Annotated in this window: 48 protein-coding genes, 4 tRNA genes and 1 pseudogene (1 of these 53 only partly in view); 27 read left to right on the plus strand and 26 right to left on the minus strand. The window is 58.8% G+C overall.

The annotated features are described in order from the left end of the window. The 3 genes from ngg to mnmC form a co-directional block, all read right to left on the minus strand. Positions 1-693, minus strand: the beginning of a protein-coding gene (gene ngg, locus ACA079_RS07735) for an N-acetylglutaminylglutamine synthetase (RefSeq protein WP_497703092.1). It extends 1,056 nt beyond the left edge of the window; 693 of the gene's 1,749 nt are visible here — the first part of the coding sequence; it begins with the start codon at positions 691-693; the stop codon falls past the left edge of the window. Positions 694-696: 3 nt separating this feature from the next. Beyond that, entirely contained in the window at positions 697-2,469 is a 1,773-nt protein-coding gene (locus ACA079_RS07740) for an N-acetylglutaminylglutamine amidotransferase (protein ID WP_497703093.1), read from the minus strand. 124 nt (positions 2,470-2,593) lie between these two features. After that, positions 2,594-4,576 (minus strand): bifunctional tRNA (5-methylaminomethyl-2-thiouridine)(34)-methyltransferase MnmC2/FAD-dependent 5-carboxymethylaminomethyl-2-thiouridine(34) oxidoreductase MnmC1, encoded by a 1,983-nt coding sequence (gene mnmC, locus ACA079_RS07745; RefSeq protein WP_497703094.1) that lies wholly within the window; start codon positions 4,574-4,576, stop codon positions 2,594-2,596. Positions 4,577-4,829: 253 nt separating this feature from the next. Here mnmC and pap point away from each other — a divergent pair, with 253 nt between their 5' ends. After that, complete coding sequence (pap, locus tag ACA079_RS07750) at positions 4,830-6,353, plus strand: polyphosphate:AMP phosphotransferase (RefSeq protein WP_497703095.1); 1,524 nt, start codon at positions 4,830-4,832, stop codon at positions 6,351-6,353. A gap of 101 nt (positions 6,354-6,454) precedes the next feature. Further along, positions 6,455-7,639 (plus strand): thiolase family protein, encoded by a 1,185-nt coding sequence (locus ACA079_RS07755; RefSeq protein ID WP_497703096.1) that lies wholly within the window; start codon positions 6,455-6,457, stop codon positions 7,637-7,639. Between the two features lie 112 nt (positions 7,640-7,751). Here ACA079_RS07755 and ACA079_RS07760 read toward each other — a convergent pair whose 3' ends face one another. Next, a complete protein-coding gene (locus ACA079_RS07760; RefSeq protein ID WP_497704292.1) occupies positions 7,752-7,946 on the minus strand; it encodes a DUF6316 family protein in 195 nt (64 codons plus the stop codon). A 211-nt stretch (positions 7,947-8,157) separates the two neighbouring features. Between ACA079_RS07760 and ACA079_RS07765 the strand changes: the two genes are divergently transcribed. Continuing rightward, positions 8,158-9,117 carry a DMT family transporter gene (locus ACA079_RS07765; protein WP_497703097.1) on the plus strand — a complete coding sequence of 320 codons (960 nt, stop codon included), beginning with the start codon at positions 8,158-8,160 and terminating at the stop codon, positions 9,115-9,117. Positions 9,118-9,248: 131 nt separating this feature from the next. Here the strand turns inward: ACA079_RS07765 and ACA079_RS07770 are convergent, their stop codons facing one another. After that, a complete protein-coding gene (locus tag ACA079_RS07770) occupies positions 9,249-10,643 on the minus strand; it encodes a class II fumarate hydratase (protein WP_497703098.1) in 1,395 nt (464 codons plus the stop codon). Between the two features lie 192 nt (positions 10,644-10,835). On the opposite strand from ACA079_RS07770, the gene ACA079_RS07775 reads away from it, so the two are divergent. From ACA079_RS07775 to ACA079_RS07805, 7 genes are all read left to right on the plus strand, one after another. Then, positions 10,836-11,360, plus strand: a complete 525-nt coding sequence (locus ACA079_RS07775; RefSeq protein ID WP_149629281.1) for a DUF2059 domain-containing protein — start codon at positions 10,836-10,838, stop codon at positions 11,358-11,360. 12 nt (positions 11,361-11,372) lie between these two features. Then, positions 11,373-11,672: a BolA family protein gene (locus ACA079_RS07780; protein WP_008151216.1), complete on the plus strand. Its 300-nt coding sequence runs from the start codon at positions 11,373-11,375 to the stop codon at positions 11,670-11,672. A gap of 182 nt (positions 11,673-11,854) precedes the next feature. Further along, positions 11,855-12,796: an oxygen-dependent tRNA uridine(34) hydroxylase TrhO gene (gene trhO, locus ACA079_RS07785; RefSeq protein ID WP_497703099.1), complete on the plus strand. Its 942-nt coding sequence runs from the start codon at positions 11,855-11,857 to the stop codon at positions 12,794-12,796. A gap of 39 nt (positions 12,797-12,835) precedes the next feature. Then, entirely contained in the window at positions 12,836-13,438 is a 603-nt protein-coding gene (locus ACA079_RS07790; RefSeq protein ID WP_177338865.1) for a DsbA family protein, read from the plus strand. Further along, positions 13,431-15,248, plus strand: a complete 1,818-nt coding sequence (locus tag ACA079_RS07795; protein WP_497703100.1) for an ABC transporter ATP-binding protein — start codon at positions 13,431-13,433, stop codon at positions 15,246-15,248. The genes ACA079_RS07790 and ACA079_RS07795 overlap by 8 nt, the downstream gene beginning before the upstream one ends. Before the next feature lie 179 nt (positions 15,249-15,427). Continuing rightward, positions 15,428-17,887 carry an EAL domain-containing protein gene (locus ACA079_RS07800; protein ID WP_497703101.1) on the plus strand — a complete coding sequence of 820 codons (2,460 nt, stop codon included), beginning with the start codon at positions 15,428-15,430 and terminating at the stop codon, positions 17,885-17,887. A gap of 78 nt (positions 17,888-17,965) precedes the next feature. Next, complete coding sequence (locus ACA079_RS07805) at positions 17,966-18,727, plus strand: iron-containing redox enzyme family protein (RefSeq protein WP_497703102.1); 762 nt, start codon at positions 17,966-17,968, stop codon at positions 18,725-18,727. An 85-nt stretch (positions 18,728-18,812) separates the two neighbouring features. Here ACA079_RS07805 and sugE read toward each other — a convergent pair whose 3' ends face one another. The 3 genes from sugE to rdgC all read right to left on the minus strand — a co-directional run bounded on the left by sugE (position 18,813) and on the right by rdgC (position 21,278). Further along, positions 18,813-19,127 (minus strand): quaternary ammonium compound efflux SMR transporter SugE, encoded by a 315-nt coding sequence (gene sugE / locus ACA079_RS07810; protein ID WP_008151200.1) that lies wholly within the window; start codon positions 19,125-19,127, stop codon positions 18,813-18,815. 119 nt (positions 19,128-19,246) lie between these two features. Beyond that, complete coding sequence (locus ACA079_RS07815) at positions 19,247-20,212, minus strand: bile acid:sodium symporter family protein (RefSeq protein ID WP_129437363.1); 966 nt, start codon at positions 20,210-20,212, stop codon at positions 19,247-19,249. A 145-nt stretch (positions 20,213-20,357) separates the two neighbouring features. Further along, positions 20,358-21,278 carry a recombination-associated protein RdgC gene (gene rdgC / locus ACA079_RS07820; RefSeq protein WP_046049133.1) on the minus strand — a complete coding sequence of 307 codons (921 nt, stop codon included), beginning with the start codon at positions 21,276-21,278 and terminating at the stop codon, positions 20,358-20,360. Between the two features lie 160 nt (positions 21,279-21,438). On the opposite strand from rdgC, the gene ACA079_RS07825 reads away from it, so the two are divergent. The 4 genes from ACA079_RS07825 to ACA079_RS07840 all read left to right on the plus strand — a co-directional run bounded on the left by ACA079_RS07825 (position 21,439) and on the right by ACA079_RS07840 (position 21,982). Then, positions 21,439-21,514: transfer RNA gene (locus ACA079_RS07825), tRNA-Val, on the plus strand. 19 nt (positions 21,515-21,533) lie between these two features. Beyond that, positions 21,534-21,610, plus strand: a tRNA-Asp gene (locus ACA079_RS07830). Between the two features lie 200 nt (positions 21,611-21,810). Further along, positions 21,811-21,886: transfer RNA gene (locus ACA079_RS07835), tRNA-Val, on the plus strand. 19 nt (positions 21,887-21,905) lie between these two features. Continuing rightward, positions 21,906-21,982, plus strand: a tRNA-Asp gene (locus tag ACA079_RS07840). A gap of 323 nt (positions 21,983-22,305) precedes the next feature. Here ACA079_RS07840 and ACA079_RS07845 read toward each other — a convergent pair. After that, positions 22,306-23,439, minus strand: a complete 1,134-nt coding sequence (locus ACA079_RS07845; RefSeq protein ID WP_497703103.1) for a catalase family protein — start codon at positions 23,437-23,439, stop codon at positions 22,306-22,308. After that, a complete protein-coding gene (locus ACA079_RS07850) occupies positions 23,436-25,244 on the minus strand; it encodes a di-heme-cytochrome C peroxidase (RefSeq protein WP_497703104.1) in 1,809 nt (602 codons plus the stop codon). Before ACA079_RS07850 ends, ACA079_RS07845 begins: the two co-directional genes overlap by 4 nt. A 269-nt stretch (positions 25,245-25,513) precedes the next feature. Here ACA079_RS07850 and bamJ point away from each other — a divergent pair, with 269 nt between their 5' ends. The 5 genes from bamJ to ACA079_RS07875 all read left to right on the plus strand — a co-directional run bounded on the left by bamJ (position 25,514) and on the right by ACA079_RS07875 (position 28,223). Then, positions 25,514-26,230: a BamJ family beta-barrel-assembly machinery protein gene (gene bamJ / locus ACA079_RS07855; protein ID WP_046056545.1), complete on the plus strand. Its 717-nt coding sequence runs from the start codon at positions 25,514-25,516 to the stop codon at positions 26,228-26,230. Positions 26,231-26,524: 294 nt separating this feature from the next. Further along, positions 26,525-26,980, plus strand: a complete 456-nt coding sequence (locus ACA079_RS07860; protein WP_497703105.1) for a YkvA family protein — start codon at positions 26,525-26,527, stop codon at positions 26,978-26,980. A 113-nt stretch (positions 26,981-27,093) separates the two neighbouring features. After that, positions 27,094-27,435, plus strand: coding sequence for a helix-turn-helix domain-containing protein (locus ACA079_RS07865; protein WP_123369006.1), 342 nt, complete (start codon positions 27,094-27,096; stop codon positions 27,433-27,435). Beyond that, on the plus strand, positions 27,432-27,803 hold the full coding sequence (locus ACA079_RS07870) for a hypothetical protein (protein ID WP_003223109.1): 372 nt from the start codon (positions 27,432-27,434) through the stop codon (positions 27,801-27,803). The genes ACA079_RS07865 and ACA079_RS07870 overlap by 4 nt, the downstream gene beginning before the upstream one ends. Continuing rightward, a complete protein-coding gene (locus tag ACA079_RS07875; protein WP_497703106.1) occupies positions 27,804-28,223 on the plus strand; it encodes an SEL1-like repeat protein in 420 nt (139 codons plus the stop codon). A gap of 31 nt (positions 28,224-28,254) precedes the next feature. On the opposite strand, the gene ACA079_RS07880 is transcribed toward ACA079_RS07875, so the two are convergent. Together ACA079_RS07880 and ACA079_RS07885 are read right to left on the minus strand one after the other, a co-directional pair. After that, the gene (locus ACA079_RS07880; protein WP_497703107.1) at positions 28,255-30,045 is read right to left on the minus strand and encodes a bifunctional diguanylate cyclase/phosphodiesterase; all 1,791 of its coding nucleotides are present in this window, start codon (positions 30,043-30,045) and stop codon (positions 28,255-28,257) included. Between the two features lie 161 nt (positions 30,046-30,206). After that, entirely contained in the window at positions 30,207-32,288 is a 2,082-nt protein-coding gene (locus ACA079_RS07885) for a carboxy terminal-processing peptidase (protein WP_497704293.1), read from the minus strand. Between the two features lie 182 nt (positions 32,289-32,470). On the opposite strand from ACA079_RS07885, the gene ACA079_RS07890 reads away from it, so the two are divergent. Then, entirely contained in the window at positions 32,471-33,433 is a 963-nt protein-coding gene (locus tag ACA079_RS07890; RefSeq protein WP_046056550.1) for a zinc-binding dehydrogenase, read from the plus strand. Between the two features lie 55 nt (positions 33,434-33,488). On the opposite strand, the gene ACA079_RS07895 is transcribed toward ACA079_RS07890, so the two are convergent. The 6 genes from ACA079_RS07895 to ACA079_RS07920 form a co-directional block, all read right to left on the minus strand. Then, positions 33,489-34,142, minus strand: coding sequence for an HAD family hydrolase (locus ACA079_RS07895; RefSeq protein ID WP_497703108.1), 654 nt, complete (start codon positions 34,140-34,142; stop codon positions 33,489-33,491). Between the two features lie 34 nt (positions 34,143-34,176). Next, positions 34,177-35,166: an ABC transporter ATP-binding protein gene (locus ACA079_RS07900; protein ID WP_497703109.1), complete on the minus strand. Its 990-nt coding sequence runs from the start codon at positions 35,164-35,166 to the stop codon at positions 34,177-34,179. Then, entirely contained in the window at positions 35,163-35,963 is an 801-nt protein-coding gene (locus ACA079_RS07905; RefSeq protein ID WP_497703110.1) for an ABC transporter permease, read from the minus strand. The genes ACA079_RS07900 and ACA079_RS07905 overlap by 4 nt, the downstream gene beginning before the upstream one ends. Next, complete coding sequence (locus ACA079_RS07910) at positions 35,950-36,786, minus strand: ABC transporter permease (protein WP_497704294.1); 837 nt, start codon at positions 36,784-36,786, stop codon at positions 35,950-35,952. Before ACA079_RS07910 ends, ACA079_RS07905 begins: the two co-directional genes overlap by 14 nt. A gap of 5 nt (positions 36,787-36,791) precedes the next feature. Next, entirely contained in the window at positions 36,792-37,598 is an 807-nt protein-coding gene (locus ACA079_RS07915; protein WP_497703111.1) for an alkaline phosphatase family protein, read from the minus strand. 121 nt (positions 37,599-37,719) lie between these two features. After that, on the minus strand, positions 37,720-38,787 hold the full coding sequence (locus ACA079_RS07920) for an ABC transporter substrate-binding protein (protein WP_497703112.1): 1,068 nt from the start codon (positions 38,785-38,787) through the stop codon (positions 37,720-37,722). Positions 38,788-39,135: 348 nt separating this feature from the next. Here ACA079_RS07920 and ACA079_RS07925 point away from each other — a divergent pair, with 348 nt between their 5' ends. Continuing rightward, positions 39,136-39,849, plus strand: coding sequence for a UTRA domain-containing protein (locus ACA079_RS07925; protein WP_008145862.1), 714 nt, complete (start codon positions 39,136-39,138; stop codon positions 39,847-39,849). Between the two features lie 31 nt (positions 39,850-39,880). On the opposite strand, the gene ACA079_RS07930 is transcribed toward ACA079_RS07925, so the two are convergent. Beyond that, complete coding sequence (locus ACA079_RS07930) at positions 39,881-40,648, minus strand: DODA-type extradiol aromatic ring-opening family dioxygenase (protein ID WP_497703113.1); 768 nt, start codon at positions 40,646-40,648, stop codon at positions 39,881-39,883. A 103-nt stretch (positions 40,649-40,751) separates the two neighbouring features. Here ACA079_RS07930 and ACA079_RS07935 point away from each other — a divergent pair, with 103 nt between their 5' ends. Further along, positions 40,752-41,405: a thiopurine S-methyltransferase gene (locus ACA079_RS07935; protein ID WP_497703114.1), complete on the plus strand. Its 654-nt coding sequence runs from the start codon at positions 40,752-40,754 to the stop codon at positions 41,403-41,405. A gap of 187 nt (positions 41,406-41,592) precedes the next feature. Here the strand turns inward: ACA079_RS07935 and htpX are convergent, their stop codons facing one another. Together htpX and ACA079_RS07945 are read right to left on the minus strand one after the other, a co-directional pair. Beyond that, a complete protein-coding gene (gene htpX, locus ACA079_RS07940; protein ID WP_008145865.1) occupies positions 41,593-42,480 on the minus strand; it encodes a protease HtpX in 888 nt (295 codons plus the stop codon). 316 nt (positions 42,481-42,796) lie between these two features. Then, complete coding sequence (locus ACA079_RS07945; RefSeq protein ID WP_008145866.1) at positions 42,797-44,008, minus strand: pyridoxal phosphate-dependent aminotransferase; 1,212 nt, start codon at positions 44,006-44,008, stop codon at positions 42,797-42,799. Positions 44,009-44,234: 226 nt separating this feature from the next. On the opposite strand from ACA079_RS07945, the gene msrB reads away from it, so the two are divergent. The 3 genes from msrB to ACA079_RS07960 all read left to right on the plus strand — a co-directional run bounded on the left by msrB (position 44,235) and on the right by ACA079_RS07960 (position 45,678). After that, a complete protein-coding gene (gene msrB, locus ACA079_RS07950) occupies positions 44,235-44,630 on the plus strand; it encodes a peptide-methionine (R)-S-oxide reductase MsrB (RefSeq protein WP_497703115.1) in 396 nt (131 codons plus the stop codon). Positions 44,631-44,734: 104 nt separating this feature from the next. Next, a complete protein-coding gene (locus ACA079_RS07955) occupies positions 44,735-45,220 on the plus strand; it encodes a glutathione peroxidase (RefSeq protein ID WP_008002671.1) in 486 nt (161 codons plus the stop codon). Then, positions 45,217-45,678: a MarR family winged helix-turn-helix transcriptional regulator gene (locus tag ACA079_RS07960; protein WP_008145868.1), complete on the plus strand. Its 462-nt coding sequence runs from the start codon at positions 45,217-45,219 to the stop codon at positions 45,676-45,678. The genes ACA079_RS07955 and ACA079_RS07960 overlap by 4 nt, the downstream gene beginning before the upstream one ends. Here the strand turns inward: ACA079_RS07960 and ACA079_RS07965 are convergent. Beyond that, positions 45,662-47,983 (minus strand): hybrid sensor histidine kinase/response regulator, encoded by a 2,322-nt coding sequence (locus ACA079_RS07965; RefSeq protein WP_497703116.1) that lies wholly within the window; start codon positions 47,981-47,983, stop codon positions 45,662-45,664. The genes ACA079_RS07960 and ACA079_RS07965 overlap by 17 nt on opposite strands. 166 nt (positions 47,984-48,149) lie before the next feature. On the opposite strand from ACA079_RS07965, the gene ACA079_RS07970 reads away from it, so the two are divergent. Further along, complete coding sequence (locus tag ACA079_RS07970; RefSeq protein ID WP_046054402.1) at positions 48,150-49,040, plus strand: ATP-binding protein; 891 nt, start codon at positions 48,150-48,152, stop codon at positions 49,038-49,040. Next, complete coding sequence (locus ACA079_RS07975) at positions 49,037-49,519, plus strand: GAF domain-containing protein (protein WP_046054403.1); 483 nt, start codon at positions 49,037-49,039, stop codon at positions 49,517-49,519. The genes ACA079_RS07970 and ACA079_RS07975 overlap by 4 nt, the downstream gene beginning before the upstream one ends. Here ACA079_RS07975 and ACA079_RS07980 read toward each other — a convergent pair whose 3' ends face one another. From ACA079_RS07980 to ACA079_RS07995, 4 genes and pseudogenes are all read right to left on the minus strand, one after another. Continuing rightward, the gene (locus ACA079_RS07980; protein WP_497703117.1) at positions 49,520-52,468 is read right to left on the minus strand and encodes an HD domain-containing phosphohydrolase; all 2,949 of its coding nucleotides are present in this window, start codon (positions 52,466-52,468) and stop codon (positions 49,520-49,522) included. Positions 52,469-52,517: 49 nt separating this feature from the next. Continuing rightward, positions 52,518-56,162: a transporter substrate-binding domain-containing protein gene (locus ACA079_RS07985; protein WP_497703118.1), complete on the minus strand. Its 3,645-nt coding sequence runs from the start codon at positions 56,160-56,162 to the stop codon at positions 52,518-52,520. A gap of 8 nt (positions 56,163-56,170) precedes the next feature. Next, entirely contained in the window at positions 56,171-56,797 is a 627-nt protein-coding gene (locus ACA079_RS07990; RefSeq protein WP_033059130.1) for a response regulator transcription factor, read from the minus strand. 255 nt (positions 56,798-57,052) lie between these two features. After that, a pseudogene (locus ACA079_RS07995) lies at positions 57,053-57,175 on the minus strand (response regulator); the annotation flags it as partial. Between the last annotated feature and the right edge of the window lie 180 nt (positions 57,176-57,355).

Here is a 57,355-nt window from a genome sequence, read left to right on the forward strand (position 1 = left end):
GTGCAGCACTGACAGGTCCAGGTAACTCAGACCACGGCTCATGAAGTGCTCGATTAAATGCCGCACCAGCACTTCACCAACACCCGGTCGTGAACATTGCGGATCGACCGCCAGGCACCACAGGCTGCTGCCGTTTTCCGGATCGTTGAACGCCTTGTGATGGTTGAGGCCCATGACGCTGCCGATGATCGCGCCGCTGTCCTCATCTTCGGCCAGCCAATAAACGGGGCCACCCTGATGACGCGGGGTCAGCAAGTTGGCGTCGATCGGCAACATGCCGCGCAACTGATACAGCTGATTGATCGCCTGCCAGTCCGCGTCGCTCTGGGCCCGGCGGATGCGAAAGCCGCGAAACACCCGAGTGGACTGGCGGTAGTCGCTGAACCACAGGCGCAAGGTGTCGGACGGGTCGAGAAACAGTTGGGCCGGCTCCAACCCCAGCACTTGCTGAGGCGCAGCCACGTACAGGGCGATGTCGCGTTCACCGGTCTGCTCGTTGAGCAGCTCTTGGGCCAGGCTCGCCGCATCCGGGAAGGTATGGCCGATCAGCAACCGGCCCCAGCCGCAATGCACGGCGATCGGTGCGGCGCCCAATTCACTGCCGTCTTCGGCCAGACGCGCCTGCAAGCGTTCGTAAGAGGGCGCCTGACCGCGCAACAAGCGTTGGCTGTAGGCCGTGGCGTGGGGTTTCATCGATCAGATTCCTTGTTCACTGAGCCACAGGTTCAGGGCCGCCAATTGCCACAGCTTGGAGCCGCGCAATGGGGTCAACTGGCCTTGCGGATCGGTCAGCAGGCGATCGAGCATCTCAGGCTTGAACAGGCCGCGATCCTGACTCGGATCGAGCAGCAGCTCGCGCACCCAGTTCAGCGTGTCGCCCTGCAAATGCTTCAGGCCCGGCACCGGGAAGTAGCCTTTCTTGCGATCGATCACTTCACTCGGAATCACCAACCGTGCGGCTTCTTTCAAGACTTGCTTGCCGCCGTCGGGCAGTTTGAATTTGCCCGGCACGCGCGCCGACAATTCCACCAGGCGATAGTCGAGAAACGGTGTGCGCGCTTCCAGGCCCCAGGCCATGGTCATGTTGTCGACGCGTTTGACCGGGTCGTCCACCAGCATGATCGTGCTGTCCAGACGCAAGGCTTTGTCCACAGCCGCATCGGCGCCGGGTTGTGCGAAATGTTCTTTGACGAAGTCGCCAGCGGCGTCATTGGCCGTCAGCCATTTCGGCTGTACGGTGGCGGCGTAGTCGTCGTAGCTGCGGTCGAAAAACGCATTGCGATAGGCGGCGTACGGATCTTCGGCACCGTCAACTTGTGGGTACCAGTGATAACCGGCGAACAGTTCGTCGGCACCCTGGCCGCTCTGCACCACTTTGCAATGCTTGGCCACTTCGCGGGACAGCAGATAGAAGGCGATGCAGTCATGGCTGACCATCGGCTCGCTCATGGCGCGGAACGCTGCGGGCAGTTGCTCGATGATCTCTTTTTCGTCGATGCGCAATTGGTGATGCTGGGTCCCGTAGTGCTTGGCGATCAGGTCCGAATACTGGAACTCGTCGCCGCGCTCGCCGCCGGCATCCTGGAAACCGATAGAGAAGGTCGACAGGTTTTCAACACCGACTTCACGCAATAGACCGACCAGCAGGCTCGAATCGACACCGCCCGAAAGCAGCACACCGACGTCGACCGCCGCACGTTGACGGATCGCCACCGCGTCACGGGTGCTGTCGAGTACACGGTCGCGCCAGTCTTCGAGTGTCAGATTCATCTCGTCGGCGTGTGGGCCGTAGGGCAGGGTCCACCAGGTTTTCTGCTCGGTGGCGCCGTCCGCTTCGATGCGCATCCAGGTTGCCGGTGGCAGTTTTTCAATGCCGGCCAGCAAGGTGCGCGGCGCCGGAACCACGGCGTGGAAATTCAGATAATGATTGAGCGCCACCGGATCGAGGATCGGGTTGATGTCGCCGCCCTTGAGCAGCGCCGGCAGCGTCGAGGCAAAGCGCAGGCGCTGGCCGGTGCGCGACAGGTACAGCGGCTTCACGCCGAGACGGTCGCGGGCGATGAACAGACGTTGGGCATCGCGCTCCCAGATGGCGAAGGCAAACATGCCGTTGAGCTTGGGCAGCAGTGCTTCGCCCCAGGCGTGGTAGCCCTTGAGCAGCACTTCGGTGTCACCACCGGAATAGAACGCGTAACCGAGGCTTTCAAGCTCGGTGCGCAGTTCCGGGAAGTTGTAGATCGCGCCGTTGAAGGCCAGGGACAAGCCCAATTGGTTGTCGACCATCGGCTGCGCCGAGCCGTCCGACAGGTCCATGATTTTCAGGCGACGATGGCCCAGGGCAATCGGCCCTTGGGCATGAAAGCCCCATGCGTCAGGGCCGCGAGGGGCCAGGTGATGGGTGATTCGTTCAACGGCCGCGAGGTCCGCAGGTTGATAATCAAAGCGTAACTCGCCAGCTAATCCGCACATAAATTCCTTACCGGTTTTTCCGTTGGGGAGGGTCAATCGATATCTCGCCAAAAACGGCGGGTACTCAGAAACTGACCCGGCTGAATCCCCGGAGTTTTAGACCGATAAGTTATAAGGCGCGCCGTCAGACTTTTCCGCGGATCAACTGGCGCACCGCGAAACGGTTGGGATGGCAGGCCTCGGCGACCGTTCTGGGCAGGGGCATAGGTTCGTTTTCGATCCATGCCGCGAGTAATTCACCCGACAGTGGCGCGGTGATCAAGCCGCGAGAACCGTGGCCGCTGTTGACGTAAAAACCCTCAAGCCAGGGGCAGGCAATGTCCGGTACTTGCCGGGCGTCCTTGCTCAGTACGGCGTAGGCGTCGGCGAACGCTGCTTGCTCGGCCAACGGGCCGACGATCGGCAGGTAGTCTGGACTGGTGCAGCGGAACGCGGCGCGTCCTTCAAGCTGCTGCGGGTCCAGTGCCTGAGCATGCAGTCGCGTGGCCAGGTCGGGGGAGATTTCCTCGAGCAAGGCGAGATTGCCGAGGTGTTCGGCGAGGGTCGGGGTCAGGTCATCGCTCTTGAAGTCGAAGCTGGCGCCGAGGGTGTGTTCGCCCAGTCGAGCCGGCGCCACATAGCCTTCGGCGCAGACGACGGTGGCCAGACTCTGGCTTTCGGGGGTTTGCGCCAGTCGGGTGATCTGGCCACGAATGCGTTTGAGGGGCAGTTCGGCGCTGTGTGGAAAACGCTTGATCTCGGCGGCGCCGGCCAGGATCACCACGGGGGCACTGGCCAGCAAATCATCACCGTCCCAGGCCTGCCACTGATCATCAACCTTGCGCAGTTCCAGTACATCGCGATGGGGCAGCCACTGGATGTTCGCCGAAGACGCCTGCCAATGGCACAACGCCGGCGGATGAACCCAGCCACCTTCCGGGAAGAATAATCCGCCGTGTGCCAGGGCGATGCCGGCCTGAGTCTGGGCTTGCGGTTGATCGAGCAAGTGCACCAGATCTGGCGAAAAGGCGGTGGCCAATTGCGCCTGACGCTCCGCTTCCTTGGCGTTGAAGGCCAGTTGCAAGACCCCGCAATCGTCCCAGTCGACGCCCCGTTGCAAATGTTCCAGCAAGCGTCGGGTATGACCGAAACCACTGACAATCAATTGCGACAACGCGGTGCCGTGAGCCGAAAGCTTGAGGTACAGCACACCCTGAGGATTGCCCGAGGCTTCTTGCGCCAGCGCATCGTGACGTTCCAGAAGGCTGACGTGCCAACCCCGCGCAGCCAGGCTGGCGGCGCTGGCGCAACCGGCCAGGCCGGCGCCGATCACCAGTGCCCGACGTTCGCCGGTCAGTGGCGTCGGGCGCGCGAACCATGGTTTGGCCGCGGCGGGCGGCGGGACCTCTTCAGGCCAGCCGAGGAACACGCCCCGCAGGATTTCCCATTTGTGGCCAATGCCAGGCGTGCGCTTCATCTTGAAGCCCGCCGCGTTCAGCAGACGGCGCACCCAACCGGTGCTGGTGAAGGTGCTGATGGTCGATCCGGGCGCCGCCAGACGCGCCAGTTCGGCGAACAGTTCGGCGGTCCACATGTCGGGGTTTTTCGCCGGGGCGAAACCGTCGAGAAACCAGGCATCGATCTGCGCGTCCAGTTGCGGCAATTGTTCCAGCGCATCGCCGATCAGCAAGGTCAGGGTCACGCGGCCGTTGTCCAGCACCAGGCGCTGGAAGCCTTGGTGGATTGCGATGTATTGCGTCAGCAGCTGATCGGCAAACGGTTTGAGCTCCGGCCACAGGGCCAAGGCACGCTGCAGATCGGCCAGGCTCAGCGGGTACTTTTCGACACTGACAAAATGCAGCCGCGCCCCGGCCACCGCGTGCTGTGCGAACAGCTGCCAGGCGCAAAGGAAATTCAATCCGGTGCCGAAACCGGTCTCGCCAATCACCAGTCGACCGCCGGCTGGCAACGCGGCGAAGCGTTCACGCAACGCGTTCTGTTCGAGGAATACGTAGCGGGTTTCGTCCAGCCCCGACAGATCGGAAAAATACACATCATCGAACACCCGCGAACGCGGGAGCCCTTGGTCGTCCCAGTCGAGCTGGGCGTGGGGCAATACAGGTTTCATGGCAGGCTCGGCAACGGCAAGGCGGCCATTCTAGCCGATCGCCGGAGCGGTGCTTGATCCATGGCAAGCCTCAGGATGGCGTGCTTGTTCAAAATGGTGGTGACCGCAAAAGATCGCAGCCTGCGGCAGCTCCTACGGGTGTACGCCAATCCCACGTAGGAGCTGCCGCAGGCTGCGATCTTTTGGCCATTTTTGCATCACCGCAAACCTTGAACTTCCGTTAGTCTTGCTCAATCTGGAAAGGGAGCCATCCATGTTCGAATCCGCCGAAATCGGTCACGCCATCGACAAAGAAACCTACGACGCCGAAGAACCGGCCCTGCGTGAAGCCTTGCTCGAAGCGCAGTTCGAACTTCACCAGCAACGCCGTTTTCCGGTGATCATTCTGATCAATGGCATCGAAGGCGCCGGCAAGGGCGAGACGGTCAAGTTGCTCAACGAATGGATGGACCCACGCCTGATCGAGGTCCGCACGTTCGATCAGCAGACCGACGAAGAGCTGGCTCGGCCACCGGCCTGGCGCTACTGGCGGATGCTCCCGGCCAAGGGCCGCATGGGGATTTTCTTCGGCAACTGGTACAGCCAGATGCTGCAAGGCCGGGTTCATGGCTTGTTCAAGGACCCGGTGCTGGATCAGGCGATAAACCAGTCCGAGCGCTTTGAAAAAATGCTCTGCGACGAAGGCGCGCTGATCTTCAAGTTCTGGTTCCACCTTTCCAAGAAGCAAATGAAGGCGCGGCTCAAGGCCTTGGCGGATGACCCGCTGCACAGCTGGCGCATCAGTCCACTGGATTGGCAACAATCGAAAACCTACGACAAATTCGTGAAGTACGGCGAGCACGTGTTGCGCCGTACCAGTCGCGACTACGCGCCTTGGCATGTGATCGAAGGGGTGGACCCTCATTACCGCAGCCTGTCAGTGGGCAAGATCCTGCTTGAAGGCCTGCAAAGTGCCCTGAAGCGACCCAAGGTCCATCCTTCCAAGGTCAATGCCGCGCCGTTGCCCATCCATGTCGATCAGCTGAACCTGCTCGACAGCCTGGATTTGACCCTGCGCCTGGACAAGGACGATTACGAAGAACAATTGATTACCGAGCAGGCGCGATTCTCCGGCCTGATGCGCGACAAACGCATGCGTCGGCACGCCTTGGTGGCGGTGTTCGAGGGCAATGATGCGGCTGGCAAGGGCGGGGCGATCCGCCGGGTCGCGGCAGCCCTCGATCCACGCCAGTACAGCATCGTGCCGATTGCCGCGCCCACCGAAGAGGAACGGGCGCAGCCTTATCTGTGGCGGTTCTGGCGACACATCCCGGCCAAGGGCAAGTTCACGGTGTTCGATCGTTCGTGGTACGGGCGGGTGCTGGTGGAGCGCGTCGAAGGCTTCTGCCCGCCGACGGACTGGTTGCGGGCCTACAGTGAAATCAATGATTTTGAAGAGCTGATCGCCGAGGCCGGGGTGATCGTGGTCAAGTTCTGGCTGGCCATCGACAAGCAGACGCAACTGGAGCGTTTCCAGGCGCGGGAAGAGATTCCCTTCAAGCGTTTCAAGATCACCGAAGATGACTGGCGCAATCGTGATAAATGGGACGACTACCGCGCAGCGGTCGGTGACATGGTTGATCGCACCAGCACCGAGATATCGCCCTGGACGCTGGTGGAAGCCAATGACAAGCGCTGGGCGCGGGTCAAAGTCCTGCGCACCATCAATCTGGCGCTGGAAGAGGCTTTTGAAAAATCCGAAAAACACGACAGGAAAGTGAAACAGCACAAGAAGTGAACGATGGTTGCGCATACGCGGGGTGAATGATTGTCGCGGTCGGTAATGCAGTGGACTTATGCTCGGTCCACTCCCAACCGACAACAACAATGAGGTATGCCATGCGTGAAGTGGTGATCGTCGACAGCGTGCGGACCGGCCTGGCCAAATCCTTTCGCGGCAAGTTCAACCTGACCCGTCCGGACGACATGGCGGCCCATTGCGTCAATGCACTGCTGGCGCGCTCGGGCATCGATCCGGCCAGCGTCGAGGATTGCATCGTCGGTGCCGGTTCCAACGAAGGTGGCCAGGGCTTCAACATCGGTCGCAACATCGCGGTGCTGTCGCGCCTGGGCACCGGCACTGCCGGCATGACCCTCAACCGTTTTTGCTCGTCGGGCTTGCAGGCGATCGCCATCGCCGCCAACCAGATTGCTTCGGGTTGCAGCGACATCATCGTCGCCGGTGGCGTCGAGTCGATCAGCCTGACCATGAAAAGCATCAACACCGACAACCTGATCAATCCGCTGCTTAAAGAGCAGGTGCCCGGCATCTATTTCCCGATGGGCCAGACGGCCGAAATCGTCGCTCGTCGTTACGACGTCCGCCGCGAAGAACAGGATCTGTACGCGCTGCAAAGTCAGCAACGTACCGCTCAGGCTCAGGCCGCTGGATTGTTTGACGATGAAATCGTACCGATGGCGGTGAAGTATCGGGTTGAAGACAAGGTCACCGGTCAGGTGCAGATCCTTGACGGCATCGTCGATCACGATGACTGCAATCGCCCGGGCACCACTCTGGAAAGCCTGGCGGGATTGAAACCGGTGTTTGCCGAAGACGGTTCGGTGACGGCGGGCAATTCTTCGCAGCTGTCCGATGGCGCGTCGATGACGCTGGTGATGAGCCTGGAAAAAGCACTGGAACTGGGGTTGAAGCCGAAGGCGTTCTTCCGTGGTTTCACCGTGGCCGGTTGCGAGCCGGATGAAATGGGCATCGGCCCGGTGTTCTCGGTACCGAAGCTGCTCAAGGCCAAGGGTTTGCAGGTTGCCGACATTGATCTGTGGGAACTCAACGAAGCGTTCGCCTCGCAATGCCTGTACAGCCGCATTCGGTTGGAGATTGATAACGACAAGTACAACGTCAACGGCGGTTCGATTTCCATCGGCCATCCGTTCGGCATGACCGGTTCGCGTCAGGTCGGGCATCTTGTGCGTGAATTGCAACGGCGTAATCTGCGTTACGGCATCGTCACCATGTGTGTGGGGGGCGGGATGGGCGCGACCGGGTTATTCGAAGCAGTGCGTTAAGTCTGGGAGATTTGTGTTGCCTGGTTAACCGCTATCGCGAGCAAGCTTGCTCCCACATTTGAAATGCATTCCAATGTGGGAGCGAGCTTGCTCGCGATGGCGGCGCCGCGGTCTATAAGCTCATCCGCAAAAGCAACATCCGCTCAATGTAAGCCTGTACCTCCCGCGCCAATTTCTCCGGGTTTTCAAACGGCCCCTCCAGGGTGTGTTCCCGGGTGCTGAAATACAACTCCCCATTCACACGACACACTCGGTCACAGCGAAAGTGCGTGGCGGGGGCATTGTCCTGGGCGCGTTTGCCGTACATGGCGATCTCCTGAGGAATGTTCCTGTTGGCGAATTCCATGAGCTTATGCATGAACCACTTGCAGCGCCTGACCAACCGATCGACGGCATAGCGCCAATTTAATGGTGCGACCTGCACAGTTTCATTCGCGGCCAACGCCCAACTGTCCCTGTGTGCCGAACGGCGGTAAGCCTAGAATGACCGTTCTCGCCACTTGGCTTCGGGGTTCGCAATGCACATTTCATCGGGTCGCTGGGTTTACGGTCTGTTCCTGGCCTTGGTGACCGCGCTGTTGTGGGGAATCCTGCCGATCAAACTCAAGCAAGTGCTGCTGGTGATGGACCCGGTGACGGTGACCTGGTTTCGACTGACCGTATCCGGCGGGTGCCTGTTCATTTATCTGGCGGCGACCAAACGCCTGCCGAGCCGCAAGGTGCTCGGGCCGCGTGGTGGCTGGTTGGTGTTGATGGCCGTGCTCGGACTGGTGGGCAACTACGTGCTGTACCTGATGGGCCTGAACCTGCTTAGCCCCGGCACCGCGCAACTGGTGGTGCAGATGGGCCCGATCATGTTGCTGATCGCCAGTCTGTTTGTGTTCAAGGAACGGTTCAGCGTGGGGCAGGGGATCGGCCTGCTGGTGCTGTTGATCGGCTTTGCCCTGTTTTTCAATCAGCGGCTCGCCGAGTTGCTGACCTCGCTGACCGAGTACACCACCGGCGTGCTGTTGGTGCTGCTGGCGTCCACGGTCTGGACGTTCTACGCCTTGGGCCAGAAGCAATTGCTCACGGTGTGGAATTCGCTGCAGGTGATGATGGTGATCTACCTGTTCTGCACGATGTTGCTGACGCCGTGGGTGCATCCGCTGGAAGCGCTGCAACTGAGTCCGCTGCAAGGCTGGCTGCTGCTGGCGTGCTGCATGAATACGCTGATTGCTTATGGCGCGTTTGCCGAGGCTTTGGCGCATTGGGAAGCATCGCGGGTCAGTGCGACGCTGGCGATTACGCCGTTGGTGACGTTCGCTGCGGTGGCTGTGGCCGCGTGGTTGTGGCCGGAGTTTGTGCATGCCGAGACGATTAATGGTCTGGGTTATGGCGGGGCGGTGCTGGTGGTGCTGGGGTCGGCGCTGGTGGCACTCGGGCCTTCGTTGATTGCCGGGCTCAGGGCTCGGAAGATTCGGATGGCGGCAGGTTAACCGCGTCATCGTTCATCGCGGGCAAGCCTTGCTCCTACGGGTTTTGTGTCGATACCGGATATTTTGATCGACGCAAAACCCGTAGGAGCAAGGCTTGCCCGCGATGGCTGACTGTCAGGCGCTACAAAAACTCAGCCCTTGGCACCGGCCTCAAGCATATTCTCCGGCCTCACCCACGCATCAAACTCTTCATCCGTCAGATACCCAAGTTGCAACGCCGCCTCACGCAAGGTCAGCCCTTCTGCGTAAGCCTTTTTGGCGATTTCCGCCGATTTGTCATAACCAATGTGCGGATTCAGCGCCGTCACCAGCATCAACCCACGCTCCAGATGTTCAGCCATTTTCTCTGCGTCCGGTTCCAGACCGGCGATGCAGTGCTGCTGGAAGTTACTGCAGCCATCGCCGAGCAGGCGGATCGATTGCAGCAGGTTGTGGATGATCACCGGTTTGAACACGTTCAATTGCAAATGGCCCTGACTCGCTGCAAAACCAATGGCGACGTCGTTGCCCATGACCTGACAAGCCAGCATCGACAGGGCTTCGCACTGAGTCGGATTGACCTTGCCGGGCATGATCGAGCTGCCCGGTTCGTTGGCCGGCAGTTTCACTTCGGCGAAGCCTGCTCGCGGCCCGGAGCCCAGCAGGCGCAGGTCGTTGGCGATTTTCATCAGGGTCACGGCGAGGGTTTTCAGCGCGCCGGACAGCGTGGTCAGCGGCTCATGGCCAGCCAGGGCGGCGAATTTGTTCGGTGCGGTGACGAACGGCAGGCCGGAGAGGGCGGCCAGTTCGGCAGCGATGGCTTCGCCGAAACCGTGGGGTGAATTCAGCCCGGTGCCGACCGCGGTGCCGCCCTGGGCCAGTTCACAGACGGCCGGCAGCGAACTGCGGATCGCCCGTTCGGCGTAATCCAGTTGCGCGATGAATGCGGACAGTTCCTGACCGAAGGTAATCGGCGTTGCGTCCATCATGTGGGTCCGGCCGGTCTTGACCAGTTTCATGTGCCGCGCCGACAGCTCGGCCAATCCGCCCGACAGTTCGCTGATCGCCGGCAGCAGTTGCTGTTGCACTGCCTGGGCTGCCGCGATGTGCATGGCGGTCGGGAAACAGTCGTTGGAACTCTGGGAGCGGTTGACGTGATCGTTAGGGTGTACCGGCGACTTGCCGCCGCGAGCATTACCCGCCAGTTCGTTGGCCCGACCGGCGATCACTTCGTTGACGTTCATGTTGCTCTGGGTGCCGCTGCCGGTCTGCCAGACCACCAGCGGGAACTGGTCGTCGTGGCTGCCGTCGAGCACTTCGTCGGCGGCCTGTTCGATCAGCCGGGCGATGTCGGCGGGCAGGTCACCGTTGCGGTCATTGACCCGCGCCGCGGCTTTCTTGATCAGCGCCAGGGCATGCAGCACTGCCAGCGGCATGCGTTCGTTGCCGATCGCGAAGTTAATCAGCGAGCGTTGCGTCTGAGCGCCCCAGTAGGCTTCATCCGGGACTTCCACCTGGCCAAGGCTGTCGGTTTCGATACGGCTCATCATGCACACTCCTGTAGGTCTGATAGCGCAGTTTAGGCCGTGATCGCCGGTCGTGGTTCCATCAGTCTGGAATTTGACCGTTTAACCCCTCTAAATCAGGCCCGACAAGGCTTGGGGTTGAGTGACACACTTTTTTAGGTGCAGAATGGTCGCCCTTGGGGTAATGACCTCGCCTGCTAGAAAGGAAACTCGATGACTCGTCTTCGTGCCATCTGTACCGCGGTTGCACTGGTTTGCGCCAGCGGCCCTGTTTTTGCCGATACCGCCAGCCACAACGCCAGTGCCGAAGCTTTCCTGACTCTGGCGCACGCTGACAAATTGGGCACTCCGGTGTACATGCAAGTGCAGCAAATGTTCGCTCAACGCTTTGAACAAACCAAAGCCCCTGCGTCGAAAAAAGCCTTGCTGGAAACCTACCAGGCCAAAGCCAACGCCGCGCTGGACCAAGCCATTGGCTGGAACAAGCTGAAGCCGGACATGGTCAAGCTCTACACCACCAACTTCAGCGAATCCGAGCTGAAAGACCTGGTCGCGTTCTACCAGTCGCCACTGGGCAAGAAAGTCCTGGAAAAAATGCCGCAGCTGACTCAGCAATCGGCCCAGATGACTCAAGCCAAGCTGGAAAGCGCCGTGCCTGTGGTCAACAAACTGCTGGCTGACATGACGGCTGAGCTGGAGCCTAAAGGCGCCGCCGCTCCAGCCAAGAAAAAGCCTTAAGCGGAGTTCGGTATGACCATGCAACAACGCATCGAATCGACGCTGGGCCTGTTGCAGCCGCAGCATCTGCAAGTGCTGGATGAAAGCCACATGCACAGCCGTGGGTTGCAGACCCACTTCAAGGCCGTGGTGGTCAGCCAGCAGTTCGAAGGGCTCAACCGCGTCAAGCGTCACCAGAAAGTCTACGGCACGCTCGGCGAGCTGATGGGCGAGTTTCATGCGTTGGCGCTGCATACCTACACGCCAGAGGAATGGGCACAGATCGACGCGGCTCCGGCCTCGCCGACCTGTGCTGGCGGCAGCAAGCACTGAGATCACCACCTGTAGGAGCACGGCTTGCCGGCGATGGCGTACTCAAGATCGCTATCGCTGGCAAGCCAGGCTCCTACAGGACGGTTTATTTTTGCTAGAATCCGCAACGCGCCGCTCACCCGGCGCGTTTTTTTTCGCATCCGGTTCACCCCTTACGAGGGTAGCCACCTGGAGAATCACCCATGACACAACAGATTGTCGTGGCGGCACTGTATAAGTTCGTCACTCTGGAAGATTACGTCGCCCTGCGCGAGCCGCTGCTGCAAGCGATGGTCGACAACGGCATCAAAGGCACGCTGCTGATCGCCGAAGAAGGCATCAACGGCACCGTGTCCGGTAGCCGCGAAGGCATTGACGGGCTGATGGCCTGGCTCAAGAACGACCCGCGCATGGACGACATCGACCACAAAGAGTCGTACTGCGACGACCAGCCGTTCTATCGCACCAAAGTCAAACTCAAGAAAGAAATCGTCACCCTCGGCGTCGAAGGCGTGGACCCGAACAAAAAGGTCGGCACTTACGTCGATCCAGAGAACTGGAACGCGTTGATCAGCGATCCGGAAGTGCTGTTGATCGACACCCGCAACGATTACGAAGTCTCGATCGGCACCTTCGAAGGCGCCCTCGACCCGAAGACCACCAGTTTTCGCGAATTCCCCGACTACATCAAAGCCAATTTCGACCCGGCGGTGCACAAGAAAGTCGCGATGTTCTGCACCGGCGGCATTCGTTGCGAAAAGGCGTCGAGCTATATGCTCAGCCAGGGCTTCGACGAGGTCTATCACCTCAAGGGCGGTATTCTGAAGTACCTCGAAGAGGTGCCACAGGAAGAAACCAAATGGCAGGGCGACTGCTTCGTGTTCGATAACCGCGTGACCGTGCGCCACGACCTCAGCGAAGGCGACTACGATCAATGTCATGCCTGTCGTACACCGATCAGCGTCGAAGACCGCACATCCGAGCACTACGTGGCCGGCATCAGTTGCCCGCATTGCTGGGATAAGCTGAGCGAGAAGACCCGTCGCAGTGCCATCGACCGGCAAAAGCAGATCGAACTGGCCAAGGCTCGCAACCTGCCTCACCCGATCGGCTACAACTACAAGCAAACTCCTTCCGAGGCTTGAACCATGTCCGTGCAACGCCTGCTCTATGTGATGGACCCGATGTGTTCCTGGTGCTGGGGCTTCGCGCCGGTGGCCAACGCGCTGGTCGAGCAGGCGCAAGCAGCGGGTGTGGACGTACACCTGGTGGTGGGCGGTTTGCGTACCGGCAGCGGTTCCGCGCTGGAGCCGACCACCCGGCGCTACATCCTTGAGCATTGGCAGGCGGTCACCGAGGCCACGGGTCAACCGTTCAAGCTGGAAGGCGCGTTGCCCGACGGGTTTGTCTACGACACCGAACCTGCTTGTCGGGCGCTGGTGACCGCGCGCAGCCTGGCGCCGGATTGCGCGTGGAAACTGCTCGGGCTGATTCAGCACGCGTTTTACGCCGAAGGTCGCGACGTCACCCACGCCAGTGTTCTGGTAGAGCTGGCGGAGCAGGCCGGTCTGCCGCGCATCGAGTTCGCCGCCGCGTTCGACCGTGCCGATCAGCACGCCGCGACGGCGGCCGATTTCACCTGGGTCCAGGACCTGGGCATTGCCGGTTTCCCTACCTTGCTGGCTGAGCGTGATGGTCAATTGGCGCTGTTGACCAATGGCTATCAGCCGCTCAGCGTATTGTCTCCGTTGCTCGGCCGCTGGCTGGAGCGCGCTGCCTGTGCATGATCTGCCCGACGACGCGCCAGCTCCTTCACGTGTCGACCGTCTGAGCTGGGCAGAAATCCGTCGCCTGGCGCTGCATCACAAGAAATCCCTTTGGATCGCCAACGGCGTGGCGGTGCTGGCAACCCTGTGTAGCGTGCCAATTCCCTTGCTCCTGCCGTTGCTGGTGGACGAAGTGCTACTGGGCCACGGTGACGCCGCGCTGAAGATCATGAACCACGCGCTGCCCGACGACTGGCAAAAAGCGGCGGGCTACATCGGCCTGATGCTGCTGGTGACCTTGTTGCTACGCTGTGGCGCCTTGTTCTTCAACGTGGTTCAGGCAAAGTTGTTTGCGGCACTGGCCAAAGACATCGTGTATCGCATTCGCACACGGCTGATCGAACGGCTCAAGCGCATTTCCCTGGGCGAATACGAAAGCCTGGGCAGCGGCACGGTGACCACGCACCTGGTCACCGACCTGGACACCGTGGACAAATTCGTCGGCGAAACCCTCAGCCGTTTCCTCGTCGCCATGCTGACGCTGGTCGGCACCGCGAGCATTCTGATCTGGATGCACTGGAAGCTGGCGCTGCTGATCATGCTGTTCAACCCGCTGGTGATCTACGCCACGGTACTGCTGGGCAAACGGGTCAAGCACCTGAAGAAACTCGAGAACGACAGCACCTCGCGCTTTACCCAGGCGCTGACCGAAACCCTCGACTCCATTCAGGAAGTACGCGCCGGCAACCGTCAGGGATTTTTCCTCGGTCGCTTGGGACAGCGAGCCCGGGAAGTGCGCGATTACGCCATTACCTCCCAGTGGAAAACCGATGCCTCGAACCGTGCCAGCGGCTTGCTGTTCCAGTTCGGCATCGATATTTTCCGTGCGGCGGCGATGCTCACCGTGCTGTTTTCCGACCTGTCCATCGGCCAGATGCTCGCGGTGTTCAGCTACCTGTGGTTCATGATCGGTCCGGTGGAACAGCTGCTGAATCTGCAGTACGCCTATTACGCGGCCGGCGGCGCGCTGTCGCGGATCAACGAATTGCTGGCCCGGGCCGATGAGCCTGAATACCCGGGCGGTGTCGACCCGTTCAACGGTCGCGAAACCGTGGGCATCGAAGTCCAGGGATTGAGTTTCGGTTACGGCGACGAGCTGGTGTTGAACCAGATGAACCTGTCGATCGCCCCCGGCGAAAAAGTCGCGATTGTCGGCGCCAGCGGTGGTGGCAAAAGTACCTTGGTGCAGTTGCTGCTGGGCCTGTACACGCCGCTCGCCGGGACGATCCGCTTCGGCGGCTCGACCCAGCAAGAGATCGGCCTGGAAACCGTGCGGGAAAATGTCGCCGTGGTCTTGCAACATCCGGCGCTGTTCAACGACACCATCCGCGCCAACCTGACCATGGGCCGCGAACGCAGCGACGAAGCCTGCTGGCAGGCATTGGAGATTGCTCAGTTGCACCACACCGTTCGTGAGTTGCCCAACGGCCTGGACAGCATCGTCGGGCGTTCTGGCGTGCGTTTATCCGGCGGGCAGCGCCAACGCCTGGCGATTGCGCGGATGGTGTTGGCCGAGCCCAAGGTGGTGATCCTCGACGAAGCCACCTCAGCGCTGGATGCCGCCACCGAATACAACCTGCACCAGGCGCTGGCGCGGTTCTTGAGCAACCGCACCACGTTGATCATTGCGCATCGGTTGTCCGCGGTGAAGCAGGCTGATCGGGTGCTGGTGTTTGATGGCGGACAAATTGCAGAGGATGGCGACCATCAGCAGTTGATTGCAGATGGGGGGTTGTACGCCAAGCTTTATGGGCATTTGCAGCAGCACTAGCCAATGCGCACTGAGCTGTTGTTCGCTTTGTTTGTCTGCTGCGCTCCAAAAAAACAGCGACTTATAGGCACTTCCCCGCAACGGTAGTGGCTATTCGCTTGCCGGGATCAAGAACGCACCCTAGTCTAGCTGTAGCGATCACGTTGGATGATGATCTGGCAGTGCTAAAAAGGGACCTCATGAATCAAGCGCGGACTCTCGGAACGCCACGGTTGTTGGGCATCGTCTGGCCATTTATTGCCGTCGTGTTATTCCAAGCCTTGCTGGGCGGTGTCAGCCTGTATGTTCTGTCGGCGGTTCGCGGCTACGTTGCCGGTGAAAGCCTGTGGTCCAAAGGCCAAAAAGACGCCATCTATTACCTCAATCTCTACGCCGACAGTCACGACGAGACGATATTCAACAAATACCAGAACGCGATCACGGTGCCTCAGGGTGGCCACGAATTGCGTGTGGCGCTGGATCATCAGCCGCCGAATATCGAAGCCGCGCGCGTGGCGATCCTCAAGGGCGGCAACCACCCGGATGACATCAATAGTGTGATCTGGCTGTACCTGAATTTCCGGCACTTCAGTTACCACGAGAAAGCCATCGGCCTCTGGACGGTGGGCGATGCGTATCTGGTGCAACTCGATGCCATTGCGCGGGAGATGCATCAGCGCATCACCACCCGTCAGGCCACCGATGCCGATATCAAGCGCTGGAAGGATCAGATATTCGTCATCAACGAAAGTGTGACACCGGCAGCGAAGGCCTTCAGCGATGCCTTGGGCGAAGGCTCGCGGATGATCCTGCGGCTGCTGCTGGTGACCAACCTCGCCACCGCCTTGGGCTTGATCGTCCTGGCCTTGATGCGTACACACAAACTGCTCAAGCACCGCAATGCGTTCGCCGAGGCCCTGCAGTTGGAGAAGGATCGGGCGCAGATCACCCTTCAATCGATTGGCGATGGCGTGATCACCACGAATGTCGACGGCGCGATCGCCTACATGAACCCGGCCGCCGAGGCGCTGACCCACTGGAAGGCGGAACAGGCGACGGGTTTGCCGCTGGCGGCGCTGTTCAATCTGCTGGACGAGAACGCTCAGGCCGATGGCTTCACGTTGATAGAACACATTTTGAGCGGACAGCTCAGCGGTGGCAGCGAACACTCAAAACTGATCCAGCGTCTGGATGGCAGCACAGTTTCGGTCACCCTGGTCGGTGCGCCGATCCGCAACGCCGGCAAGGTCAGCGGTACCGTGCTGGTGCTGCACGACATGACCCAGGAGCGGCAATACATTGCCAATCTGTCCTGGCAGGCGACCCATGACGCCTTGACCGGGCTCGCCAACCGCCGCGAGTTCGAATATCGCCTGGAACAGGCGCTGCACAACCTGACACGGCAGTCGGGGCGCCATGCCCTGATGTTCCTCGATCTGGATCAGTTCAAACTGGTCAACGATACCTGCGGCCATGCGGCGGGTGACGAGTTACTGCGGCATATCTGCGCTCTGTTGCAATCCGGTTTGCGCGAAGGCGATACCCTGGCCCGACTGGGTGGCGACGAGTTTGGCATCCTGTTGGAGAACTGCGCCCCGGAAGCCGCCGAAAAAATCGCCGAAGGCCTGCGTCAGACCGTGCAGAACCTGCACTTCGTCTGGAAAGGCCGACCGTTCGTGACCACTGTGAGCATCGGGCTGGTTTACGTCGCTCAGAATCCGACCACTCTCGAAGCCTCGCTGCGCGCTGCTGACATGGCCTGCTACATGGCCAAGGAGAAGGGCCGCAATCGGGTTCAGGTCTATCACGCCGACGATTCGGAACTGTCCCTGCGCTTCGGTGAGATGGCTTGGGTGCAGCGCTTGCACATGGCGCTGGAAGAAGACCGCTTCTGTCTGTACGCCCAGGAAATCGCGCCGCTTGGTCATATCGAGAAGGGCGGTGGACATATTGAGATTCTGTTGCGCCTGCATGACGAAGCCGGACGCATGATTTTACCCAACAGTTTTATTCCGGCTGCTGAGCGTTATGGTCTGATGACATCCCTTGACCGCTGGGTTGTGCAGAACGTTTTCAAAGTCATTGCCCAATGTATAGCCGAACAGCGCAAAGGGCCGTTGGCCATGTGTGCGATTAATCTGTCAGGCACAACTATCGGAGATGACGCGTTTCTGCACTTCCTGCGTGAACAGTTTGTTACTTACTCCATACCGCCTGAAATGATTTGTTTTGAAATCACTGAAACCAGTGCAATTTCCAATCTCGGAAGTGCAATCAGATTTATTAATGAACTCAAAGGTTTAGGTTGCCACTTTTCACTGGATGACTTTTGCGCCGGAATGTCCTCATTCGCATACTTGAAACATTTACCTGTAGACTTCTTGAAGATCGATGGGAGTTTCGTAAAGGATATGCTGGACGACCCGATTAACCGCGCCATGGTCGAAGTCATCAATCACATCGGTCATGTAATGGGTAAGCGTACGATTGCCGAGTTTGTTGAAACACCCCAGATCGAGCAGGCATTGCTGGAGATCGGGGTGGATTACGCTCAAGGGTATGTTATTGAACGCCCGCATTTGTTTACCTGCGACAGTTTACAAAGTCGTCCAGCCAGGCCTCAGCCTTTGTTATTCAAGGCGCCTGGCACGTTCCGTTGAAATCTCTTGCTGATCCTTATAATCACAATCAAAAGGAGCTCGACAGTGATCGATACATTCAACCGAACCGGACCACTCATGGAAGCTGCAAGTTATCCCGCCTGGGCTCAAAGCCTGATCCAGGATTGCAGCGAGAGCAAACGCCGAGTTGTCGAACACGAACTGTATAAGCGTCTGCGTGATAACAAACTCAGTGCAAAGACCATGCGTCAGTACCTGATTGGTGGCTGGCCGGTAGTCGAACAGTTCGCGTTATATATGGCACAGAACCTGACCAAGACTCGCTTTGCCCGCCATCCAGGTGAAGACATGGCGCGTCGCTGGCTGATGCGGAACATACGCGTCGAATTGAACCATGCCGATTACTGGGTGCACTGGAGCCGTGCTCACGGTGTCAGCCTGGAAGATTTGCAAGCGCAAAAGGTTGCCCCTGAACTTCACGCCTTGAGCCACTGGTGCTGGCACACCAGTTCGTCGGATTCGCTGATCGTTGCCATTGCCGCCACCAACTACGCCATTGAAGGTGCGACCGGGGAGTGGTCGGCGCTGGTCTGTTCCAGTGGCGCCTACGCGGCATCATTCCCCGAGGAAGATCGCAAGCGGGCCATGAAGTGGTTGAAGATGCATGCCCAGTACGACGATGCCCATCCGTGGGAAGCGCTGGAAATCATCTGCACGCTAGCCGGCATGAACCCAAGCAAATCCCTGCAAGTGGAATTGCGTCACGCAGTCTGCAAGAGCTACGACTACATGTTCCTGTTCCTGGAGCGTTGCATGCAGCTTGAGCATGCGGGAAAGGCTCCTGTCGCGCGTGGGCGCATGGAGCTGGCCGAGAGCTGATCGTTTAATAGACGCCATTGAAAAAGCCCGCTCCCCCTGTCTGTATCGAAAGGGGAGCGGGCTTTTTCGTAATGGCAGCAATCAGTCAGGCGCTGATCTTCAGCCCAACCAGCCCGGAAATGATCAGCGCCACACTGGCGAGCCTGAACAACGCCATGGATTCACCGAACAGAATGATCCCGGCAATTACCGTCCCGACCGCACCGACACCTGTCCAGATCGCGTAGGCCGTGCCCAGCGGCAATTCCTTCATGGCAAGGCCCAGCAAGCCAAGGCTGATGGCCATGGCGGCAACGGTCAATGCGGTGGGGAGAGGGCGGCTGAAGCCATCGGTGTATTTCAGGCCGACGGCCCAGCCAACTTCGAACAGGCCGGCGAAAAACAGAATGATCCAGGACATGAGAGACCTCCATCGATTGACGGGGTCGTCCCCAGATTAATGACTCGATCGAGCCGCGAGGTCGTCCTCGCGTTGCGCAATAGAGTGCCCATCATTAACCCGAGGATCAAGTTTTCGGATCAGTCGATAGCCTGCTGAGCCGCTGTTTCCCGATCTTCTTTCTCGCTCATCCGGCGGAAATAGGTCGAGAGCAGCGCCCCGGAGATGTTGTGCCAGACACTGAACAACGCACTCGGCACCGCCGCCAGCGGCGAGAAGTGCGCACTGGCCAGCGCTGCACCCAGCCCGGAGTTCTGCATGCCGACTTCCAGCGCCAGGGATTTGCGCTGGGCCAGTGGCAACTTGAACAGTCTTCCGGTGAAGTAACCCAGCAGATAGCCGAAGCTGTTATGCAGCATCACCACGGCCATGATCAGCAGGCCGGATTCGGCGATCTTTGCCTGGCTGGCGGCCACCACGGCTGTGACGATAATGACGATGCTCACCACCGAGATCAGCGGCAGCACGTCCACCGCGTGGCGAACCCGATCACCCAGCAGGCGCTGGGCAACCACGCCAAGCACGATCGGCAACAGCACCACTTGCAGGATTGACCAGAACAGCTCCATGAACGACACCGGCAACCAGGCTGAGGCCAGCAGCCAGATCAGCGCCGGGGTCAGCAGCGGGGCGAGGAGGGTGGTGACAGCAGCGATGGCCACCGACAGCGCCAGATCGCCGCGGGCCAGCCAGGTCATCACATTCGACGAGGTGCCGCTAGGGCAGCAGCCGACCAGGATGACGCCGACAGCGATCTCCGGTGGCAAGTGGAAAGCCTGGCAAAGCAACCACGCCACACCGGGCATGATCACGAAATGAGCAACCACGCCCAGGGCCACACGCCATGGATGGCGAGCGACTTCGGCGAAGTCTTCAAGTTTGAGGGTCAGGCCCATGCCGAACATCACCAGGCCCAACAGCGGCACGATCGCACCCTTCAGGCCGATGAACCAGGTCGGTTGCAGGAACGCCACGACGGCGAAAATCAGTACCCAATAAGCGAAGGTGTTGCCGACAAAACGACTCAATGCAGCCAGTGCACGCATGGCCTGATCCTTATTCTTGAGTAACACCACAAAACCAATATGGGAGCGAGCTTGCTCGCGATAGCGTCAAAACAGTCGACATTAATGCCGACTGACAGTCCGCTATCGCGAGCAAGCTCGCTCCCACAGTAGATAGCACAGGTCTTTAGATTCCTTGCGGAGTCTCTTCGCCGCCCAACGCTTCAACCAGCGCCGGCAGGAAGTCACCGAAGGTCAGCATCATCAGGGTGAAGCTGGCGTCCAGTTGGCCGAGGGCTTCTTCGCCGCCGTCCTGTTCCGCCTGGTCTTGCAGCAAGTCTTCGAACTTCAGGCGCTTGACCACCATCTTGTCGTCAAGAACGAAAGACAGCTTGTCTTGCCAGGCCAGCGACAGCTGAGTGACCACTTTGCCGGTGCTCAGGTGCAGCTGGATTTCTTCGCTGGTCAGGTCCTGGCGCTTGCAGCGCACGATGCCGCCGTCTTCGTGGGTATCACGCAGCTCGCACTCGTCCAGCACGAAGAAATCGTCCGCGGCTTTCTGGGTGGTGACCCATTCAGTCATGGTCGCGGTAGGGGACATCTTCACGGTCAGCGGACGTACCGGCAGCGTGCCGATGACTTCACGCAGGGTGGACAACAGGTCTTCGGCACGTTTCGGGCTGGCCGAGTTGACCAGGATCAGGCCCTGTTTCGGCGCGATAGCTGCGAAAGTCGACGAACGACGAATAAAGGCGCGCGGCAGGAAGGCCTGGATGATTTCATCCTTGATCTGGTCGCGTTCCTTTTTGTAGACCTTGCGCATTTGTTCGGCTTCGATCTCTTCGACCTTTTCCTTCACCGCGTCACGCACGACGCTGCCCGGCAGAATGCGCTCTTCTTTACGCGCGGCGATCAGCAGGAAGTCGCCGCTGATGTGCACCAGCGGAGCATCTTCGCCCTTGCCGAATGGCGCGACGAAACCGTAGGTGGTCAACTCCTGGCTTGCACATGAACGCGCCAGTTTGGTGGCCAGTGCAGTTTCCAACGCCTCGGCATCAAAAGGCAGATCTTGGGTCAGGCGATAGATAAGCAGGTTTTTGAACCACATGAGGCGAGTCTCTCCTTTATACAAAGGGGGGCATTATTCTCTTCGCGGCGCCATAGGCCAACCCTTCTCTAAGCCTTTGGAAGGCCTGAAAAAATTAATTAAAAAAGTGCTTGCCAGAGATGTGGTCGCTCCGTAGAATGCGCGCCACACCGAAAGTGAAGGGTGATTAGCTCAGCTGGGAGAGCGTCTGCCTTACAAGCAGAATGTCGGCGGTTCGATCCCGTCATCACCCACCATTCGCTTCCAGTGTTACGCGCAGCGGTAGTTCAGTCGGTTAGAATACCGGCCTGTCACGCCGGGGGTCGCGGGTTCGAGTCCCGTCCGCTGCGCCATATTCGGTTATCTGGAACGCTGAACGCCAGGTCACCACGGAAGAGCCCGCTTAACGCGGGTTTTTTTCTGTCCAAAGTTTGTAAGTTGTTCCTGCAGGTCGCGTCGTTTTTTAGGTTTTCAGATTTTTTTGAAGAATTATTCAATTAAATCAACACTTTATGAAAATCTGTGGCACAATGCGCCCCGCAACGAAGGTAAAGGGTGATTAGCTCAGCTGGGAGAGCGTCTGCCTTACAAGCAGAATGTCGGCGGTTCGATCCCGTCATCACCCACCACTTACTTTCAACGCTACGCGCAGCGGTAGTTCAGTCGGTTAGAATACCGGCCTGTCACGCCGGGGGTCGCGGGTTCGAGTCCCGTCCGCTGCGCCATATTCGGTAACCTGGAACGCTGAACGCCAGGTCACCACAGAAAGCCCGCTTAATGCGGGCTTTTTGCTGTCTGGGGTTTGGCTTTTTGCCGATAATCCATGAAAAGCGAGTTACGCCATCACTCGATCTGTAGCAGCTGGCGAAGCCTGCGTTCGGCTGCGCAGCAGTCGTAAACACTGAGTCCCGGATGGATCTGACGCGCCGCGTTGTGTGGTCTTGCGACTGCTGCGCAGCCGAACGCAGGCTTCGCCAGCTGCTACACGCATGCGGTAGTGCGTTGGCCTGCGTCGATCGTCGAGTCGTTTTTTATTTCTGCCTGCCTCTCATTGTTCGGCGTTGCGGCTGTGCCGGTAGTCGCTGACTGCTTCATACACGGCTTTGCGCAACCGGTTGATGCCGCCAATGGGGCGATGAGCCTCAAGGCCAAACCACGGGTTGAACGACTGGTTATCGCATTGCACGTTCAGCGCAGGCGTATCGAAGTCCTGAGCGGGTACGTTGATCCGCGCCACGGTCTCGAACAGAGCATCGCTTTGCTGCCACTCAATGCTCGTGTCTTCGATCGGCATGTATTTGGCCGGGTCCTGGCGCTGTATCTGCAGGACGAAACAGGCCGGCATCCGGTCGGTCGACAGTTGCTGGTTCAGCGCATTGCGCAGGAAGTTCGGTAACTTCTGGTTTTGCGCGGGCAGGGTGTAGGTCGGGCAGCTTGCCGGATCGGGCATGACGCGGAACTTGGCATTGGCTTCGCCGAATTTGTAGGGCGATACCGAAAAGTATGTCGTCTGGGTCGGGCTTTCCGGGGCGGGTGAAAGTGTCGCCAGCGCGATAAAAAGATGGCGAACCTGCCAGGTCCGTGGGTCCCAACCCGGGAAGAACGCCATCAGCTTCTTGCCGTCAGCCTGTGCGGCTACATTCTGACGGTACTCGGCGACATCGCTGACGAAGAAATTCGGATGGCTGAACATCACGAAGTCCTGTTCGCCACGACTCTGTTGATCATGCAGCAGTTGTTTACCGGGCACATCGAGCAACTTGATCGCCATGCCCCGTGCATCGCGGATGCTGTCGAACTGCGGGTAGGCATTGCCGTTGGACAGCCGCATCGTCGCTTGCCAGGTTTTGCCAGGTTCGCTGAACACACCCTGACGCAGTTCGCCCGCCAGATCCGACAGCACCTGAACCTCGGCCTTCACGCAACCATGGGCCTTGGCATGGGCGTCGCGCAGATAGCGGGTGCTTTCGCGGTGCTGATCGACGATGCGCACGGCGGTCTGGATGATGTCTTGGGTCATCGCTGATTCGCCATCCGGAATCAGTTCTTCAGCCGAAACCGGGCCGCTGTGCTGCCAGGCGAACCACGCCGTGGCCAGCGCCCAGCCGAGCAATCCAAGGCCTAGCGACCACAGCAGGGTTTTGCCGAGAAAGGCGCCAAAACGCATCCAGAGTCTGCTCATGGCAATTGTGCCTCCAACGGACCGCCCAATACTTTCAAGTACTCCAGCAACGCCCAGCGTTCCTCCGGTCGCAGCCAGCGGCCGATAACGCCGTCGCCACGCTTGCCTGCCCGGAACTCGTGACCGCTGTTGTGATTGCCGGTGATGCGCGTGTCAAACATGAAGCCATTGGTGAAGGCCTCGGTGCGATAGCCAAGGTGCCTCGGGTCGTACTCGAAAGTGCCTTTGTAGAAGGTGGTTGCGCGTTCATCCTGGGGCGAGAGCAACTGATAAATGCTCGGCACTGAACCGTTATGCAGAAACGGTGCGGTGGCCCAGACTCCTGCCAATGGCCGCGCCTTGTAGGCGCGCAATTCGCGCACGCCAATCGGCAGGCCGAAACCATCCATGTCCGGTCGTTCGGCCTTAGGAATGTTTGCTTCACGGAAGGCCCGGTTTCCCACGAAAGCGGTGACGTAGGCCAACCCTTTAGCCGATGAGAGCTTGCTCAAATCCAGCGATTCAGTAGGAGTCGGCTGCAATTGCACATCCAGTTGTGCCAGCTCTGCCGGATCCCATTGCAAGGCTGTGAGGTCGAAGCGATGGTCGGCGATGTTATTGGCCGCGCCCGGGTCTGTGCCGATGAACTCCACGGGCAGCATTTTCAAATGTTGCACCCCGCGCCCGTCGCTCTGGACCGATCGAGGTACATGGCAGCCGGTGCAGTTCTCGCTGAATAATTCGCGACCTTTTGCGGCCTGGGTTTTATCGATGACGCCCAGCAGTTCTTCCGGCCAGGCTGGCGGTTTGAGCCGTTGCAGGGTTTGTTCGATCAAGTGCAGGTCGCGCAAGCGGACACTGGACGGATAACGAGCGTCACCTTTGAGCGGTTGGCCGTTAACGTCGAAGAAATTCAGAGTGGCGCCCATCCCCAAGGCCTCGCCGATGTTCCGGGCCATCGGTTGCTGCGCCGAACCGTTCCACTGCACCCAGTCGAAGGTCCACATGTCCCACAGTTGCGGATAGTCGACCGGAGCGTTGGCGACGCGGTAGTTGGCGGGGGAAATCGCATCGCCGAAACTGGCGTTGGCAATGCGCCCGAAAGCGTCGGTGCGGCCGGGGCCTTCTTCGGTGGGATAGAGCCCGCGATGGGTGTCGTTCCAGGCCACCTTCAAGAAGGTGTCGAGCGAGACTTTGACGTCTTTGCGCAGTTGTTGATGCCGGGCATCGTAGTCCTGGCCCAACACGTTGCGTGCGAAACGTTCGAATTTCCACGGGTTGTAGTAAGTCGACGTCAGGCTCGCTACCAGCGCTTGTCCGAAACTGCCGCCGCGCAACGTAGGAACGCTGGATGGCAGAACGTGTTGCGCCGAACCGCCATCGATGCGCACGGCCTGGCCGTTAAAGCGCAGTTGGCCGGTGTGGCAGGCAGCGCAGGTGATGTCCAAAAACTCATCCTGGCTTCCAGGGTTCTGATGACGGGCAAAACCCACTGGCAGATTGCCGGGGTTGTTCGGCGTGGGTCTTTGGCTGGGGTCGATCAGAAAACCGAAGCGGGCGAGGTATTCGGGGGCGGCGAATCGCTGTTGCGAGAACGGTAATTCGAGCGCCTTGAACCAGTCATAGCGCAAGCCTTTGACCTGGGTACCCTGGGGCGTGAAGTAGTAAGTCTCGCGGTCGCTGGCGCTCCATTGCTCCAGGTAATGCACCTGCTGCACGGGTGACCAGGCCGGCAGTTTCGGGTTGGCGACGTAGTACAGAACCACGGCGAGGCCCAACCCCAGCAGGACTGCGAACAGAACCAGCAAGCGAAAGAAGAGGCGCAAGATAAACATCCATGTCGATTTGAAGCTCCCTTATGCCTCGGCACCTGAGGTGCGGCAAGTGGCCATTACGCCAGATGCTGGGGTTCTGCTATCGGTCTTTGTTAGCGCAAGATGACAGAAGCTTCATCAGCCCATTCCCGAAATGCGTTAAAACACCTGAACTTATCAGATGTTTCCTGCTCTCATGCCGGTAGCCATTGGTCGTGGCCGCCTGATAAGCTCGCGGCTTTAATTCGATTGCCCTTTAGGCGCATGAACAAGGAAATAGCATGAAACAGCATCGGTTGGCGGCGGCGGTGGCCCTGGTTAGCCTGGTACTTGCGGGTTGTGATTCGCAGACCAGCGTAGAGCTGAAAACCCCGGCGCAAAAAGCTTCCTACGGGATTGGCCTGAACATGGGCAAGAGCCTGGCTCAGGAAGGTATGGATGATCTGGACTCCAAAGCCGTAGCCCAAGGCATCGAAGATGCCGTCGGCAAGAAAGAACAGAAGCTGAAGGATGACGAACTGGTCGAAGCCTTCGCAGCACTGCAAAAGCGTGCTGAAGAGCGTATGGCCAAAATGAGCGAAGAGTCGGCAGCTGCCGGCAAGAAATTCCTCGAAGACAACGCCAAGAAAGCCGGTGTAACCACCACCGCTTCGGGCCTGCAGTATGAAGTGGTCAAGAAAGCCGATGGCGCACAGCCTAAGCCGACCGACGTAGTGACCGTTCACTACACCGGTACCCTGACCAACGGCACCGTTTTCGACAGTTCCGTCGAGCGTGGCAGCCCGATCGATCTGCCGGTCAGCGGTGTGATTCCGGGTTGGGTCGAAGGCCTGCAACTGATGCACGTTGGAGAGAAGTACAAACTGTACATCCCTAGCGAGCTGGCTTACGGCGCCCAAAGCCCAAGCCCGGCGATTCCAGCCAACTCGGTGCTGGTATTCGACCTGGAACTGCTGGCAATCAAAGATCCAGCAAAACAAGACGCCGTTACCAAGTAATCAGCGTCTGCACTAAAAACAACGCCTCGCTTATGCGGGGCGTTGTTGCATCTGGCGTTCAGCAAAGGTAAACAAAGCGAACGGATGCTGTAGGCTGGAGTCATAGCCATTGAGGACGCCCGTGCTAGCCGCGCCAGAGCGCCAAGTCAATGAAATCTTGGGTTTTTTTATGTGAGTAAAAAACGCCCGATCTGAGTTGGGCCCTTATGAAACGGGGCTTTCAGCCTTGAAATGCAGCTCTGTTCACAAGGTTATCCACAATTTGTGTGGATAACATTTCAGTGGGAGGGAATGATGAAAACACCCTGGAATTTCGCTCGTTTCCTGCCTCTGGCCGGACGCCTGCTCGCGCGTGGACGTTTGCCGACCCTGCTCTTCGCGGTGGCCAGCAAAGGTGCCAGCCAGGGTAACCGGCTGGGCAAGCTCAAGGATGATCTACGCCTGTTGCAGGCGCTTTGCCTGGCTTACTGGCGCGGTGAGTATCGGTCCATCAGCCCCAAAGCCCTGATATCGGTCGTGGCTGGCCTGATGTACTTCCTCAGCCCGCTGGATGCCATTCCGGACTTCATTCCAGTGTTCGGCATGCTCGATGACATCGCGGTGCTGGCCTGGCTGATGAAGGTTCTCGATGATGAACTCAACGCCTTCCGCGCCTGGCGCAAGCGTCAGTTGCCGGAAAAACTTGCGGTGGTCGAACGCCTGCCCGATTCCCCGGAACAACTTCAACTTCAGGGGCCGAAAAAAAACTGAACTGATTCAATCTCATCCATAGATTGATACCCCCGCGACCTTGGCCGCTGTTAGGATTACACTTCTAAGGAAAAGTGCCGACTCGCTAAGTGTTGTTGTCCTACGGGGTAGTCATGGATATTCAGATAATTACACGCGAAGGAGAGCCCGAGTATGCGGTTCTGCCATGGGCTCAGTATCAGGCTCTACTAAAAGCAGCAGGCATCAATGAACAACCGCCGCGGGTCGCCCCAGAGCGTCACGCAGCAACACCAGACCAGATTCTTCCGGGTCTGGATCAACTACGCAGTTTGCGCGAAGGGAAGGGCATCGCCATCGAGGCGTTGGCCCGCACGGTAGGCATCAGCCCGTCTTATCTGGCCTTGATCGAAAGTGGCGAGCGTCTACCCGACGCTGCGATTCGCCGCAGCCTGGCCTGGGAATTGACGGTGCCAGGGTGGAGGGATGAATCGTGAGCGTACGCATCAGTCGTCAACATTGGGACGGGTTGCTGGGCGAACTGGATCAGGCGCGCCGCCAGCGTCATCTTCTGACATACCGGGCGTTGCTCGAACGTTTGCAACTGCCCACGCCGGCCATGCAAACCCTGACCGCCGCGCTTGAACATCTGGCCGCGCTGGACGCCAAGGCCGAGCAGCCATTGCGCAGTTCGCTGGTGATCAGCCAGGGCGCCAGCCGCCTGCCGCGCACCGGATTCTTTGAGTGTGTCGAACGTCTGGGGCGTTTCTCCGGGCCGTCCGATGGTGTGGCCGCAGCGTCCTGGCATGCCTCGGAAGTGGTGCGGGTGTTCGAATATGAGTACCCGGAATCGGCGGAGGCCTGAGTGTTTTTAAAACTCAAGGCGCGGGCCAGCTACTGGCTGGCTCGCCGCTTGTTTCACTGGTCTTGGTTTGTGCGCCAACCGCGTGGCTGGAGCTGGCTCGAAGGCCAGTTCGCACGCATGGCGAACCTGGGTGATGTTGGCGCCCAGAGCTTCTACGGCCACATCCTGACCTTTCGCGGCGTCGGCCTTGGTGCGCGTGAGGAAGGTGTGCGATTGCTGCGCCTGGCGGCTTTGGCGGGGGATGGCAAAGCGGCGTATCAAGTTGGCGTGATCAGTCTCGCCGGAACGCCGAGCAAGGCGCCGGATGCGGTTGAAGCTGCGCGATTTTGGGGGATTGCTGCGAAGGCTGGGCATCCGCTGGCGGAGATCAAACTCAGAGAGCTTGAGTCCCGTGACTCCGACCCTCCACCTACAAATTAAGGTTGCCTTAGTTGAATGATCGCAGCGGTAATCACCGATGTCCGGCAACCAGCGCTTCCTCGGCTTCAGGCACCGCCAGACTATCAATCACATGCACGCTATACCCCGGCACATTCTTCGCGTGATGCTTGGCCTGCGATGCCATCTCCGCCAACTGGCTTGCATCGAGTTGTCCACAGGCCTGTGGATGTAAATGCACCACGCCGATCGACAACGACAGCAACGGAAATTCCTGCCGCACACCCTGACGGTTCGGGGCAATGAAGCAGCCCGCTTCCAGGTGTTCGCTACGGTAGAAGCGTCGGCACTGGCTCTGGAAGTCGTCCAGCAGCTGGTTCAAACGTTTGCGCCAGTCTTCCGGGCCGAGCACCAGCAGGAAGTCGTCACCGCCGATATGGCCGACGAAGTCGCGGGACGGGTCGACCCGATCGTTCAGGCATTGCGCCAGGCACAGCAGGACTTCATCCCCACGGCCGTAGCCATAGATGTCGTTGAAAGGTTTGAAGCTGTCGATGTCGACGTAGCAGATCACCGACTCCCGTTCCTGTTGCAGCAATCGCGTCAGGCATTGCTGGATCGGTACGTTGCCCGGCAGCAGGGTCAGCGGGTTGGCGTAACGGGCTTGCTGAATCTTCAGTTCGGTAATCAGTTTGAGTACGTCGATCACTCGGCCCAGTCCCAGGTAACCGCCGTTGAGGGTGATGATGAAGTCTTCTTCGATGCGCTGCCGGGCGCGGCTGGTGATCAGTCGGCTCACTTGTTGTAACGACTGACTCATCTCAACGGCGAGGAAGTCATCACTCATTAAACGGCTGATCGGCTTGCGGGCGAACAGGTCGGTGGCAAAAGGCTTGAGCAGTGCATCGGAGAGCGAATGCCGATGGACGATGCCGCAGGGCTGGCCTTGCTCGTCGAGTACCGCCAGGGAGTTCAGGTTGGCCTGGCGGCGAAAGGCTTCCAGCACCGTGGCGGTCGGGGTATCGCGACCCACTGCCGGTTGGTCGTTGAGCAAAGCGCTAAGGTCGCTGACTTCATCATTCAACGCCACCACTGTGCTTTCACGTTTGGGCATCAGGGCTCGGGCATCACGAGGTGGATGTTCCTGGGGGCGGCAGAGCAGATAACCCTGAACCAGATCCACGCCCATCTCGGTCAACACCGCGAGTTCTTCCGGCAGCTCGATACCTTCGGCGATCACTTGCGCCCGCGAGGCCTTGGCGATTTGCAGGATCGAGCCGACGAATTCGCGCTTGAGGGCGTCCTGGTGAATGCCGTCGATGAAGTGTCGATCAATCTTCACGTAGTCCGGACGCAGCTCGGACCACAACCGCAAACTTGAATACCCCGCGCCCAGATCATCCAGAGCAATGGAAAACCCCATCGCTCGATAGTGATGCAGCGCGGTTTGCAGCAGCTCGAAATCGTCGGTCGGGGTTTGTTCCGTCAGTTCGATCACCACCTGACTCGGCGGTATGCCGAAGTCCTGCAGCAGTTGCAGGGTGCGCCCGGGTTGGTGGGCGGCTTCGAGCAGGGATTCAGGGGAAACGTTGAGGAACAGTTTGCCGGGCAGTTGCTGCTCATTGAAACGTCGGCAGGCGCTTTGACGGCAAGCGATTTCCAGCTCGCTCAGGCGGCCGGCCTGACGGGCGACGGCGAACAGTGCGAGGGGAGAGTGCAGTGGACTGTTGGAGGGGCCGCGACTAAGGGCTTCGTAACCGATAATGCGTCGCTCAGAGAGGGAAATGATCGGCTGGAACAAACTGTGCAAACCGCTTTGAGCCAGTATGGAACTCAAGGCACTCAGCTGTTCTGTGGTGGTCATGGCTTTCTCTGGCGATAAAAAAGGACTGGGAGCAACTCTTGGATAAAGAGGGCTCCCAGTCCTTTATTTCACGACAGAATGATGACTGTTTGATGACGCTCCGGGGAGCGTCAGCATTAAATTGCCATCATCTTGCTGGTAACAACCTTGCTCGTAACAACCTAGTGCTTGGCTACCGTGGTATTGAGTTTCAGGTAGTCCAACAGAATCCGCCCGGTCTCGCTCAGGTAGGCATCGTCTTCTGGTTTGGTCTTGTCTGGCTCGGCCGCGATCGCGTCTTCGTCTTCTTTCTTCAGCTCTTTGAGCGGCTCTTCACCCTTGGCCTTGCGACGGATGTTTTCCATGACCAGTTGCTTGGCTTCTATGTCGGCGTGTTGCTTACGACGATCGACTTCGTTGAGGCTGACGGTTTTTTCTTCCATCAGCTTCTGGGCCAGGGCCAACTTGTCGCGGATAAACACAAACTCGGCGTCTTTGGCCGAGCGTGCGTCATGCTCGGATTTAAGCTGCGAGATGTAAGGCTTGAACGGATCGACCGCAGGCTTGATGGCCGCGCGGATGGTGTCCCACGGCATGGCTTCTGGCAGTGCGCTTTCGCCGATTTCCTTGGTGTCGATGATCGACGGGTAATCGATGTCTGGCAGTACGCCCTGATGCTGGGTGCTCTGGCCGGAAACCCGGTAGAACTTGGCCAGGGTCAGTTTCAGTTCGCCATGGTTCAGCGGCTGAATGGTCTGCACGGTGCCTTTGCCGAAGGTCTGGCCGCCAACGATCAACGCGCGGTGATAGTCCTGCATGGCGCCGGCAAAAATCTCCGAAGCCGAGGCGGACAAACGGTTGACCAGCAACGCCATCGGCCCTTTGTAGAAGGCACCCGGGTTTTCATCTTCCAGCACATCGACCCGGCCATCGGCATTACGCACGAGAACGGTCGGACCTTTGTCGATGAACAGACTGGTCAGCTCGGTGGCTTCTTGCAGGGAACCGCCGCCGTTGTTGCGCAGATCGATGACCACGCCGTCGACCTTGTCTTTCTGCAACTCGGTCAGCAGTTTCTTGACGTCGCGAGTGGTGCTCTTGTAATCCGGATCGCCAGCACGGAAAGCCTTGAAGTCCAGGTAGAAGGCCGGGATCTCGATGACGCCGAGCTTGTAGTCCTTGCCGTCCTGTTTCAGGTTGAGGACCGACTTCTTGACCGCCTGGTCTTCAAGCTTCACCGCTTCGCGGGTGATCGGGACAATTTTGCTGGTCTGGTCGTTAGGCGCATTGCTGGCCGGGATCACTTCCAGGCGCACCACGGTGCCTTTCGGCCCACGGATCAGCTTGACCACTTCGTCCAGGCGCCAGCCGACCACGTCGACCATCTCTTTGTTGCCCTGGGCAACGCCGATGATCTTGTCGGCCGGTGCGACTTGCTTGGTCTTGTCGGCCGGGCCTGCCGGCACCAGACGCACGACTTTCACCTGGTCGTTGTCGCTCTGCAACACGGCGCCAATGCCCTCGAGGGACAGGCTCATGTTGATGTCGAAGTTCTCCGCGTTATCCGGCGACAGATAGTTGGTGTGCGGGTCGTAGGACATGGCGAAGGTGTTGATGTACGCCTGGAAGATGTCTTCCGGACGAGTCTGGTCCAGGCGCGCCAATTGGTTCTTGTAGCGCTTGGTCAGGGTTTCCTGAATCTGCTTGGAGTCCTTGCCCGCGATCTTCTGCCGCAAGACTTCGTCCTTGACGCGTTTACGCCACAGGTCGTCGAGTTCTGCGGTGGACTTGAGCCAAGGGGCGTCCTTGCGATCGATCAGCAAGGTTTCCTTGGCCGTGAAGTCGATCTTGTCGACGCCTTTGTTCAACTCGGCAAGGGCGAAGTCCAGACGCGCTTTGACGCGGTCCAGGTAGCGCTTGTAGATGGTGAACCCGGCGTTCAGGTCGCCGCTTTTGAGGAAGTCGTCAAACTGGGTTTTCCACTTGTCGAATTCGGCAATGTCGCTGGCCATGAAATAGCTGCGCGACGGGTCCAGCAGCTTGAGGTAGCTGTCATAGATGATCACGGAGCGCGCGTCATCGAGCGGCGGCTTGCTGTAGTGATGGCGCTTGAGCAACTCGACGACGTTCAGGCTGGCGATCACTTCGTCACGATCAGGCTGAAGCTTGTCCCAGCTATTGGCTGCAAACGAATTGGTCGACATCGGCAACAGACCGATACCAATGAATAGGGCTAGGGCGGTGCTGGGGAAAAAATGCTTCATGCTGATTCGACGCGGGGACAATTGATCACGCATATTAGGCCGTCTTTGAAGTCGCCGGTACCACCTGGTTCTGTACGAAAACTGCCTGCTAGATTTCGTATAGGCCCCAGGGCCGGTCGCATAATGCAAGAAAGCCCGGCGCTACAGCTACGGGCTCAGTCCAGACTCACTATGGAGGCACTGTGAAAGCATTGCAAGGCGTTGAAGGTCGAGTGGAGTGGGTTGAAGAGCCCAGTCCTACATGCGATGTAGGACAAGTTCGGATTCGAGTGGCGGCTGCGGGTCTCAATCGAGCCGATTTGTTACAGAAGGCGGGTCTTTATCCGCCACCGCCGGGAGCCAGTCAGGTACTGGGTCTTGAGTGTTCGGGGGTAATCAGCGAGGTGGGGCCGGGCTCGTCCTGGCAAGTCGGGGATCGGGTTTGCGCCTTGCTGGCCGGGGGCGGGATGGCCGAGGAGGTAGTTGTCGACGGACGGCATGTGTTGCCGGTACCCGAAGGTTTGTCCCTGGCTGAGGCGGCAGCGTTGCCAGAAGTGTATGCGACCGTTTGGCTGAATTTGTTTCAACTGGCTGCGCTCAAGCCGGGTGAGAAAGTTCTGCTGCACGCCGGAGCAAGTGGAATCGGTTCAGCTGCCATTCAGCTGTGCAAGGCGTTTGGTAACCCGTGCTGGGTCAGCGTCGGTTCCGCCGAGCGTTTGGCTTACTGCGAAGCGCTGGGGGCGCAAGGTGGGGTCGTGCGCAACGGGGATCTCGATAGCTTGAGCGACCTTGGGCCGTTCGATGTGATTCTCGACCCGGTGGGCGGCAACTACGCCGCACTGAATCTGAAACTGATGGCGCGCGATGGTCGTTGGGTGCTGATCGGCCTGATGGGCGGTCGTGAGGCGCAGCTGGATCTGGCGCAGGTACTGGCCAAGCGCGTGCAGCTGCTGGGTTCGACCTTGCGCAGTCGCGACGAGCAGTTCAAGGCGGATCTGTTCAGCGATCTCAGCCAACATGTCTGGCCGTTGTTTGCTGAAGGGCGTTTAAGCCCGCAATTGGCCAAGACCTTCCCGATCAAGGACGCCGAAGCGGCGTTTGCGGAGTTGGCGACTAATAAGGTTTCGGGAAAGTTGGTGTTGGTAATCGACGAAAGCCTGACCTGACAACACCGAACCTGTGGGAGCGAGCCATGTGGCTCGCTCCCACAAGGGATCTTGGTTACTTCCAGAGGTGGATCGGCCAGCCGGCCTTTTCTGCGTGTTCAAGCAGCACCGGATCCGGGTTTACCACGTGTGGGAAATCTACTTTCAGCAGCAACGGCAAATCATTGCGTGAGTCGGAGTAGAAACTGGCGCCCTCAAGGTTTTCCTCTTCCGCATCCAGCCACTCCAGCAAACGCGTGATCTTGCCTTCGCGGTAGGTCAGCGTGCCAACGGTGTTGCCGCTATAAACCCCATGCGTCACTTCCAGCTCGATTCCGAGAACCTCGTCGATGCCCAAGCGATCGGCAATCGGCCTCACCAGATGCGTGCCCGACGCCGAAATCACCAAAATCCGGTCGCCAGCCTTGCGATGGGCCGCAATGGCTTTAGTGGCGTCGCTGAAAATGATCGGCTCGATGAAGTCTTCCACCCAAGGCCCTACCAAATGGTCGACCTCTTCGGGTGTGCGCCCGATCATCGGCTCCAGGCTGAAGGTCATGTACTCCTCCATGCGCAGTTTGCCGTGGCTGTAGGCGTCCATCAGTTCATTGTTCTGACGCATGAACGACTCTGGATCGACCCAGCCCAGGCGACCCATTTGCTCGCTCCAGAGGGTGGCGCAGTCGCCGTGGATCAGGGTTTCGTCCAAATCAAAAATTGCCAGTGCCATCAGTGCGGTTCTCTCTTCAACATCAGCAAAGTCATCAGGCTACCTCACACAGGGCCGTCGGATCGATGGAAAGCGCCAGACGCTGACCATCGGGATGCAGATCGGCCGCCGAGCGGTTCAGCACATCCACTACCAATTCCACGCCCCGGGCTTCGACCCGGTAGCGAATCACGTTGCCCAACAGGCTGTGGCTGCGGATTTGTGCGTCGAGTTCGCCGTTGAGGCTCAGTTCGATGGCTTCCGGGCGAATCGCGATGCGGTGGGTAATCGGTCGCTGCAGCAGTTTTGTGGCGCTGTCGGCGTCCAGCAGGTTGTAGTTGCCGATAAAGCCTGCGGCAAAAACATCCACTGGCGCGGTGTAAAGGGTTTCGGCATCGCCGCTCTGTACGATCTTTCCCTGATTCATCAGGAAAATCCGGTCAGACATGGTCAGTGCTTCTTCCTGATCGTGTGTGACGAAGATCGTGGTCAGGCCGAGTTCGCGCTGGATCTGACGGATCTGTTCGCGCAGGTGCTTGCGAATCCGCGCATCGAGGGCCGACAGCGGTTCGTCCAGCAACAACAGCCGTGGCCGCGTGACCAATGAGCGGGCGAGGGCCACGCGCTGGCACTGGCCGCCCGACAGTTGATGCGGGTAACGCGCGGCGAAGTCCTTTAGTTCCACCAGTCCCAGCACTTCGGCGACGCGCTTTTGGCTGTCGTCGGCGTTGACCTTCTGCATGCGCAAACCGAAGGCGACGTTCTGCTCCACGGTCATGTTCGGGAACAGCGCATAGCTCTGGAAGACCATGCCGATCCCGCGTTTCTGTGGGCTTAACGGCACAAGGTCAGCGCCATCGAGCAGGATTTTGCCGCCATCCACTGAGGTCAGGCCAGCGATGCAGCGCAGCAGCGTGGATTTACCGCAACCGGACGGGCCGAGGAGGGTGACGAATTCACCTTTCTGGATTTCGCAGTTGATGTCGCTGAATACCGTGGTGCCGGCATAGCTTTTTTGCAGGTGTTGGACGCTGACATAGCTCATTCGCTTTTGTCCTTGTTCAAGATATTGGCCGCCCAGGTCAGAACCAGCACAAAGAAGAAGTAGGAGATCACCAGCGCACTGGTGAAGTGGCCGCTGCTGTTACGCATGTTGTTGAGGTAGACCTGCAGGGTTTCGTAGCGGGTGCCGACCAGGATGTTGGCGAACACGAATTCACCGAACAGGAACGAGAACGACAGCAGCAACGCCACCATCAAACCCTTGCGCAGGTTCGGCAGCACCACCAGGAACGCGGCTTGCCAGGTGTTGGCGCCGAGCAATTGCGCGGCGTCCATCAGGTCGCGCAGGTTGATCGCTTGCAGGTTGTTGGTGATCGCCCGGTACATGAATGGCAGCGCGATGGTGAAGTAGCAGCCGATCAGAATCCACGGCGTACCGACCATCGCAAACGGCCCGGAACCATAGAGCTGCAACAGCCCCACCGAGGACACCACCGGCGGCACCGCGAAGGGCAGCAGGATCAGGATGTTCATCAGCGCATCAAGTTTGGGGAAGTGGTAATGCACCACGAACAGCAGCGGCAGAATCAGCACCACCGCCAGAATCAACGCGCCGACGCACACCAGCAACGACTGCCCGAAGGCATGCAGAAAGCGCGGATCGCTCCACAGCTGGATGTACCACTTGAAGGTAAAGCCGCTAGGCAGAATGGTCGCCGACCAACTGCTGGCGATCGAGTAGATCAACGTCCCGACCAGCGGCAACAACAGGATAGCCAACAGAAGGTACACCACCACCCGGTGATAGACGCCGGCGGGGCCCAGTTCAGCGCGAGACATGGTAGCTCCTCTTCAACAGCAGCTGATGCACGATGGTCACCAGGGTCATCAACGCAACGAGCACCACAGCCAGGGCACTGGCGAGGTTCGGGTCAAGGGAAATGTCGCCGGAAACCATCGCCGCAATGCGGATTGTCAGCACGTTGAAGTTGCCGGTGGTCAGGGCATACACCGTGGCGTACGCGCCCAGGGCGTTGGCCAGCAGGATCACAAACGTACCGAGCAGCGCCGGGGTCAGCACTGGCAAACCGATGTACCGCCAGTACTGCCAGCCGTTGGCGCCGAGCAGTTCGGCGGACTCACGCCAGTCTTCACGCAAGGCGTCGAAGGCCGGATAAAGCAGCAACACACCCAATGGAATCTGGAAGTAGGTGTAGAGAATGATCAGCCCGGTTTTCGAATACAGGTTGAAATCCTGAATGATCCCGGCCTGCTTGAGCATGATCGTGAAACTGCCGTTGAACCCCAGCAAAATGATGAACGCGAAGGCCAGGGGCACGCCGGAGAAGTTGCTGGTCATGTTGGCGAAGGCGTTGACGAAGTTGCGCAGTTTCGAATCGACCCGGCGCAGGGAATAAGCGCCGAGTACCGCGATGATGATCCCGAATACGCTGGACCAGAAACTGATCTCGAGGCTGTACTGGATCGCCTGCAAATAGAACTTCGAATTGAAGATCCTGGTGAAGTTGGCGAGGCCCCAGCCGAACTCTTCCGATTGCAGGCTGTTGATCATCACCCAGGTCAGCGGGGCGATCTCGAACACGATAAAGAACAGGGCGAAAGGCACCAGGCACAAGGCAGCCAGCCACTTGCCACGGGTCATGGAGTTCACTTGAGCAGCTCCCGGCAGACAGGTTTGTCGTGGGCCACGCCCAGCAGTTCGCAGACGGTGCCGCAGATTTCAGTCTGTTTCGGTGCGGCGTTGGCATTGAAGCTGAAAGCGTCGCCGAGGACGAACAGTGGTACTTCGCGTTCTTCCGGCAGCAGGCCGTTGTGGGACCGGTCGTTGTTCATGCCATGGTCGGCGGTCACCAGCACTTGATACCCGGCGTCGAGCCAGGTTTGCAGGTAATCCGCGAGGTAGATGTCGGCGAAGCGCGCGCTGTTGCGGTATTGCGGGGTGTCGAGGCCGTGCTTGTGCCCGGCGTCGTCGATGTTCATGGGGTGGACCAACAAGAAGTTCGGCGCGTGCCGCAGGCGCAGGTTTTCGGCGTCGGCGAACAGGTGCGCATCCGGGTAGTGATCGCTCCAGTAGAAGTGCCCGTGCTGGATCGGCAGTTTCGGATCGTCGGTGTGACGATCCCGGGCCGCCACGAACGGCGAACGGTTGTACAACTCGCTGACCCAGTGATAGGCCGCGGCGGCAGTCGTCAGGCCGGCATCCGTGGCGTAGTGATAAATGCTGCGCTGGTTGGACAGGCGCGAGACGTTGTTGTGGACGATACCGCTCTCGATCGGCGGAACGCCGGTGAGGATGCATTCGTAAAGGGGGCGGGACAGGGCCGGCAGTTCGCACTCCAGTTTGTAGAGCTCCGCGCGTCCTGCGCCGACATAAGCCTGCAGGTGCCCCATGGCGTGGCGAGCGACCTCGTAGTTGAGGCCGTCGAGCACGACAAGGATGACGTTGTGCTTCATAGGGGCGATGACTCCGCAACAGGAAACAGATGAATCGAATTCAACTCAATCCACTGTGGGAGCGAGCAAGCTCGCTCCCACAGTGGATCTCCATCAGAGATCCAATCAGGGACTTACAGCATTACTTCATCTCGACGATGACTTCTTCGTTCCACTTCTGCGGCAAAGCCTTGGAAGTCTTTTCCCACGCATCCGCGTCTTTGATCGGCGTGACCTTTTTGTACTGCTCGTTAGGCAGCAGCTTGGCCTGGACGTCAGCCGGCAGCTTGATGTGCTCGGCGCGGATCGGACGGGCGTTGCCTTTCGCCAGATTGATCTGACCGGCATCGCTGAAGATGTATTCGCGGGTCAGCTTGGCGGCGTTCGGGTTTTTCGCGTATTTGTTGATGATGGTGGTGTAACCGGAAATCACCGAGCCATCGGATGGGATCAGCACCACATAGTCATCCGGGTTCGCCATCTTGGCCTTGTAGCTCAGGCCGTTGAAGTCCCACACCACGCCGACTTCGATTTCACCCTTTTCCATCGTGGCGATGGTCGGGTTGGCCATGGACAGGCGGCCTTGTTTGGCAAGGTCTGCGAACAGCAACAGCGCTGGTTGCAGGTTTTTCTCGTCGCCACCGTTGGCCAGTGCCGCGGCCAGTACACCGTTGGCGGCCTGGGCGGCGGTGCTCACGTCACCGATGGAAACCTTGTATTTACCGGTTTTCAGATCAGCCCACTTGGTCGGGGCTTCGGAACCGTGCAGCAGCTTCTTGTTGACGATAAACGCGATGGTGCCGGTGTACGCCAGCGCCCAGTTGCCGTCCTTGTCTTTGGCCCAGTCCGGGACTTGCGCCCAGGTGCTTGGCTTGTAAGGTTGCACCACGCCTTGTTTAACCGCGATCGGGCCGAAGGCTGCGCCAACGTCGCCGATGTCAGCGCTGGCGTTGTCTTTCTCGGCGGCGAACTTGGCGATTTCCTGCGCCGAGCTCATGTCGGTGTCGATGTGTTTCAGGCCGTACGTCTTGGCCAGGTCTTCCCAGGTGCCTTTCCAGTTGGCCCAGTCATCGGGCATGCCGACGCTGTTGACCTCACCTTCCGCTTTCGCCGCGGCTTCCAGGGTTTTCAAATCACTATCAGCCGCCATCGCGGCGGTGCACATGGCAATGGTCGAGCCTAACAGTGATGCCAGGAAAAGCTTTTTCATCCGAAGCTCCTTTGGGCGTTTTCAACGCTGCGATTGCGGTTGTGTTGGTCTAGGTCAGCAATACCTGAGCCAATTTAGGCGCCCCTGATGACATTTTGATGTCGACGACTGGTCGGCCTATATTTTTTGAGCTGCAATGCTCAGGCTTCGGAGTAAGCGTAGACCATGGCTAATAGGCTGATATAAAAGGCTTGGCCGTGAAATTGCAGGCGTCTGGATCAACCGTTCGGCGGCTTTGTCATCTGTCAGTCATGTGCAGTGCCTAGGCTTGTCGGGAGTTGAGGGAACCGATTTGAATCGCGGTTCCGCCCCGAAACAGTGCTGGTCTAGTCCAGATAGGTAACGTTGATGCGCATCGAGACAACCAAAGCGGTGACAGCTATCGGGCAGGTTCTGCAGGAACAGCTCGACCATGGCCTGTTGGCGCCCGGGAGCAAACTGCCGGCCGAGCGCAAGCTCAGTGAGTTGTTCGGGACCACGCGGATCACTGTGCGTGAAGCGTTGTTGCAACTGGAAGCCCAGGGGCAGATTTATCGGGAGGAGCGCCGTGGCTGGTTCGTGTCGCCACCGCGCCTGGCCTACAACCTGATGCAGCGCAGTCACTTTCACGCGATGGTCAGTGCGCAGGGGCGGGTGCCGTCCACCGAGGTGATTTCGGCGCGGTTGCAACCGGCGTCGGCGGCGGTCTGCGCCTGGTTGCAGTTGCCGGCGTTGTCCAGCGTGATTCAGATTTGCCGGGCACGGCGGATTGATGAGCGGCTGGTGTTGTATGTGGAGCACTATTTGAATCCGCAGTTTTTCCCGGGGATTCTGGATTTTGATTTGAATCAGTCGATTACCGAGCTGTATGCGCGACATTACGACTTGCACTATGGGCGGGTGCGTTTCGAGATTGTGCCGACGGCGTTGTCGGTGGATGCGGCGGCGGCTTTACGGGTATCGGTGGGGAGTCCGGGGTTGCGCATCGCTCGGGTCAATTACGATCAGCATGAGCGGTTGATCGATTGTGATCTGGAGTTTTGGCGGCACGATGCGATTCATGTCGGGGTTGATGTGGTCTGAGCCTGGCCGCCACAAACTGTGAGTTTTTACGTTATCCGAAGCGGTAAATGTCCATGCCCAAGGCCCCCATGGTGAATCCCTTGTGGGCCACGCTGAAATGTCCTCCGGCGCCGCGGGCAAAATACAAAGGCAGCAAATGTTCATCACTCGGATGGTTGCGCACCGCATTCGGTGCTTGCTGACGGTAATCGTGCAACGCGGCTTCGTCGTTGGCAGCAAGTTTTTCGATCATCCAGTCACGAAATGCCTGGGCCCAGGGTTCGACGCTTTCCGGGCCGGCGTGCCAGTCCAGTTCTCGCAGGTTGTGGGTGATGCTGCCGGAACCGATCAGCAGCACGCCGTGTTCGCGCAGACTGGCGAGGGCATGACCGACGCGGGTCTGCAGGGCCGGGCCGCCGCGTGTAGGCAGCGAGACTTGCACCACGGGGATATCGGCTTGTGGATACATCAATGACAGCGGCACCCAAACCCCGTGGTCGAACGGCCGTTCGGCGTCGATGCGTGCGGGCAGGCCATCGCTCTGCAGCAGTTCGACAACCTCTGCGGCCAATTGTGGATTGCCGGGCGCCGGGTATTGCACGTCGAACAACGCCTGCGGGAAGCCGCCGAAGTCATGCCAGGTTTCAGGCCGGGGATTGCCGCTGACGAGTAACTCATTGCTTTCCCAATGCGCAGAAACAATTACGATGGCTTTGGGTTTCGGTAATTCTGCGGCCAGGCGAGCGAGGGCAGGCCCGCTGGCGCCCGGTTCCAGTGCCAACATGGGCGAGCCATGGGATATGTACAGGCTGGGGAACATGAATGAGCTCCTGAGGGGTAAGATGGCGTCATCTTCAGTCAGATCATTGATCTAAATCTAATATAAGTTTTAGGGTCTTTTGATCGAATTTTCGGGATTAATTATGCAGCCGGAGTTTTGGCACAAGCGGTGGACGTCGAATCAGATCGGCTTCCACCTGCCGGAAGTAAATCCATATCTGCAACGGTACTGGCCGCAGCTGGGCCTGGAAGAGGGCGCGCGCGTACTGGTGCCGCTATGTGGGAAAAGCCTGGATCTGCTGTGGCTGGCGAAATGCGGTCATGAGGTGCTGGGCATCGAGTTGTCGGAAAAAGCGGTGGAAGACTTTTTCCACGAGCATCAATTTGATCCGGACGTCAGCGACCAAGGCCCCTTCACGGTCTATCGGGCGGGCTCGATCGAGATCTGGTGTGGTGATTTCTTCGCGCTGACGGCCGGCGATGTCGCTGATTGCAGTGCGCTGTACGACCGCGCTGCGTTGATCGCCTTGCCACCGAAGATGCGGGAGCAATACGCCGAGCATCTGAAGCGGATTGTGCCGAAGGATTCGCTGGGGCTGTTGATTACCCTGGATTACGACCAGGCACAAATGGACGGGCCGCCCTTTGCCGTGCTGGATGACGAAGCGCAACGGTTGTTCGGTGCTTCGTGGGAGTTGAAGATTTTGGAGGACCAGGACGTTCTGGGCGAAAGCTGGAAGTTCCTGGAAAGCGGTGTTACGCGGCTTGAAGAGCGGGTGTATCGGGTTTCCAGCTGACAGGTTTGTATTGCTTGTGCCGGTCCCATCGTCGGAACGCCGCCCGGAGCAAGCTCGCTCCCACATTGGAATGCATTCCCCTGTGGGAGCGAGCTTGCTCGCGATGGGGCCCGAATGAGCACCAAAAAATCAGCAGACAAAAAAAGGCCCGCATCACTGCGGGCCTTTTCTTTTAGTGCGGAACCTATCAGCCCCGACGACGCAGAGCGTCGATACGCTCTTCCAGCGGAGGGTGGCTCATGAACATGCGGGCGAACCCCTGTTTGATGCCACCGTTAATACCGAAAGCCGTCAGGGTGTCCGGCATGTGCACCGGCAGACCCTGTTCGGCACGCAGGCGTTGCAGGGCGCCGATCATTGCGGCGGTGCCGGCCAGACGTGCACCGGCTTCGTCTGCACGGAATTCGCGTTTACGCGAGAACCACATGACGATGGCGCTGGCCAGAATGCCCAGGACCAGTTCGGCGAAGATGGTTGCCACGTAGTAGGCGATACCCTGGCCTTCTTCGTTCTTGAAGATCACCTTGTCGACAAAGTTACCGATGATCCGTGCGAAGAACATCACGAAGGTGTTCACCACGCCCTGGACCAATGCCAGGGTGACCATGTCGCCATTGGCTACGTGGCCGATTTCGTGGGCCAGAACGGCCTTCACTTCATCTGGCGAGAAACGCTCGAGCAGCCCTTGGCTGACCGCGACCAACGCGTCGTTCTTGTTCCAGCCAGTGGCAAAGGCGTTCGCCTCGTAGGCCGGGAAAATACCGACTTCGGGCATCTTGATCCCGGCTTCCCGGGACAATTGCTCGACGGTTTGCAGCAGCCATTGCTCGTGACGTGTGCGCGGCTGGCTGATGATTTGGGTGCTGGTGCTCATCTTCGCCATCCACTTGGAGATGAACAGCGAGAACAGCGAACCGGCGAAACCAAAGACCGCACAGAAAATCAGCAGCTGATTGAGGTTGAGATCAACCCCGTTGGCCGCCATGAACCCGTTGAAGCCAAAAAGGCTCAGGGTGATGCTGGCAATCAGCACGACCGCCAGGTTAGTGGCCAAAAACAGCAGGATGCGCATCATGGTTGTAGAAATCTCCTCATGCTAAAGATGTAGCGTACTGCGGGGTATATAAGGTGCTGACCCAGGCTATTCAACCGGGTGACTATTTCAAACTGTGTCCTACGGCAACAGTCTAGCTGTTTGAAGGGCATTTCCGACGTCGATGCGGGAAGTGTTTGTCAGCCAATTGACGTCGTAAGCCCCGCCGTTGTTAGACGCGAGCACTCAATGAGTCATCAGTCAGCGATTGAAGAAGCGATGTTCGGCAGGGCGCAAAGAAATGTTGCTGAATCAATCACCGTGCGACTTGCGCAAGCGTCGCACGGTGACAGGCAGGTTACTGGCGATAGGACTTGAGGAAGTTGCCGATACGTCCGATGGCCATATCCAGCTCGTCCACGCGTGGCAGGGTCACGACACGGAAATGGTCCGGCCATGGCCAGTTGAAGGCCGTGCCTTGTACCACCAGCAGCTTCTCGGAGAGCAGCAGGTCGAGCACGAATTTCTCGTCGTTGTGGATCGGGCAGACTTTCGGGTCGATCCGTGGGAACGCATACAGCGCGCCCATTGGCTTGACGCAGCTCACGCCGGGAATGTCGTTGAGCAGTTCCCAGGTGCGATTGCGCTGTTCCAACAGTCGTCCGTTGGGCAATACCAGATCATTGATGCTCTGGTAGCCGCCGAGGGCGGTCTGGATCGCATGCTGGCTCGGCACGTTGGCACACAGACGCATGTTCGCCAGCATGTCGATGCCTTCGATGTAGCTCTGGGCGTGGTGTTTCGGGCCGGAAATGGCGATCCAGCCGGAACGGAAACCCGCCACGCGATAGGACTTGGACAGACCGTTGAACGTCAGGCACAGCAGGTCTGGCGCCAGGGAAGCCGTGCAGATGTGCACGGCATCGTCGTACAGAATCTTGTCGTAGATCTCGTCGGAAAAAACCACCAGGTTGTGCTGACGGGCCAGTTCCAGCATGCCCAGCAGGACTTCTTTCGAATACACCGCGCCGGTCGGGTTGTTCGGGTTGATGATCACCAGTGCTTTGGTGTTTGGGGTGATCTTGGCCTTGATGTCGGCCAGATCCGGCCACCAGTTGGCCTGCTCGTCGCACAGGTAATGCACCGGGTTGCCGCCCGACAGGCTCACCGCGGCGGTCCACAGCGGGTAGTCCGGGGCCGGCACCAACACTTCGTCGCCGTTGTTGAGCAGGGCCTGCAGCGACATCACGATCAGCTCGGAAACGCCGTTGCCCAAATAGATGTCTTCAATACCGACGCCTTCTACCTGCTTTTGCTGGTAGTACTGCATCACGGCCTTGCGGGCGCTGAACAGACCTTTGGAATCGCTGTAGCCTTGAGCAGTCGGCAGGTTGCGGATGACGTCCTGGAGGATTTCATCCGGCGCTTCGAAACCAAAAGGCGCCGGGTTGCCGATGTTCAGCTTGAGGATGCGATGGCCTTCCTCTTCCAGGCGTTTGGCGTGCTTGAGCACTGGGCCGCGAATGTCGTAGCAGACGTTGGCGAGCTTGTTCGATTTGCTGACCTGCATGGCGATGTGTTCCCGAAAATGAACGATCCAGGCGGCGTATGAACGACCGTGCTGGGAATCCTGCGTATTCACACAGGCCTGGCGCCTTGAGAGGCAGCACCCATAAATCAGTTTGAATGCGCGTGGTCTGGCTGCCAGACTGGCGTTTGACGAGGCGCAATCATACGTGCCGCCCGATCCGTGGAAAAGGTACAGATCGGGCTTTTTCAGCTGCTGAGGTGTGATGATGGAAAAGTTGGAAAAAACCCTGGAAGAATGGCGGTCGATGCTCGACCCGGAGCAGTACAACGTTTGCCGCCTCAAGGGCACCGAGCGACCGTTCTCCGGTAAGTACAACGACAGCAAGGTCGATGGTATTTACCACTGTATCTGCTGCAACGAGCCGCTGTTCGACTCCAAAACCAAATTCGACTCCGGCTGCGGCTGGCCGAGCTTCTATGCACCGATCGGTGACAGCGCCATGGTCGAGATCCGTGACGTCAGCCACGGCATGATCCGCACCGAAGTGGTCTGCGCCAAATGCGATGCGCACCTGGGGCACGTGTTCCCGGACGGCCCGCCACCGACCGGCCTGCGTTATTGCATCAACTCGGTGTGCCTGGACCTGGTACCCCGCGGGTAATAAGCCAGAGGGCGATCCGATGATCGCCCTTCGGATATTTAAATTGCACACAATTCAATTGCTCGCTATGTTTGTCTCATCTTCCCTCATTTAGAGTCCGAACCATGAGCGACAACCTGCTGAGCATCCCTTGCACCACCATCAAGGGTGAGCAAAAGACCTTGGCGGATTTCGCCGGCAAGGCCGTGTTGGTGGTCAATACCGCGAGCAAATGCGGCTTCACCCCGCAGTACAAAGGCCTTGAAGAGTTGTGGCAGACCTACAAGGATCAAGGTCTGGTGGTGCTAGGCTTTCCGTGTAACCAGTTCGGCAAGCAAGAGCCAGGCAACGAAGGGGCGATTTCCGAGTTCTGCGAGTTGAACTTCGGCGTCAGCTTTCCTCTGTTCAAAAAGATTGAAGTCAATGGCGCCGGCGCCCATCCGCTGTTCGTTCAACTGAAAAAACGCGCGCCGGGTGTGCTGGGTTCTCAGGGCATCAAGTGGAACTTCACCAAGTTTCTGATCGGCAAGGATGGCCAGTTGGTCAAGCGCTTCGCCCCCGCGACCAAGCCGCAGGACCTGACCCGCGAGATCGAAGCCCTGCTCAAATGAACACCTTGTCAGTCGATTCCCTGAAGCTTGACAGTCAACTGTGCTTCAAGCTGTACGCCGCTTCCCGGGCGGTGATCCGCGCCTACAAGCCGATGCTCGATCAGCTCGGCCTGACCTACCCGCAATACCTGGCGATGCTGGTGTTGTGGGAATGGCAGGAGGCAGCCCCGGAGCAGCCGACGGTCAAGGCGTTGGGCGAACGCCTGGCGCTGGATTCCGGCACGCTGACGCCGTTGCTCAAGCGTCTTGAGCAACTGCAACTGGTTCAGCGTCAGCGCTCGGCGCGGGACGAGCGTGAAGTGCACTTGAGCCTGTCGCCAACTGGCAAGGCTTTGCGCGATCAGGTCGGGCCGCTCAAGGCCCGTCTGTTATGCGACAGCGGTGTGGATCTGGATCGCCTGAACGATCTGCGCGATGGTCTTGATCACCTTTTGGGGCAAATCAAAGCACTGTCGTAGTAGGGACCCACAGGTCCAGCAGGGCAGCCAACTCTTCCCGACGGAAGGGTTTTGCCAGGTAATCGCTCATGCCTGCCGCACGACAGCGTTCGCGCTCTTCGGACATGGCGTTGGCGGTCAGGGCGACGATGGGCAGCTGTGGCCAGCGTCCGCTGCGACGGATTTGCCGACTGGCCTCGTAGCCGTCCATCACCGGCATGTTGCAGTCCATCAGCACCAGATCGAATTCGCTCTGCTCCAGCTGATCCAGCGCCTCGCCACCGTGACCGGCGACAATTACCTCGCAACCGAGTTTTCCGAGCATCCCCTTGGCCACCAATTGGTTGACCGGATTGTCCTCCACCAGCAGCACGCGTCCGCGTCGTTGTGGGGAGAGGGCGTCGAGCCGGGCACCGTTGATCGTGTTGAGTTCCGGCTGCAGGGTTCGCCGCAGCGTCTGGTACAGCGCGTTGCGTGCCAGAGGCCGCGCCTGTTGCTGTAAGGGGGCGAGGGCGAGAGCTTCTTCGCTGGGCATGAAACTGCCGTAAGCGGTGACCAGCAGAATGGGCGCTGTACACGAAGGTCGCAGGCCAAACAGGCATTCGGGGCAATCGGTAATCAGTACATCCGGGTTCAGGCCCAGCAACGAGTCATCAATGGAACGCTGCTCATAGTCGAGCCCCCAGCCGGGCAACACACTGTTCAACAGTTCTGCCAGACCACTGCTGGCGGCGGTGATTGCGATGACCTTGCCCTGTAAAGAGGCCGGGGGAAGGGCGCGGGTGTGGCTGGGCAGCGGCAGATCCGCACAGAACTGGCTGCCGAAGCCTGCTTCCGAGCTGATGGTGAGGCGCCCTTGCATGGCTTCGCAGAGGTTGTAGGTCAGTGCCAGGCCCAACCCGGTCCCGCCGAATTGCCGGGTAATGCCGGCACCCGCTTGCGTAAAGGGCTGGAAGATCTTGACCTGGGCGTCCTGGGCGATACCGATGCCGGTGTCGCAGACTTCGATCCTGACGCCGTCCTCGAATGTCGACAGGCGCACATCGACGCGACCGAAACGGGTGAACTTGAGGGCGTTGGACAAGAGGTTGCTGACGATCTGTCGGACCCGGGTCGGATCCCCGAGCACCAGGGCCGGAAAGTGCGGGTCGATCAGGCAGCTCAGCTCGACACTTGGCGCGGCGTTTTGCGATAGCAGGTTGGCGGTGTCTTCGATCAACGAGCCAAGGTCGAACGGAATATGTTCGAGCTCCAGTTGGCCGGCATCGAACTTCGACAAATCGAGAATATCGTTGAGCAGTTCCACCAGTACTTTGCCCGAGTCATGGGCGATGGACAGCTGTTGCTGTTGCTCGGCATTGAGCGGGCCGTCCAGGGACAGCGCGATCATCCCCAGCAGGCCATTGAGCGGCGTGCGGATCTCGTGGCTCATGTTGGCCAGGAACACCGAGCGCGCTTCGGCCATGTCGAGGGCGGTGCTGCGGGCGACTTCCAGTTCCTGATTGGATTGGCTGAGCCGCGAGTTGATCGCCTTGAGTTCCGCCGTGCGGGCCGAGACGATGTTCTCCAGTTGCCCGAGGTAGTCGGTCAGGCGGTTTTCGGCGTTGCGTCGCTGCTGGATTTCGGTGGCGATGTTTTCGAATTGCTGATTGGCAACCTTGACCAGTACACCGATTTCATCGTTTTCATGGTCCGTCGGACACTCCAGCGACGTCGACTCCGTACTGCGCGGGTCGCGACTGCTGAGTTCACGGATGACCCGCACCAACGGTTTGGTCAGCATCACATAGAACAGCGCCAGCAGGATGCCAGTCAGCAGCAGGCTGCGGGCGAAGCCATTGAGCAGGGTCACCTCGGCCCGACGCAGGAACCGGTTGCCGAATGAATAAGTGTCGACGTCCAGGCTCAGGGTGCCGAGGGATTCGGTCGGCAAGTGATCCAGGTAGAGACGGTCTTCGAACCGCCGGTTGGCGCCGAACAAGAAGTCGCTGATCACCCGATAGCCGCTTTGCACGCCTGGGCGTTTGACGTTGGCCAGCACGGTACCGTTGTTGTCGGTCAACTGCGCGCCGATGATTGCCGGCGAGCGCAACAGGCCCAGGGTCAGTTCCTGAGCGAGTTCGGCGTCGATGTTGTAGGCGATACGGGACGCGGGGTTGTGGCTGATTTCCAGCAAAGACAGGATTTCGCGGTTGATGGAGGCGTCTTCACTGGCATAATCGATGCCTATTTGCAGCAGACTGAGCAGCGTGCCCAGAATGAAACCGACCAGTACGGTAAGCCGGGCCTGCTTGTAGGACAGGCGGTTGGTGAACTTGATATCCATGGGGTGTTGAACCACTTCCGTTTCCCTTCGCTGCTCAAGCATAGTCGATCATGCATGGATACCGATGTTCTCGCGAGCCCTTGTGCAAAGGGATGAACCGGACACCGAACGCTGTGTTTCGTCGCTGTATCGCCATCATTACTGTGAACGTGCCCGAGGAGAAGACGTGGATTCCCGATTAAATGCTTTTCTTGAACGCGCCGATGCCGTTTTGGCCCGTATCGAACCGCTGCTGCCTGCACCTCGGCAAGCTATCGACTGGAATCATTGCCTTGCCGCGCGCTGGCAACGCGAGGGGCGCAGCGGGTTTCTGTTGCCGCTGGAAGTCAGCCTCGACATGCGTTTGTCCGACCTGATCGGTGTCGACCGGCAACTGGAGCAACTGGGGCGAAATACCCAACAGTTCCTCGATGGTATGCCGGCCAACCACGCATTGCTCTGGGGCGCGCGCGGCACCGGTAAATCGTCGCTGGTTCGCGCCTTGCTGGCCGAACACGCCAAGGCCGGTCTGCGACTGATCGAGATCGAACGCGATCACTTGGCGGACTTGCCGCGCGTGGTCGAACAGATTGCCAAGCTGCCCCAGCGTTTCGTGCTGTTCTGCGATGACCTGTCGTTCGAGTCGGGCGAGGGTGACTATCGCGTGCTCAAGAGCGTGCTCGACGGCTCGCTTGAACAAGCCCCGGATAACGTTTTGTTGTACGCCACGTCCAACCGTCGCCATCTGGTACCGGAAAAGGAAAGCGATAACGAAAACTGGAAACGCGTTGACGGTGAACTCCATCCCAGCGAGGCAGTGGAAGACAAGATCGCGCTGTCGGACCGTTTCGGATTGTGGCTGTCGTTCTATCCGTTTACCCAGGAACACTTCCTCAACGTCGTCGAGCACTGGATCGGTCAGCTGGCCGACAAGGCGGGCCTTAAGTGGCAGCGAGACGAAGCACTGGACATCCTCGCGGTACGCTGGGCCACGGGCCGCGGTAATCGCAACGGACGTTGCGCGTATCAATTTGCCCGCTATTGGGTCGGGCTGAAGTTGTTGGAGCACAAGGCATGATTGATTTACAGAAGAGCGGCCAGGGCCTCGAAGGCTACGGCATGTTGTGGGCGCAATTGGAGTCATTGCTGGCGGACGAGCGGGATTTCATTGCCAACGCCGCGCAGTTCTCGGCGTTCCTTTACAACCAGCTCGATGACCTGAACTGGGCCGGGTTCTACCTCAATCGCAACGAAGAATTGGTGCTTGGCCCATTTCAGGGACAAATCGCCTGCGTGCGGATTCCGTTCGGCCGGGGTGTATGCGGAGCGGCGGCGGCCACCTTGCAGACCCAGTTGGTCGAGGACGTGCACGCGTTCCCCGGACACATTGCGTGCGACAGCGCGTCGAACAGCGAGCTGGTGGTGCCACTGGTCAAGGACGGTCGATTGATTGGCGTGCTGGACCTCGATAGCCCGAAACTGGCGCGTTTTACCGCTGAAGACCAGGCCGGTATCGAGCAGTTGGCGGCGATTTTCCTGCGCCTGACCGACTGCTGATCATGCCCTCAAGCCTGCCTTGACCAGCAGGCTTGTCGGATCAACCGCATCGATCTGTTGGGGATCGAGGAATCGATCAGCGTACTGCAAGTAGATTTGCGCGTTGATGAACAGCCCGAACAACTCAGGATCGATGTGGGCATCCCGGCACATGGTGGCCATGATGCCCAGCGCTTCGCTCAAGGACTTGGCTTTCTTGTAGGGGCGATCGGCGGCGGTCAGCGCTTCGAAAATATCGGCAATCGCCATCATCCGCGCCGGCAGGCTCATTTCTTCGCGCTTCAACTGTTTGGGATACCCGGTGCCGTCCATTTTCTCGTGGTGGCCGCCGGCGATCTCCGCGACGTTGGTGAGGTGGCCGGGGAAGGGCAGGTGGCTGAGCATCAGAATCGTCTGCACCATGTGGTGATTGATGATGTAACGCTCCTCGCGGGTCAGGGTGCCTCGGGCAACACTCAGGTTGTAGAGCTCGCCCCGGTTGTACTTGTAGCGCGGCACATCGAGTTTGAACCCCCAGGGATTATCCTCCGGAATCAGTTCGGCTTCGGGTCGTTCGAACAGGTGCTCGGGTTTGTCCGCCAGCAATGGCTCGCTGACCGGCAGTGTCGGTGCCGGGGTCCGCGCCTGACGCCGGTTTTCTTCCCAGGAAACACCCAACCGGTCATCCAGGGTTCGGCTCCAGGTGCGTTTGGCGATGCTGCGCAGTCGTTGCAGGTCGGACTCGGCCATCGCCTCGCCACCCAGGTTGCATCGGGCAATGAATGCGAAATCATCGTCCAGCCCTGCTAGCGTGGCGTTGCGCAGTTCGGCCAGGTGTTGCTCGTTACCGCCCAGGGCCATGGCTTGCCAATAGCTGATCCAGGCATCGCGCTTGAGCACTTCGAAGCGGGTGCGGATTTCGTGAATACGGTCGTTAAGGGTTTCCAGCTTCGTGGCTTTATCGACTACATATTCCGGAGTGGTGACCTTGCCGCAATCGTGCAGCCAGGCGGCGATGTGCAGCGCTTCCCATTCATCTTCGGTGGGTTGATAGCCACTGAAGGCCGGGTCCTTGCTGGCAGCGGCAGCTTGAGCGAGCATCAGGGTCAGCGCCGGCACTCGCTGGCAGTGACCGCCGGTGTAGGGGCTTTTGGCGTCAATCGCACCCGCCAGCAGTTGAATGAAGGAATCCAGCAGTTGTTTTTGTTTGGCTTGCAGACGCTGACTTTCAATACTCACGGCGGCCGCGCCGGACACGGCCTGGAGGAACGCGATGCGGTCCGGACGAAGTTTTTCCAGATCGCTCTGGTTGCCGGTATCAGCCAACAGCAGGACCAGCAGGCCCACGGTTTCGTTATGACGATTGTGCAGCCGAATACCGATCAGATGAACGCGGGGACACTCCAGCGCATGCAACACCTTCTGCAAATCCCCGGCCTGTTCAAAACCCAGCGTGGTGACGACGTTGTCGGCATTCGACAGCTGTTGTAGCCATACAGGGCTTTGCGGAGCCTGGAGTTCGTGTCCTCGAAGATCAAATGACGGCAATGCTCGTGAGGTGCCGTTGACGACCAGACCATGGGGCTCCATTCGATCGCCATCACTTTCGCGCAGGTAGATCAGGCCGGCCTGGGCCTGGCCGATTTTCACGGTTTCAAACAACACCCGTTCCAGCAAGGGGGCGAAGCGAGTCTCGGCGCTCAGGCTGTCGGTGATCTGGAAAAAACTCGCCAGGGTGTCTTTCATGCGCGTCATCGACACGCTCAGTTGGTCGACTTCGAGCACGGGAGAGCGACGTGAGGCCGGAAAGTTGAAGTCAAAACTGCGAACCGCATCGGCTTCCCGCACCAGCGCGCGCAAGGGTTTAACCAGAATTCGCGAGGTCAGCCAGCCCAGCGGCAGGCACAGCAACAACGTGGCCAGGGTAATCAGCGCGCCTTGCCAGCGCATGCGGTAGGCATCGACGAGTAATTCATCTTCCGGCACCAGCAGCGCCAGTTGCAGTCCCTGGGGGCCGCCTTCCTGCATGCTGCTGCGGGCAACGATCCATTGCCGACCAGCGACATCCAGGCGGTTACCTTCAGGGGGATTGTTGAGCAGTGCGCCGAGGCTGGGGCTGAGGTCAGCGGCTTTGATCAGGCGGGCAGTCTGATCGTCGATGATCAGTTTGCTGCTGTCGGGATACGCGATGGCATTCCCTTCTGCATCGAACAGCACGATTTCGGTACTGGGCGTCACGACATGTTTGGCCAGGGTTGCGGAGAGTTCCGCCAGGGTCAGGTCGGCACCTATGACAGCCTGTTCGCCACTGCGCCGGGCCAGGGTAGTGCCGACATTGTGGGTGGAGAAAAAGATGTAGGGTTCGGTGGTGATCTGATCGCTGTCGCTGCGGGCGTTGGCATACCAGGCGCGGGTTCGCGGATCGTAGGTTTCGTCGGGGTTGTCCTGGCGGCTGACGAGGGCCAGTCCCTGATCGAAAAACAATGATTGGGAGCGGACCTGACCGCTGTTGCCGGTTCGCTCAATGCTCCACACCTGATAAGCCGCAGTATCCGGTGCCTTGAGGAGCGTTTTCAGGTCGGGGGTTCGCAAGGGCCGAACCATGAAGAAATCGCCGTTGCCATAGCCCAGATACAACGAGGCCAGGTCGGGGTTGTCCTTGAGCGACTGGCTGAAGGGTTTGAGTAGTGCCAGGCGTTGCTCCAGGCCAGAAGCCTGGGTCGCCGGGTATTCCGCCAGCAGGGACAGCAGATGGCGAATCGGTTCATAAGTGGCATGCAGGTCGAGACGGACGTCCTGCTCGATGCGGTTGAAGAGCTTTTCACTGCTGGAAAGAATGATCTGCGTGGTTTGCCGGTAGTTGAAAAGGCCCAGCACCACGCCAGTCAGCAACAGCAGGAAAGTGAACATCACGCTGATATGGACGTGCAGGGGAAACCGACGTTGATCCGGGCGCAGTGGGCTGGGCATTGCGGGTCTCTCCATGATGGTTAACACACTGCTCAGCGTCCAAGCATAGTTAAGGCTCTGTCATTTTGCTGTTGTCGTTTTGGCTGATCTGTTGCTGCAATGCTTGCTCCAATTCGAGCATGGCGCGCTCTATAGCCTTGCTGCAATCGGCCACTTCGTCGTGATGGAATGCCTCATGGCAGGCCTTTTCCAGCGCCTCGCAGCTGTCAATCACCCGGGAAGCCTGGACGATTCGGGCGGCGCCCTTGATTTTGTGGGCGACGTCGAGAAATGGCTGAGGCTCTTTGGAGGGGGACAGCGCCAGCAGTTCTTGTCGGTCCAGACGGTTGCTGTTCAACAGTTCGGTCAACAGTCGCTGGTCCAATACCGGATCGCCACCGGTCAAAAGACGCAGTCCTTGCAGGCTGAACGCCGGATCGCGGACGATTGGCCTGATACCTTCAAACCACTGACTCAAGGCTGTCAGGGTAAGGGGCTTGAACAGGCAGTCGTCCATCCCGGCTTGTTTGCAGCGTTGTATTTCTTCCGGTTGTGCGTTGGCGGTAAAACCCAGCACGGTACAGGGCGGGCGGTGCGTTTCTTGTTCATGTCGACGAATGGCTCGGGCCAGTTCGTATCCGTTCATGATCGGCATGTTGCAATCGACAATCACCAGATCGAACGGCTCGGCTTCCCATGCCTGAAATCCCGCCTGGCCATCCGGCGCGACGCTGAATCGGTGACCCAGAAACTCCAGTTGCTGGCGCATGAGCAAGCGATTGGCGGGGTGATCGTCGACCACCAGAACATTCAAGGGGGCCGTCGTGGTGTGGATTTGCGCTTCAGCAGTCTCTGGCATCTGTTCGAGTGGCAGTGTTGCCAGGTGCAACGACACTTCGACTTGAGTGCCGACACCCGGCTGGCTACTCAATTGCAGGCTGCCGCCCATCATTTCGCACAGGCTGCGGCTGATCACCAGCCCAAGCCCCGCACCGCCTCTGGCTGACTGCCCGGAGTTATCGGCCTGAGCGAAAGGTTCGAACAGCCGCCGCAGTTCCTGTTCACTGATCCCTATGCCGCTGTCGTGAACCTGCAACAGCATCCGGACCCGCTCAGGCTCGGCGGTTGGGTGCAGATCGACGATGATCCTGATCTGGCCGCGCTCCGTAAACTTGATGGCGTTGCTCACCAGGTTGGACAGCACCTGTTTGAAGCGCATCGGGTCCAACAGGACATCAAACCCCGGATTGGCAGGGCGAAATTCCAGCAGCAGCCGGAGACTTTTCTGGCGCGCCAGTCCATCGAAGACCCGCACCACCGAGGCCACGATTTCACTTGGATTGACCCGTTCAGGGCTCAGGCTCAGCCGTCCGGATTCAATCCGTGCAATGTCGAGAATGTCCCCTATCAGCTCCAGCAGGTCCTTGGCCGAGTTGTACGCCACATCGATGGCCGGGCGATCCGGGTGCTTATGATCGATACGCTTCAGCGTTAGCTCGAGCATGCCGATGACCGCATTCATCGGGGTGCGGATCTCATGGCTCATGGTCGCCAGAAACGTGGTTTTGGCTCGGTTGGCTTCATCGGCGCGCTCTTTGGCATAGCGCAGATCATCGAACAGTTGGCGCCGTTCGCTGATGTCGATCCAGCCGCCGATGATGCCTTGCACTTCACCGCTCGAATCACGGAAGGGAAGAATCCAGTGGTAAATCGTCAGCTTGCGGCCGCCGATGTGCAGCGCACGATCGAGAATCAGCGGTATGCCCTCGGCCACGACGCGCTGGTAATCGGCCTGATATTCCCGGGCTTCGAACGCATTGCTCATGCTGCCCTGCATGACGCTTTTACCGATCACGTCTTCACGTTTCGCGCAGAAGGCTTCCAGGTAACTGTCGTTGCAGCTTTGCAGCAGTCCCTGACGATCGCGGACATAGATGGGATGAGGCGTCCCATTGACCAGTGATCGCATGAATTCGAGTTGATCGTTCAATGCACGCTCGGCTGCCTGACGCTGCTTTATCTGGCGACGCATGTAAGCGTTCCAGGCAACGGAAATCAGCAGTAGCACCCCGGCACCGATAACGATTTGGTAGAACAGTCGGTGATAGTTGCGCCAGGTACTTTGCGAGGACGCCGAATAGCCGCGCCAACGGCTGTTGATGATGCCCAGTTCTTCCGGAGCAATACTCAGCAGTGCCTTGTTGAGGATGGCGTTCAGTTCTTTGGCATCTCGGCCTGTGGCCAGGGAGAACGCGGCCTGCCGGGTGCCGATGGTGGTAGTGATTTGAAGGGTGTGCTCGAAAAGCTGCGATGAGATGAAATAGTTGGCAATCACCAGTGAATTCACCGCACCTTCTGCCTTGCCCTCGGCCAGCAACTCCACGGCGCTGAACGTATCCGGGGTTTCAATCAGCTTGATCCGCGGGAACTCGCTGCGCAGGTAATCCACCAGGGGATTGCCTTTGGCGATTGCCAGGCGTTTGTCCTGCAACTGCGCAAGGCTTGTCGGGCTGTCGGCGGCTTTGCGAGTCAACAGGACAAAGGAGTTTTGCAGGTAGGGGCGGGTGAAGTTCAGCGTCGATTCACGTTGGGCGCTGGGGAGCAGGGCGGCGATCAAGTCGGCCTTATTGTCCCTGATCTGCTCGATCATCTCGTCATCACTGCGGCTGCGACGGACGTCGAAGCGCAAACCGGTACGCAATCTGATCAGCTCGAGCAAGTCCGCGGTAACCCCACGAAAGTTGCCATCACTGTCGAAAAACGTCAGCGGCGCAAAAGCCTCATTGACCACCACACGCACTACCGGGTGTTGTGCCAGCCAGCGTTCTTCGTTGTCGGTGAGTTGCAGTTTTTGATCGGTGAGAAGCATGTCACTGCCGGCACTCCAGCGTTTGGCGATGTTGTCTCGTTCGCTGGTCGGAATGGCCATGAGCATTGCGTTGATGATCCCGAGCAGGTGCGGGTTGTCCTTGTGTACGGCAAAGCTGAAACCGTGAGCTTCGTGTTTTCCGAAGTTGGCCATGCGGACGTTGTTCAGATACCCCTTGTTGATCATGTAATGGGTGGAAATGGTGTCACCCAGAAAAACGTCAGCCTGGTCGAAGGCAACGGCATTGATCGCATTCTGGTAGGACGGAAAGGACGTGATGATCGCCCCCGGATACATTGCCTTGACCTCGTTCAGTGGCAAATAGTGGTACACCATGCTCAGGCGCAGACCGGCCAGGCCATCGGTCAAGGATCTGGTTTCACCTTCGCGTGTCACCAGAACCGGCTGGTCCACAGCGTAGGGGGTGGAAAGTACGATGTCAGCGTTGTGAGCTTCGAATCCATTGGCGGTCCCCAGCAAATCGATCTCGCCGTTTTCAAGTGCATCGATCGCGGCGTCCCTGGACGCAAAACGCAGAACCTTCATTGGCAAACCGGTTGTTTTGCCGAGGATGCCCGCGTAATCGGCGGTAAAACCTTCGTAGTCGTGACCACTGATGGTCAGGTCGAAAGGGGGGTAGTCCGGGGCTGACGTGCCCAGGATCAGTGCCCGTTTATTCTCAATCCATTGTCGTTGTGCGTTATCCAGTTGGACTTCCTGGTGTCCGGCCATTGAGCGACTCATCAGGGTGTAGTTCTCGCTGATGGTCTGCGCAGCGGCCACTGAGGCGGTCAGGCATAAACCTGCGGCCATGAGTGTCAGATAATCCTTTATACGACTGGGCATCCTGTTTCTCACACTAACGCGTTACGTTTTGCCATATCGATGAGTTCAACCAGGGATTTGGCTTTGAGTTTCTGCATGAGGCGTTTTTTATAAGTGCTGACAGTCTTGTTGCTCAGAAACATGCCTTTGGCAATTTCCTTGTTGGTGCGGCCTTGGGCAAAGAGTTGCAATACCATCAGTTCCCGATCATTGACTGACTTGAACAGTTCCAGGTCGGCGAATCGCGCGTCATCACAGCGAACAGGATTCAAGGCCTGACTTGGGAAATAGTTGTAACCTGACAATACGGCCTTTATAGCGCTGACCAGTTCACTCAGCTCTTCCTGTTTGCACACATATCCCGATGCGCCGGATTGCATGCAGCGAATACCGAAAAGTGTCGGGCACTGTGCTGTTAACACCAATGTTTTCAGGCGGGTACTCATTGCGTTGAAACGGGCGAGAACTTCCAGCCCATCCAGTTTGGGAATGCTGATGTCGAGAATGACCAGGTCAGGCATGCATTCGCGAACCATCTGCATGGCATCGACCCCATTATCAGTTTCGCCGACGACTTTGTAACCTTCATGTTCAAGCAACATTCTGACGGCAAGGCGGATGACCGGGTGATCGTCGACAATAAAAACGGAGTTCATAATCAAATCCCATACGAGCTCTAATAAAGCGCGCACCTTAGCTCAGATAGTTGAGGCGACGCATGAGCTGACGGACCTGCAGCGGCAATACAGGAACAATCCTACAGCTGAAGAGGAATGGGACTACGTATCAACTAGGTTTTTTATGAGGAAGGGTGAAGGTTGTTGATGGTTAGTCGAGAGATTGGAAGTATTTAATTGTAAGTTGCGAGTTATGTTTGGGTTGGATTGTTAGTGTGTTTGGTCTGTGGTTTTTTACAATGAGGCCAAGGTCAATATGTTTCTAAATTCGGATTGTTTCAGCGGTTTTATCAAGTACCCCAATAATGGCAGTCCGTTTTCAAGTTTATTCAGTTCGGCGGATGTCAGGCTACTTAACGAGTCGCCCGGAGTTGGAAGGGATGATCTTCCACCAGCAAGATGCGCAGATCGTCCGCGAGGTTACCGAATAATCGATCAGTTAGCTCAGCGCATGTTGTAGGGGGATTCGGCGGACGTTGAGTGCACTTGGGTTTTGAGAGGCAAATCAACCATTGCAGGCGGCGTAATGGCTGATCA

The organism is Pseudomonas sp. LBUM1645, assembly GCF_059716185.1.

Coding starts and splice junctions, on each gene's coding strand:
- ACA079_RS07965 (WP_497703116.1), bottom strand. CDS start 47,983: ATGGATATCAAGTTCACCAACCGCCTGTCCTACAAGCAGGCCCGGCTT.
- ACA079_RS07925 (WP_008145862.1), top strand. CDS start 39,136: ATGCGCATCGAGACAACCAAAGCGGTGACAGCTATCGGGCAGGTTCTG.
- ACA079_RS07910 (WP_497704294.1), bottom strand. CDS start 36,786: ATGACCCGTGGCAAGTGGCTGGCTGCCTTGTGCCTGGTGCCTTTCGCC.
- ACA079_RS07760 (WP_497704292.1), bottom strand. CDS start 7,946: ATGTACGGCAAACGCGCCCAGGACAATGCCCCCGCCACGCACTTTCGC.
- ACA079_RS07860 (WP_497703105.1), top strand. CDS start 26,525: ATGAAAACACCCTGGAATTTCGCTCGTTTCCTGCCTCTGGCCGGACGC.
- ACA079_RS07960 (WP_008145868.1), top strand. CDS start 45,217: ATGAACACCTTGTCAGTCGATTCCCTGAAGCTTGACAGTCAACTGTGC.
- ACA079_RS07935 (WP_497703114.1), top strand. CDS start 40,752: ATGCAGCCGGAGTTTTGGCACAAGCGGTGGACGTCGAATCAGATCGGC.
- ACA079_RS07980 (WP_497703117.1), bottom strand. CDS start 52,468: ATGCCCAGCCCACTGCGCCCGGATCAACGTCGGTTTCCCCTGCACGTC.
- ACA079_RS07895 (WP_497703108.1), bottom strand. CDS start 34,142: ATGGCACTGGCAATTTTTGATTTGGACGAAACCCTGATCCACGGCGAC.
- ACA079_RS07775 (WP_149629281.1), top strand. CDS start 10,836: ATGACTCGTCTTCGTGCCATCTGTACCGCGGTTGCACTGGTTTGCGCC.
- ACA079_RS07990 (WP_033059130.1), bottom strand. CDS start 56,797: ATGAACTCCGTTTTTATTGTCGACGATCACCCGGTCATCCGCCTTGCC.
- ACA079_RS07885 (WP_497704293.1), bottom strand. CDS start 32,288: ATGAAGCATTTTTTCCCCAGCACCGCCCTAGCCCTATTCATTGGTATC.
- htpX (WP_008145865.1), bottom strand. CDS start 42,480: ATGATGCGCATCCTGCTGTTTTTGGCCACTAACCTGGCGGTCGTGCTG.
- pap (WP_497703095.1), top strand. CDS start 4,830: ATGTTCGAATCCGCCGAAATCGGTCACGCCATCGACAAAGAAACCTAC.
- ACA079_RS07930 (WP_497703113.1), bottom strand. CDS start 40,648: ATGTTCCCCAGCCTGTACATATCCCATGGCTCGCCCATGTTGGCACTG.
- msrB (WP_497703115.1), top strand. CDS start 44,235: ATGGAAAAGTTGGAAAAAACCCTGGAAGAATGGCGGTCGATGCTCGAC.
- ACA079_RS07880 (WP_497703107.1), bottom strand. CDS start 30,045: ATGACCACCACAGAACAGCTGAGTGCCTTGAGTTCCATACTGGCTCAA.
- rdgC (WP_046049133.1), bottom strand. CDS start 21,278: ATGTGGTTCAAAAACCTGCTTATCTATCGCCTGACCCAAGATCTGCCT.
- ACA079_RS07985 (WP_497703118.1), bottom strand. CDS start 56,162: ATGCCCAGTCGTATAAAGGATTATCTGACACTCATGGCCGCAGGTTTA.
- ACA079_RS07765 (WP_497703097.1), top strand. CDS start 8,158: ATGCACATTTCATCGGGTCGCTGGGTTTACGGTCTGTTCCTGGCCTTG.
- ACA079_RS07905 (WP_497703110.1), bottom strand. CDS start 35,963: ATGTCTCGCGCTGAACTGGGCCCCGCCGGCGTCTATCACCGGGTGGTG.
- ACA079_RS07780 (WP_008151216.1), top strand. CDS start 11,373: ATGACCATGCAACAACGCATCGAATCGACGCTGGGCCTGTTGCAGCCG.
- ACA079_RS07800 (WP_497703101.1), top strand. CDS start 15,428: ATGAATCAAGCGCGGACTCTCGGAACGCCACGGTTGTTGGGCATCGTC.
- trhO (WP_497703099.1), top strand. CDS start 11,855: ATGACACAACAGATTGTCGTGGCGGCACTGTATAAGTTCGTCACTCTG.
- ACA079_RS07900 (WP_497703109.1), bottom strand. CDS start 35,166: ATGAGCTATGTCAGCGTCCAACACCTGCAAAAAAGCTATGCCGGCACC.
- ACA079_RS07755 (WP_497703096.1), top strand. CDS start 6,455: ATGCGTGAAGTGGTGATCGTCGACAGCGTGCGGACCGGCCTGGCCAAA.
- ACA079_RS07845 (WP_497703103.1), bottom strand. CDS start 23,439: ATGAGCAGACTCTGGATGCGTTTTGGCGCCTTTCTCGGCAAAACCCTG.
- ACA079_RS07975 (WP_046054403.1), top strand. CDS start 49,037: ATGATTGATTTACAGAAGAGCGGCCAGGGCCTCGAAGGCTACGGCATG.
- ACA079_RS07920 (WP_497703112.1), bottom strand. CDS start 38,787: ATGAAAAAGCTTTTCCTGGCATCACTGTTAGGCTCGACCATTGCCATG.
- ACA079_RS07815 (WP_129437363.1), bottom strand. CDS start 20,212: ATGCGTGCACTGGCTGCATTGAGTCGTTTTGTCGGCAACACCTTCGCT.
- ACA079_RS07945 (WP_008145866.1), bottom strand. CDS start 44,008: ATGCAGGTCAGCAAATCGAACAAGCTCGCCAACGTCTGCTACGACATT.
- sugE (WP_008151200.1), bottom strand. CDS start 19,127: ATGTCCTGGATCATTCTGTTTTTCGCCGGCCTGTTCGAAGTTGGCTGG.
- mnmC (WP_497703094.1), bottom strand. CDS start 4,576: ATGAAACCTGTATTGCCCCACGCCCAGCTCGACTGGGACGACCAAGGG.
- ACA079_RS07805 (WP_497703102.1), top strand. CDS start 17,966: ATGGAAGCTGCAAGTTATCCCGCCTGGGCTCAAAGCCTGATCCAGGAT.
- ACA079_RS07740 (WP_497703093.1), bottom strand. CDS start 2,469: ATGTGCGGATTAGCTGGCGAGTTACGCTTTGATTATCAACCTGCGGAC.
- bamJ (WP_046056545.1), top strand. CDS start 25,514: ATGAAACAGCATCGGTTGGCGGCGGCGGTGGCCCTGGTTAGCCTGGTA.
- ACA079_RS07770 (WP_497703098.1), bottom strand. CDS start 10,643: ATGAGCCGTATCGAAACCGACAGCCTTGGCCAGGTGGAAGTCCCGGAT.
- ACA079_RS07955 (WP_008002671.1), top strand. CDS start 44,735: ATGAGCGACAACCTGCTGAGCATCCCTTGCACCACCATCAAGGGTGAG.
- ACA079_RS07915 (WP_497703111.1), bottom strand. CDS start 37,598: ATGAAGCACAACGTCATCCTTGTCGTGCTCGACGGCCTCAACTACGAG.
- ACA079_RS07790 (WP_177338865.1), top strand. CDS start 12,836: ATGTGTTCCTGGTGCTGGGGCTTCGCGCCGGTGGCCAACGCGCTGGTC.
- ACA079_RS07865 (WP_123369006.1), top strand. CDS start 27,094: ATGGATATTCAGATAATTACACGCGAAGGAGAGCCCGAGTATGCGGTT.